A 57,524-nucleotide genomic window follows, 5' to 3' on the forward strand; every position below is an offset into this window, starting at 1 on the left:
CATTTCGCTGGCGTTCCCTGGTTTTTATTGGCGGGCGCTGCTGGCGCTCGCGCTCATTGGGCTCGCGGGCATTCTTCTCATGGTGACTCTGGGCACTCCCACCACCGCGAACTGGGCTCCGCTGAGTAGTATTGATTCTTGGTTACAAAACCGGTTCTTTGGATAAGCCTTAAGGAGACCTATGGCTCACGGTGATCCCCGCCCGACCAAGGCCCAGCGGCGCGAGGCCGCCCGCGCTGAAGCTGCTCGGCTGCGGGCCGAACAGGAAGCGCGCGCTAAGCGCACCCGGACGATTACGATCGCGGGCATCGTTGGCCTCATCCTCGTCGTCGCCGGTGTGGTGTGGTTTGTGCTCGCGAACGCGAAAGACAAGCCGGGTGAACCGAACGCTGGCCAGGAGACCGTCGAGCTGACGGGCGCAGAGACGTCGGATAATATTTCCGCCGCGAGCGGGGGCCATGCTGCGGATCCGGGCTCCATCTCATTCGGGTCCGATTTGAAGCCCGGTGGGGTCAATGAGGGTGCGCCCGTCGTCGAGCTGTATGCCGACTTCACGTGCCCGCACTGCTTCACCTTCGAGCAGACGCGCGTGCCGAAGCTGATGGAGATGGCCAAGAATGGCGAGATTACCTTCGTGCAGCATCCCGTCGCGATCCTTGACGGCACGGGGGTCTTCACCGCATTCCCGGCGCGCGCGACCGATGCCTACTTCGCGATCGCCAAGGACGATCCGGCCAATGCGAGCGCGGCCGCGACGAAGTTCTTCGAGCTGTGGCGCAACTACCAGACCTCTGGCAACCAAGTGCCGATGCCGGTGACGGCTGACCTGGCGAAGGCCGCGAGCGAGGCGGGCGTCAAGCAGGAGATCGTCGATGCGATCGCCAATGGCTCGGTGCCGCGCGTTGCCAAGGCCGCGACCGAGGCGATGGGCAAGGCGGGCCTGCGTGGTACTCCGTCGCTGCTCGTCAATGGCGCGGAAGTCAAGAGCGAGAACTGGGGCGACGACGCGGACGGCTCGCAGTTGCGCGAACACATCCTGGAGATCACCGAGTAGGGATCTGCTACCATTTTTCCGGCCCGGCAGTGGCCGGAAGCTCGGGTTCGCCCGAGTCGCCGACTTAGCTCAGTTGGTAGAGCAGCTGTCTTGTAAACAGCAGGTCAGGAGTTCGAGCCTCCTAGTCGGCTCATTCAGGGAAAGCCCGCCGTTTGGCGGGTTTTCTCGTATCTGCGGTGGGCAGGTGGTCCATCTGGTGGCGGCGTTTGCCACAGGCGTCGGGCTATGGGTCATACTTAACGCAGCGCGGGCGCAGGCCCGCGCATACGTGTTGTTAGGGCAACGCGGCGGGTTTCCGCGCGCGCAAGGCGCGTGGGCGATGAAAGGTAAGCAGGTGAACGAGCAGAGTCCGCAGTCCGTTATTGAGGGTCTCGATTTTTGGCGGCAGTTGCCGGCGCCGCAGCAGCCGTCGTGGCCCGATAAGGACGTGCTCGAGCACGTCTTGGCGGAATTGGCGGTGACGCCGCCGCTCGTGTTTGCGGGCGAAGCTGACGCGCTGCGGGCGCGGATGGCTGCCGCCTCGCGCGGTGAGGCCTTCGTGTTGCAGGGCGGGGATTGCGCCGAGACGTTTGCGGATGCGACTGCGGATCGGATCCGCTCCAAGATTATGACGATCCTGCAGATGGCCGTCGTGCTGACCTATGGTGCGGCGTTGCCGATCGTCAAGATGGGCCGGATGGCTGGGCAGTACGCCAAGCCGCGCTCCTCGGACACCGAGGTGCGCGATGGCGTCGAGCTGCCGACGTTCCGGGGGGAGGCCGTCAATGCGCACGCCTTCACGCCGGAGGCGCGCACGCCCGATCCGTGGCGCTTGCTGCAGGCCTACCATTCGTCGGCGGCGACCTTGAACCTGATTCGCGCGTTTACCATGGGCGGGTTCGCGGACCTGCGGCGGGTGCACGAGTGGAATAAGGGGTTCATGTCGAATCCCGCCTACAAGCGCTATGAGACGATCGCGCAGGAGATCGACGGGGCGATTCGCTTCATGTCGGCCGCGGGCGTGGATTTCGAGGCGCTGAAGACCGTTGACTTCTACTCCTCGCATGAGGCGCTGTTGCTCGATTATGAGCGGGCGCTCACGCGCATCGATTCGCGTACCGGCCAGCCGTACAACTGCTCGGCGCACTTCCTGTGGATCGGGGAGCGCACCCGCCAGCTTGATGGGGCGCACGTCGATCTGCTGTCACGGGTGCGCAATCCGATCGGGGTCAAGCTCGGGCCGTCGACGAGCGTTGATGATGCGTTGCGGTTGGCGGAAAAGCTCAATCCGGATGGCGAGCCCGGGCGGCTGACGTTCATTACGCGGGTGGGGGCCTCCAAGATTCGGGAGTTCTTGCCGCCGTTGCTCGCTGAGGTGACGAAGAATGCGGCGCCCGTGACGTGGATGTGCGATCCGATGCACGGCAACACCATCACGTCGGGCTCTGGTTACAAGACTCGGCGGTTCTCGGACATTCTCGACGAGGTGCGGGGCTTCTTTGACGCGCACGATGAGGCCGGGACCGTGCCGGGCGGGTTGCACATCGAGCTCACCGGCGATGACGTGACCGAATGCCTTGGTGGCTCGGAGGAGATTGACGACGTCGGGTTGGCTCGGCGCTACGAGACGCTCGTTGATCCGCGGCTCAATCACCAGCAGTCGCTCGAGATGGCGTTTGCCGTGGCGGAGATGCTGCACCCCTAGTTCGTGCGTGGCGCGCTTAGGCGTGGCCGCAGGCATGGCTGAGCCCGCCGCATTTGTTCTCTTCCGCGGGAGCGAAGGATGTGGCGTGCGCGATTTTCAGTTAGGGGTGGGCGGGCCTTCGCTCAGGGGTGCCGGCTGCTGGCCGGTGCCATTGCGTCAGGCCGTTTGGGGTGGTTTCCTGCGGATGGTTTCGCAGATGTAGTGCGGTGGGGCAGTTGGCTGTGCCGGCGGCGGCCTGCCTTGATCGGTTGGTCGCGACTCGTGGCGGCGCTGTGTCCTGGTGCGGCGCGTGTGCCGTGGTGGCGTGATCGCGGCGTCGTCGTTCCGCGGTGCGTAGGCGCTGCGGTAGAGCGGGAAGGTGGCGCTTCGTTGGGCCTGGATGAACTTTTGGAGAGTGCGGGCTCGTGAGGGTGAGATGACGTCGCGCTCGTCGGAAGGCCGGTAGGCGATGCGGCCGGTGAGGTCATCCGGAAGGTTTGGTTCGTCGTCGAGCGGCGGTAACCCGTCGGGGTCAAAGGGCGGGAAGGCATCATTGCTAGGCCCCGAGCTGGCTGAAGCCCTGGAGGTGGGGCTCGCTGGGCTGGCCGACGTGCCGTCAGGGCGCGAGGAGGTGCCGTCTGGGTTGGCGGAGTTGGCGTCGTCGAGGGTGCCGTCGAACTGGGTGAAGAGATCATCGCCGCGGTGGTACCAGCTGCCGGAGGTGGGGCGAGTGAACCGGTGGGCGACCTCGACGAGCGCGGCGGCGTAGCGTTCGCGGGTGCTCAGGCCCGGTTGCTTGGCGGCGCGGCGGCGGTAGCGGATGCCCTGGGAGATGCGGTCCAGGACGGGAAGGATGACGTCGCAGTCGGCTTGGGTGAGGTGCATGCGCACGTCCGTGCCGAATTCTGGGTGGTTGCGGTCACGCGGCATAAAGACGATGCCGCGGTCGGCGCGCGACTGCTCGATTTTGAGTTTGGCGAGTTCATCTTGGGCTTTACCGGACTTTTCGTCTACATCGCGCAGCAGGTTTTCGCAGTCCTTCACGAAGGAGTCGGGATCGACGGTGACGGCGCGTTCCAGCAGTGAGGCGGTGAGCTCGTCGAAGACCTCGGGATCGAAGAAGCGCTCGCAGCGGTTTAATGTGCGGGCAGCGCGGGTGACGTGGCGGCGCGAGAGTTGGCCGTTGGCATAGGCGGCGAGGAAGGTGGGGTAGCGGGCGGCGTCGATTGCGGACAGGACAGCGTTGGAGGCGGCGCGGGAGGTCTCGTTTGTTTCGGCTTGGATGATGCCCGAGAGGTAGGTGCGTTCGACCTTGGCGGCTTTGGTGGCGTTCGCGTCGGAGATACAGGTGGTGCCGGAGGCGTCGGCGCGGCGGGAGATCCGCCCGAGGAGGCGGACGGCGTGCAGGTGGTCTTGCGGGGTGCGCCGCGACCAGCCGCTTTCCTGGCCGGCGCGCAGAAGGGCATCGATGGCGTCGAGCGCGCCGAGGTCCAGTTCACCGGTCTCGGTGGTGAACTGGGCGATGAGCTCCGAATGCGACATGGGTCAACCGTGGCACGGTCATCCTGTTCGCGGGGGAGGTGTGGGGATAACTCTGGCGCCTGCGGCGTAGGGGCTAGGACGAATGTGGATAACGGCGGCGGGCGCGGAGTGCGGCTATGCGGGCGGCAGGCGCCAGTCGATCGGGTCCGTGCCGGCGGCTTGTAGCGCGTCGTTCGTCCGGGAGAAGGGCTTGGAGCCGAAAAAGCCGCGGTAGGCCGACAGCGGCGAGGGGTGCGGGGAGGAAATGATGGAGACGCGAGGGCCTTCACGCAGCAGGGGAGTTAGTGATTGCGCGTGGCGTCCCCACAGGATCGCGACGAGCGGCTGATCGCGGGCGGCGAGCGCGCGGATCGCGCATTCGGTGACCTCCTCCCAGCCGCGGCCTTGATGGGAGGCGGGCTTTCTCGGGGTGACGGTCAGGACGCGGTTGAGCAACATGACGCCCTGCCGGGACCATGCGGTGAGGTCGCCGTGAGCGGCCGGTTCGATCCCGAGGTCGTCGGAGAGTTCTTGGTAGATATTGACGAGCGATTTGGGTAGCGGTCGCACGTCGGGCTGCACGGAAAAGCTCAGGCCCATGGGGTGGCCCGGCGTCGGGTAAGGGTCCTGGCCAACGATGAGGACCTTGACGCCCGAAAAGGGATAGGTGAACGCGCGCAGGACGTCGGTGCCGGCGGGCAGGTAGCCGCGGCCGGCCGCGTTTTCTTCGCGCAGCATGTCGCCCAGGCGCGCGATGGTGGGTAGGACGGGCGCAAGCGGTTCGGCCCAACTCGGGTCGATAGCGGCAGTGACTCTCACGCGCACTATGCTAGAGCGTTCGCGCGTTCGCGCGTGCGTGTCGGTTACCGTGGAGGGCAGAGGTACATGGGTGAGGGGCGATGGCCCCGCGAAGGAAGGATCGATGGCAGCTCAGCTCAGTGACGTCGAGGAAGCAATGCTCCAGTTCGAAGGCCGCTACTGGCGGCTCACGGGCGTCAAGGAGCGCGCAATCCGCGAGACTTTCGGGATGACGTCGACCGACTACTACCATCACCTCGCACGGCTGATTGATCGCCCCGAGGCGCTCGCGGCCAACCCGATCGTCGTCAAGAAGTTGCTTGCCCAGCGAGAATCTCGCGCCCGCGCGAGGCAGGAGCGGCGAAAAAGCGCGGCAGACCGATAAGCTAGCGCCATGACCCACTACGAGGAAGATGAATTCGACGTCGCTGCGCGCGATCGTGGTCCCGTCGGCGTGCATCGCCGCCTGGAGCCGGCGTGGCAGCGCTATCTTCCCTACGTTGTGGTGATCCTGCTCGCGCCACTGCTCGCGTGGGCCGCCGTGAGTTTCCTCGGCTCCTCGCGCACCCCGGCGCCAGCTCCGTCGCCCACTCAGACGAGCGCGGCGCCCGCGCCCGAGACGAGCACGCCGACCGAGGAGGCAAGTCCCACGGATGAGGCGAGCCCGACCGATGAGGCAAGCCCCACGGATGAGGCGAGCCCGACCGATGGCGCGAGCGAAACCCCGGGCGATGACGCGACCGCGACTGATGAGCCCACCGATGAGGCGACCTCGGGCGAGGCGGATCTCAACCAGCTCGTGACGGTACTCAATGGCTCGGGGATTAACGGGCTCGCGGGCCGCGTGACGCAGTCGCTGAAGGCCGATGGGTTCACGAACGTCGTCGCCGAAAACTACACCTCGAATTCGCCGGCAGCGGACACGATCTACTACAACTCGCCCGCACACAAGGCGTCGGCGGAAAAGATCGCGGCCAAGCTAGGGATTACGAATCTGGTGGAATCGTCGCGATCGAGCCAGTCCATCGCGATCGTGTTGCGCACCAACGTACTCGGGCGCTAACCCGCGGTTGTCCACAGCCGCGTTAGCGGTCTTGCACTCTCGAGGCGAGAGTGCCAAACTACCTATTAGCACTCCCGGTAGGTGAGTGATAAGAACCCGGTGGGTCGATGAGGAAAGCCGCGGCGTGCAGACCGAGTTGCGTCGCTTGAAGTTTTCCGTCCGTCGCGGGCATCGAGCCGCCTTGCCCATCTATGGAGGATTTCACCCCATGGCAAAGATGATTGCATTCGACGAGGAAGCTCGTCGCGGCATGGAGCGGGGCCTGAACACCCTCGCCGATACCGTCAAGGTCACCCTCGGCCCCAAGGGCCGTAACGTCGTGCTCGAAAAGAAGTGGGGCGCCCCCACGATCACCAACGATGGCGTGTCCATCGCGAAGGAAATCGAGCTGGAAGAGCCCTACGAGAAGATCGGCGCGGAGCTCGTCAAGGAGGTCGCGAAGAAGACCGACGACGTCGCCGGTGATGGCACCACCACCGCGACCGTTCTCGCCCAGGCCCTCGTGAAGGAAGGCCTGCGCAACGTCGCCGCTGGCGCCAACCCGATCGCGCTGAAGCGCGGCATCGAAAAGGCTGTCGAACTCGTCGCCGAGAAGCTGCTGGAAGACGCCAAGGAGGTCGAGACCAAGGAGCAGATCGCCGCGACCGCTGCGATTTCCGCGGGCGACCAGGCCATTGGCGATCTCATCGCTGAGGCGCTGGACAAGGTCGGCAAGGAAGGCGTTGTCACCGTCGAGGAGTCCAACACCTTCGGCCTGGAGCTCGAGCTCACCGAGGGCATGCGCTTCGACCGCGGCTACATCTCCCCCTACTTCGTGACCGATCCCGAGCGCCAGGAAGCCGTCCTGGAGGACGCCTACGTCCTGCTCGTCGAGTCCAAGATCTCCAACGTCAAGGACCTGCTGCCGCTGCTGGAGAAGGTCATCCAGTCCGGCAAGCCGCTGTTCATCGTTGCCGAGGACATTGAGGGCGAAGCCCTCGCGACCCTCGTCGTAAACAAGATCCGTGGCACCTTCAAGTCGGCCGCCGTGAAGGCCCCCGGCTTCGGTGACCGCCGCAAGGCCATGCTGCAGGACATCGCCATCCTCACCGGCGGCGAGGTCATCTCCGAGACGCTCGGCACCTCCCTGGAGACCGCCGACCTCGACGTCCTGGGCCGCGCCCGCAAGGTCGTCGTCACCAAGGACGAGACCACCATCGTTGAGGGCGCCGGCGCGCCCGAGATGATCGAGGGCCGCGTCAACCAGATCCGCTCGGAGATCGACAAGTCCGACTCGGACTACGACCGCGAGAAGCTGCAGGAGCGCCTGGCGCGCCTGGCCGGTGGCGTCGCCGTCATCAAGGCTGGCGCTGCGACCGAGGTCGAGCTCAAGGAGCGCAAGCACCGCATCGAAGATGCCGTGCGTAACGCGAAGGCCGCCGTCGAAGAGGGCATCGTCGCCGGTGGTGGCGTCGCGCTCATCCAGGCCGCCAAGGAGGCTTTCGAGGGCCTGGCGCTCGAGGGCGATGAGGAGACGGGCGCAAGCATCGTCAAGCTCGCCGTCGAGGCTCCGCTCAAGCAGATCGCCGTCAACGCTGGCCTCGAGGGTGGCGTCGTCGTGGAGAAGGTCCGCAACCTGGAGCCCGGCCACGGCCTGAACGCCGCGACCGGCGTGTACGAGGATCTCATGGCCGCGGGCGTCAACGACCCGGTCAAGGTCACCCGCTCCGCGCTGCAGAACGCCGCGTCGATCGCTGGCCTGTTCCTCACCACCGAGGCTGTCGTCGCCGACAAGCCCGAGCCGCCGGCGCCGGCTGCTCCGGCTGCCCCCGACATGGGCGGCATGGGCGGCTTCTAAGCCCGAGGACCTAGCGTCCACATCACCGCGAAACCGCCGGTCACCCTCGTGGGTGGCCGGCGGTTCGTCGTCGGCGCGGAGCGATCGGCGTGCCCTACTGTGGAGCCATGACGAACTGGGACGATACCTACCGCGACGCGCCCGTGTGGGTTAAGGAGCCCGCGGGCCCGCTCGTGGCTGAGGTCGAAACATTTGCCGATGCGCAGCTGACCGCCGCGGGCGATGGCGCGCGACCCGTGGCGCTCGACATCGGTGCGGGCGAGGGGCGAAATGCGCGTTACCTCGCCGAGCGCGGCTACCGGGTGATCGCCGTTGAGCAATCGAGCGTCGCGATTGAGCGCGGCAAGCAGGCCGCGGCTGGGCAGGCATGGGGCGAGCGGATCACGTGGATTGCCTCGCGGGTGGAGAACTATGCGCCGCCGCGCCGCGTCGAGCTCATTGCGCTCAGCTACCTGCAGCTACCGAGCGAGGACCTCGGCGCGATCCTGCAGCGGGCCATGGGCTGGCTCGCGCCCGGCGGGCGCCTCGTGCTCATCGGACACGATATTTCGAACCTCGCCGGCGGCGTCGGCGGGCCGAAGAACCCGGACGTGCTGCACCGCCTCGAGGAGCTGTTGCCCTACGTCGCCGAGGGGACGATCGTGCGGGCGGAGGTGATTGAGCGCTACGAGTCCGAGTCCGCGGCCGGCGATGCGGATGGCGAGCAGGCGGCGCTCGATACCGTGCTGCACGTCATCCGGCCCGACCAGCCCTAGGCGCGGCCGGGCCGGATGACGTGAGGTACGTGGCGGCCTCAGGCGGCGAACATCGCGCGGGAGGCGGCCTCCACGTCCTCGTACTGGCGGGCGGCGGCGGTGAGGGCCTGGCTGATTTCTTCCAGGCTGACCTCGACCTGCTGCTGGATGAGGTGCCAGCGACGGGCGCAGTCGCCAAAGGCGTCGGAGGCTGCGCCCGACCAGGAGCCCTGCAACGATTGCAGGTTGGCCATGAGGGCGTGGACCTCGGCGCGCACGGAGGATACCGAGGCGGTGGTGCGGGCAGAGGAGGCCTGGAGTTCGGTGGAGTTGACGGTTAGCTGCATGGGATTCGTCCTTGCGTTGCGTGTCAGGTGGCTTTCACCTGCGAGTCACACGCTAGGAAGGATCGGGCAGCGGCCCGGGTGCGGGCCGGGATGGGCGCGGGCGCGGCGCCCGCAGGGTGGGCCTGTGGATAGGCCCGGCCAGGTCAGTCGACGTTCAGCGGCTTGAACAGCGAACCCGTCGCGTCATCATCCTTCGGGCGGGTGGGACGCTCCCCGGAAGGCTTGGGTGGGTTTTTTTCCGGATCGTCGACCTGCAGCTCGGTGCGGCGCTCCAGGCGGATGGTGCGCGCATTGCGGCGCGGCAGGCTCCGCAGATCCGACGGCTCGCGCTCGATACCCCAGGAGGCCGCGGGGCCGGTTTCGGCGCCGGGCGCTGACGCATCGCTCACGGGCCGGCCAAGGACCTCGGCCGGTCGCTGCTCACCATCGACGCGGCGCTCGCCGTCGATGCGGCGTTCGCCCTCGGTGCGGGGCTTGGGTGCGGGCTCGGACTCCAGCGAGCTCGGCGTCGTCGCCGCGGGCTTATCGCCCGAGATTTGCTCGGGAACGTCGTGGGGCGCGACCGGATCCTCGCAGGGGCCGGCCTCGCGCTTCTTGGTGAGGCATTCGCGCTCGGCCTTCAGGCGGGAGAGCTCGGCGGCGAGGTTTTCGCGGGCGGCGTCTTCCCACACGGCCGCCATGGGGGAGGCAAACAGGTGGTTGCGCCCGAGCAGCTTGGTGATGATCGCGATGCGCGCCTCGACGTAGTCGAGGACGTCGAGGTGGGCGAATTCCTTGCGGACATTGTCCCGGTAGGCGCGGAATTTTTGCGGCTCGACGGCGAGCGATCCGAGGTCCGCGTCGGACAGCGCCTGGCAGTCGATGTCGGTGCACTCGCTCGCGTGCCCGCGCAGCGTCAGGATCATCGTCGTGATCCGATCAACCATTGCCTCCGGCACACCGATGGCGCTCAGCTCGGTGCGGGCGAGTTCGGCGCTGGCGGCCTTGTCCTCACCGGCGGCGCGGCGGTATTCGGTCACCAGCGAAGTATCGAAGATTGCGCCGTGGTACCACGCGGCCAGGCGCACGGCGTCCGGGTCGTGGGTTTCCTCGGCGAGGGTGTCCACGCGCTGCAGTACCTCGATGAGGTGGGACAGGCCATGGTGGAAGCGGCCGGGCTCCTGCCACCGGGCAATGAGGCGGTCAGCGACGGCGCCAAGCTCGGCTGCATCGGCGGTGGCTCCGACGGCGCGTGCGCTACGCACGAACGCTGAGGCGAGCCATTGGGGTGCGGGTGCACCGCCCATGTTCACAACATCCTCCATAGGACAATACTGGCCCCGCCATGCTAGACCCGGCAGGGGCCCGATTGCCACCTCATTGCTCGGTTGTCTCAGTCATCACAGCCGATGGTGGGCGCGGGAGCAGAAGTTTGACGGTTAAACCGCCGCCGTCGGTCGTGCGCACGGCGATCTCACCGGAGTGTGCCTCGACGATGGCCGCGACGATCGCGAGTCCCAGGCCGGAGCCACCGGAGGTGCGGGCGCGCGAGGTATCGACGCGGTAGAACCGGCGGAAGATCTGGGAGGCCTCCTCGGGCGGGACGCCCGGCCCGTGATCGCGGACCTCGACGACGGCGCGCTCGTCCTCGGTGCCGACGGCGAATTCGACGGGGGAGCCCGCGGGCGTGTGCTTCATGAGGTTGCCGACGAGGTTGGCTAGGACCTGGCGGATCTTGTCCGGATCGGCGCACGCGAGGGTCTCGCTGGCGGCCGAACCGTCCAGGGCGATGACCTCGACGGTGCGGGAGGTATCGAGCACGGCGAGGTCTTTGGCGGCGTCGGAGGCGAGCGCGGCCAGGTCAATAATGTCGATATGCAGCGGGCGGCCCTCATCCAGGCGTGCGAGCTGGAGCAGGTCGGCGACGAGTTCGCCCATGCGTGCGGCCTCGGACTCGATGCGCCCGATTGCCTCGGGCAGGTTCGCCTCGGGGATGCCGCCCATGCGGTAGAGCTCGGCGTAGCCGCGGATCGTCGCGACGGGGGTGCGCAGCTCGTGGGAGGCGTCGGAGATGAACTGGCGGGTGCGGGCCTCGGAGGCGGTGCGATCGGAAAATGCCTGCTCGATCTGGGCGAGCATGACGTTGAGCGATTGGGCGAGCGAGCCGACCTCCGTCGTCGGGGGCCGGGGCCGGATACGCCGGGACAGGTCCCCGGCGGCGATCGCGCCGGCCGTCGCTTCGATCTCGCGTAGCGGGTTGAGGTGGCGGCGGATCGCGAGCCAGGAGACGAGGCCGCCGATGACGACGAGCAGGATGGAGGTGCCGACGAGCAGCCCGATGGAATCCTCCAGCGGGCGCAGCACGCTCGCCGTCGGTAGCGCAACGGAGAGCACCCCGATCACGGACTGCGTCGCCTGGTTATACAGCGGCACCTGGTAGACGCGCCACGGCCCGCCGCTTTCCTGATTCGGCACGGTCACGGCCTGGCGGCTCGTGGCGCGCGATTGGGAGTCGAGCTCGGCGATCGTCGGGCTGCCGAACTCATTGACGGTGTCCTCGCGCACGAGCTGGCTGGAGCGGCCGTCGACGAGATCGACCTGGATGAAATACTGGCTCGGCAGTTGTTCGTCGCTGCGCTGCTGGTCGAGCCACTGCGCGGGCGAGGCCTGCAGGGAGTTGGCCGTCGTCGCGAGTTGGACGTCGAGCTGGGTGAGCAGCGAGGAGCGCAGGATCGAGCTCGTGACGAGGAAGGCGACGAACAGGCCGAAGCTCAGCAGCACGGCGAACGTCGTCACGAGCCGGGTGGAAAGCGGAATCTCCTCAAACCGGCTCGTGCGCGGCTGGATGCCGCTCACTGCCTGGCCTCCTCCGCTCGCAGCATGTAGCCGACGCCGCGGCGGGTGTGGATGAGGGTGGGCGCGTCCGGCATCTCGACCTTGCGGCGCAGGTAGGAGATATAGGACTCGACGATGTTCGCATCGCCCATAAAGTCGTACTCCCAGACGTGGTCCAGGATTTGCGACTTGGAGACGACGCGTTCGGCGTTGATCATGAGGTAGCGCAGCAGCTTGAACTCGGTGGGCGACAGATCGATGAGGACGCCGCCGCGGTGGACCTCGTGCGTGTCGTCGTTCAGGACGAGATCGGCGTAGGTCAGGCGCGAGTCGTCGTCGAGGATCGGGCGGGTGCGGCGCAGCACGGCGTTGATGCGGGCGACGACCTCCTCCAGCGAGAATGGCTTCGTGACGTAGTCATCGCCGCCCTCCTGCAGGCCGGTGAGCTTATCGGCGACGTCATCGCGCGCGGTCAAAAACAGCACGGGTACCTCGATGCGGGCGCTGCGCAGGCGCCGGATGACGGTGAAGCCGTCCATATCGGGCAGCATGACGTCGAGCACGATGAGGTCGAAACTCGTCGTGCGTGCCAGGTGCAGGGCGGCGTTGCCGTCGGCTGCGGTGTCCACCTCGAAGCCCGCAAACCGCAGCGAGGCGGCGAGCAGATCGAGGATATTCGGTTCGTCGTCGACGACGAGGAGGCGGGGTTTGGCTTCGTCGGTCTCGCGCATGGCGCTCCTTTACAGCTCGATCGTGGTGTAGAACGCGGAGATGGCGCTGGCGAGGGCGGGCAGGTCCTTCGTGCCGGCGAGTTCGCGCGCGGAGTGCATCGACAGCAGCGGGACGCCGACGTCGACGGTGGTGAGGCCCAGGCGGGTGGCCGAGATCGGGCCGATTGTCGAGCCGCAGGGCATCGCATTGTTGGAGACGAAGACCTGGGAGTCGATGCCGGCGGCGGCGACGGCGCGCTGCCACATCGAGATTCCGATCGCGTCGGTGGCGTAGCGCTGCTGGGAGTTGACCTTTAAGACGGGGCCGGCGTTCAGCAGCGGGCGGTTGTCCGGGTCGTGGCGGTCGGCGTAGTTGGGGTGGACGGCGTGCCCGGCGTCCACGCTCAGCAGCGCGGAGCGGGTGAGTATTGCAGCGGTCTCGTCACTGGATGCGCCGAGCGCCGCCGCGGTGCGGGTAAGGACGTCGGCGAGGATCGGGCCCGCGGCACCGGAGCGGGTGGCCGAGCCGACCTCCTCGTGATCGAAGGCGGCAAAGACGAGGATGTCGCGCGTGTGATCGGCGAGATGCTCAAGCGCCCACAGCGCCGCGTGGGTCGAGGAGAGGTTATCGAGCCGGCCCGCGGCGAACAGGTCCTCGTTCGCGCCGATGACGGCGGGCGGCTGGGTGTCGATCGCGTAGATGTCGTGGCCGGTGATATTTCCGGCGCGCAGGCCGGCGGTGCGGGCGATGACGTCGAGGATATCGGCGTCCTCGTCCCCGACGGCGTAGATCGGGGCGGTGTGCTGCTGCTTGTTGAGCTTGAGGCCGTCGGCGGAGATCTGGCGGTCGAGGTGGATCGCGAGCTGCGGGATGCGGGCGACGGGCCCGGTGCGCACGAGGTGGACGGCGCCGTCGGCATCGACGACGCGGCCGGCGAAGGCGAGGTCGCGATCGAGCCAGGAGTTCAGCAGCGGGCCGCCGTAGATTTCCACGCCGACGCTCTGCCAGCCGTATCGCGAGATCGCGGGGATGGGCTTGAGCTTGACCGACGGCGAATCGGTGTGGGTGCCCACGATGCGAAAGGCACTCGAGGCATCGGCGCCCTCTGGCACGACCCAGGCCATGAGCGCGCCGTCGCGGATGAGGTAGTGGCCGCCGGGGGAGGCGTCCCACGCATCGGATTCGCTGTGCCGCGTGAACCCGGCCTCGGATAGGCGCCGGCCGATTTCGTCGGCGGCGTGGTAGGAGGAGGGCGAGGCGGTAATGAAGTCAGCGAGATCGGCGATGAAGTCAGTCATGCCGTCCATTATCTCACCGCTTGGTTACGCCGCGAAGGTCACCTCGCCCGCACGCAGCGTGGCGCGCACGCTCATCTCGCGCAGGGCGGCCGCGGTGATGCCGGGCGCGAGCGGATCGGCGGCGAGTAGGGCGAGGTCGGCGGGGCTGCCCACCCGGGGCCGGCCGGCGCCGGCGACCGAGGAAAACAGGGCGCTCGCGGGACTCATACGCTCGGCCGGCTGCCATGCGGGCTCGCCGCGCCCGACGGCGGCGGCGATCGCGAGCCACGGGTCCAGGGGCGCGACGGGGGCGTCGGAGCCGAGGGCGAGGGTGACGCCTGCCTTGGACAGCGTCGTGAACTGGTAGGGCGTCTTGCCGGGCCACAGCTCGTGGGCGACCTCGCGGTCATCGAGCAGGTGGGCGGGCTGGATCGAGGCTGTGACGCCGAGCTCGGCCATCCGGTGGATGTCCGAGCGGCGTATGAGCTGGGCGTGCTCGATGGAGCCGGTCGCCCCCGTTGCGGCGAAGACGTCGAGCGCGAGCGCGTTCGCGTGATCGCCGATGGCGTGGATCGCGAGGGCGATACCGTGCTCGTGGGCACGCCGGGCGAGGCGCTCGAGCTCGTCGGGCGGAACCGAGAGGACACCGTGGCCGCCGCCGGGGTAGGGATCGAAGCAGTAGGCGGTCTTCGTGTTGAGGGAGCCGTCGGAGATGATTTTCAGCGGCCCGAGCCGCACCTGGCCGTCCGCCGTGAGCTCATTGCCGGTCGCAAGGCCCCGCGCGATGACGGTTTCGAGGTCGCCGGCATAGAACCCGGTTCGCACGTGAAGGGCGTTCAAACCGCGGGCCACGCGCTCAGGCCAGGTGTCGAAGTTCGGCGCGAAGTCGACATCGGTGATGCCGACGACGCCTCGGCTGGCCGCATCGGCGAGTGCCGCGCGCAGACCGGCGTCCGGGTCGGCGGCCGGTAGCGCGTCGATGCGGGGCAGCAGGTCGAACCATTCGGTTTCTTGCACGGGCTCCTCGCGCCAGGGTAGGTCGAACAGGCGCTGCGCGGCCGAGTTCAGCCACGCCGAGTGGTAGTCGGCGCTAATCGCGATGACGGGCACCTCGCCCGTCTCCTCATCGAGCAGGCTCGTCGTGGGAGCCGGGTCCCACAGCGCGCCCCGGTAGCTCATGCCAATGACGGCCCCGCTGCGCGGCGGCGGATTGGAGTCTGCCTCCGCGGCGAGCAGCCTGGCGCACGCGCGCGCATCGCTCGCGCCCGAGAGGTCGAGGCGCGTGAAGGTCGCGGCCCACTGCCCGAAGTGCACGTGCGCGTCCCACAGCCCGGGGCTGAGGTAGGCGCCCTCGCCCGCGAGCACCTCGCCCGCGGGCGCCTGCTCGCCGGCCGGCGTGATCGCGGCAATCGCGCCGCCTTCTAGGCTGACGTCGACGGCTTCGGCGTTCGGGGCGCCGACGATCCGCACCTCGGTGATGGTGTGCGGGCGGGCGCCGAGCGTGGCTGTCATGGGATGCTCCTTGCGGCTTAGAGGAAGTCCTCGGGGTGGAAGTCTTCAAGCGAAATGATCTTCACGCGCGGCAGCGCCACCTGGAAGGCTTGCACGTCGGCTTCCAGGTCGTAGATTTCCAGGCCCTGGTCGACGAGGGCGGCGAGTTCGGCGTTCAAGAATTCGCGGAAGCACAGCACGCCGACGCGCGAACCGATTTCCAGCAGCGCCTCGACCTGCGGGATGAAGTCGCCGTCGTGGCTGGCGAGCAGCACGTGGGCGGGGCCGCGATCGGCGAGCGCCTCCAGGGTGCGTTGGATGCCGACGTCGACGACCTTTTCGGTGCCGGTCCCGGCCAGAGGGATCGGGCGGTAGTCCATAGCAATGAGGGCCTGGACGAAGCTGATGGGCATCTGCCCGGAGGTGGCGTTAAGGAAAAACAGGGCGCGCACATCGCGCCCGAAGCGAGAATCGGCGTAGGTCAAAATACGGTCCCAGCGGGGCCGCTCATCGGGGTGCGGGCGGCGGTTCAGGACCGACATCCCGAGGGTGGCGTCGATGTTCTCGCCATCGATTAACAAATAGGTCGTTTCATTGTTTTCCATAGGCTCTAGCGTAGTGGGCAAAGCTCAGCGGCGGGCCCCGGTGTCCGGAACCCGCCGCTGAATGTGTCAGTTAGTGGCCGGTGGCCTGGCCGGAAGAACCGAAGGAGTCCTTCGAGTACTTCCGGGCGCGCTGCGCGTAGTCCTCATCGTCGTGATCCTCGACGAATTCGACGTCGTCGACGACCTCGGCTTCCTGATCGGAGGTGATCTGCGGGGTCGGCTCGCCGCGCAGGGCCGCGAGGCGAGCCTCGATCTCGGCGTTGGTGTTGGAATCCTCCAGCTCCGCGAACTGCGACTCCAGGGAGGCGCCAGCGATTTCCTGCTTGCCGGCGACGCGGGCTTCTTCGCGACGGACCTGTTCTTCCCAGCGGGAGATTTCCGTCGTCGGGTCGAGCACGTTGATCGAGGAGATCGCATCGGTCACGCGGGACTGGGCCTCAGCGGACTTCTGGCGGGCCACGAGCTGATCGCGCTTGGACTTCAGCTCATCGAGCTTCGACTTCATCTGGACGAGGCCGTCCTTGAGCTTGTCGACGACCTCGTTTTGCTGCGTGATCATCGGCTCTGCGGCCTTGACCTCGTTCTCGGCGTTGATCTGCTTGGTGATCGCGATGCGGGCGAGCTTGTCGAACTTCTCGGCGCCATCGCTATCGCCGGCGCTGCGAAGTTCTTCGGCCTTGGTGGCCGCGGAGCGAGCCTTGTTGCCCCAGTCGCGAGCTTCGGCCTTGTCGGACTCATAGTCCTTTTCGGCAAGACGCAGGTTACCGATCGTGACGGCAACGGCTTCTTCGGCCTCGCGAATCGAGTTCGTGTAATCGCGCACGAGTTGATCCAGCATCTTCTGAGGATCTTCCGCGCGGTCGAGGATGGCGTTGATATTCGCCCGAGTGAGCTGGGCAATACGGCCGAGGATGGTCTGCTTCTCTGCCATGGGGTGTCCTTTCAGGAGTGCGACCTCGTGGTCACTATTGATGGTAGAAGGTCGAAGTGATCTGCGCTATATCTATGGGCTAGAACCGGCCGCCGCCGCCTCCGCCGCCACCGAAGCCGCCGCCCCCGCCGAAGCCGCCGCCTCCGCCGAAGCCGCCTCCGCCGAAACCGCCGCCGCCTCGGCCACCGCCGAGCATGCCGCCAAGGATGTTGCCGAGCACCTGGCCGGCGATGACCTGGCCGAGGATGTCTCCGCCGCCGCCGCGCCGTGAGCGGCCGCCGCCCCAGTCGTCCCAGTCATCGGGGTCCCAGCCGGGAGGCCGCGCGGGATCCCGCCAGGGGCCGCCGAGGTTGGCGCCCGAGGACAGGTCGGTTTGGGCGATGCGGGTCGCGGCATCGATCTTTTGGATTCCGGCCGAGGCGACCTGCACCGCCTGGACGGGATCGGTGCTGGCCAGCGAATGCGCGCGCTCGGACAGGTCCACCGCTTCGGTGAACATCGAACGGGCACGCGAACCGATGCGGGCGCGGTGGGTCTGCAGCAGGCCGTCCAGGTGACGCAGCCGGCTATCGAGCTGGCCGAGGCGATCGGCGAGATTGCGTTCGGCGCGCTGCTGCTGCTCTTCCGCGGCGCGGTAGGGCTCGAGCGCGCGGTCGATCGCGTCCTCGGCGCTTGTCAGGGCATTGAGTGCGCCGACGGGATCGCCCTGGCGCTGCTGGGCTTCATGCCCGAGCGAGATCGCGGCCTGCGCGCCCTTGCGTTCCGGGGCGAGCGTCGTGCGGTCGGGCAGCAGCCGATCCGCGTCCTTCAGGTCCGAGCTGATCGAGGCAATGGCCGCGGGCAGGCGCTTGGCCGCCTCGGCGATCTCGGTATCCGCGCGGCCGACGACTTCCAGGAGCTCGGCGGCCTGCGAGATGGCGCCCTCGGCGAGGCGCGCCTGGACGACGGCCGAAGCGCGGTCGTTCTTTTCCACCCGCTCTCGGCCGGCCCCAATGGCGTGGCGGGCGGTGTCCAGGAAGTCCTTGGCGCGCTGCGGGTTGCCGACGAAGGACGCGAGAGCGCTCGCCGGGTAGCGGTTGGACAGCGTCGCAAGGATCGAGCGCGTGCCCTCCAGCCGGGAGCGAACTTCGGTCTCGCGCGTGGTGAGCTCCGCGAGCACGGACTCGACGCGGGACTGCATGTTGCGCAACTCGGAGAACTGCTTGAGGTGTTCCTCCACGCTCGAGCGGGCCTCGTCGGTCAGATCGAGGATCTCGCGGTAGCGGTCCATCGTCTCGGCCTCGCTGAGTTGGCCTGCCGCGGCCGGATCATCGATCGACTTTTGGATGGCGAAGGCCTGCGCGAGCAGCTTCTCGGCCTGGGTGAGGGAGGAGGTGAATTCGTCGGTCTGCTGGAGGCCGAACTCCGCCTGCGCGAAGCCCAATTCGTCGCGGGCGCCGCGGATCGCGTCGTCGACGTCGACGAGGGCCGATCCGGCCTGTTGGGCGAGGCCGCGCAGCGTCGTCGCGCGCTGCTGGCGTTCCTTGCCCTTCTTCCGTGCCCGTGAGACCCCGTAACCGGCGAGCGCGAGCCCGCCCGCGCCAAGGGCGGCGACGGGCAGCACCGGGAAGCCGGGCGTGAGCGCCGAGTTGATGCCGCTGACCGCCCCGCTAACGGCGCCGGCCCAGTCATTGCGCGACAGCGCGCCGCTGACATCGGAGTTCGCGATCGAAGCGATCTGCGAGGATGACAGCTCGGCGTTGCGGTGGCGGGCCAACTGGAAGTTGCGATCCTGCACGGCGACGGCCAGCAGGTACTGGTCCTCGCCGAGGTCGGACAGCTGGCCAGTGCGATCCGCCCACTGCTCGCGGCTGATCCCGTCAAAGGTATGAACGAACACGACCCACAGATCGGCGCCGTGCTCCTCGCGCAGCTTCCCGATCTGGTTGGTCAGGTCCGTCTTTTGCGCCGCGGACAGCACCCCGGCGTGGTCCGTGATGCGTTCGGGCAGGCGCTCGGGAGCCTCGAAGCCCACACTGATAGCCCCCGCGGGTGCTTCGCTCACCGCGTGGGCCGGCAGCACCGGGGCAAGCACGATCAGGCCAAAGGCGCCGATCGCCGTCGTCGTCAGCAATTTCTTCACGCTTCCATCATCCCGAGCAGAACTATGAGCCGCAACACTATCGGGACCGATTCAGCGCTAAGCTCACGAGCGTGACACTTCCCGTAACCGTCATCCAACACGACGACGATGTGCCCCTCGCCCGCTTCGCCGACTGGCTTGGCGGAGAGGAAGACCTCGAACTGCAGGTCGTCAGCGGCCGCCACGACGCAATCCCTGCTCGGCCCGGCGCGGGCCTCATCGTGCTCGGTGGGGAGGCCAATGCCTATGCCGATGACGTGGCGCCGCATCTGCCCGCGACTCGCGACCTCATCGCCCATGCCGTCGCCGAGGACATTCCGGTTCTCGGGATCTGCCTCGGCCACCAGCTGCTCGCCGTCGCGACCGGCGGCGAGGTGACGATCTCCCATCCGGCGGGTCGGGAACTGGGCGCGATCGAGGTGTCGTGGAGTGAGGAGGCCGCGGCCGATCCGATCCTTGGTGAGGCGGTGGCAGCGAACCTCACCGCCGCGGCCTCGATGCACTCCGATGCTGTGACGCGCCTGCCCGAGGGCGCGCAGGCGCTCGCCCACTCGGCCGACTACCTCCAGGCGTTTCGGATCGGGAGCGGCCTCGGCGTCCAGTTCCATCCGGAGGCGAGCCCGAAGCTCATAGCGGGCTGGACGGAGAATTACCCCGAGGTGGATTCGGCGGCGGTCTTGGCCGAGCTCGCCGCCCACGACGAGGCGATCGCCGCGCTGGGTCGCGCGCTGGCGAGCGGCTTCGCGCGGGAGGTCCTCACCCGCGCACGGCCGTAAGCACGGCGGCTATTGTCCCGATAGAATAGGGGAGCTTGTGCATTCATAAGCGGAACAACCGTGGGGAGGATAGCGCCATGCCCAGTGGCAAGGTCAAGTGGTTCGATGCCGATAAGGGCTTCGGGTTCATCACCGGCGATGACGGCCAGGAAGTGTTCCTGCACGCCTCAGCGCTACCCGAGGGCGTGACCACCCTGCGAGCCGGAGCAAAACTCGAGTATTCCATCGCCGATGGCCGGCGCGGCCCCCAGGCCATGTTCGTCGAACTCCCCGAACCCGTCCCCTCCGTCTCGCGCAATTTGCGCCGCAAGCCCACCGAGATGGTGCCGATCGTCGAGGACCTCATTCGGATGCTCGACGCCTCCTCCAACGCGCTGCGCCGCGGCCGCTACCCGGAGCATGGCCACAAGCTCGCCCAGGTCCTGCGCGCGGTGGCCGATGATTTTGATGCGTAACTAGGTAGTTATAGATGAGCTCACCAGCTAAGAAGACCCCGATCGATAAGACGCTCGCCGGCGCGATCGACGTCGCCCGCGCGGCGGCCGTCGACCTCGCGGGTGAAGACAAAGTCGGCGAGCATGCCGCCTTCGACATGGAGGACACGCGGCTCGGCACCCACCGCTTTGCCTGCACCGATCCGGGCTACCGCGGCTGGTTTTGGGCCGTCACCCTCACCCGCGTCCCGCGCGGTCGCGCCGCAACGATCTGCGAGGTCGCGCTGCAGCCCGGCCCCGATTCGCTGCTGGCCCCGCCGTGGGTTCCCTACGCGCAGCGCCTGCGTCCCGAGGACGTTCGCCCCGGCGACACCCTGCCCTACGTCCCGCACGATGAGCGCCTCGTCGAGCAAAGCGATGCCGAGCTCGCCCAGGCCGCGGACGAGGAAGCCGATACCGAGTTCGACGAGATGGGGCTCGGCCGCAAGCGCGTCCTGTCGCCCGCCGGCCGGGCGGCGGCCGCCGAACGCTGGTACGCCGGCCCCGGTGGTCCCAACACCTCCTCCGCGCGGCGCGCCAAGGCCAAGTGCGGCACCTGCGGTTTCCTGCTGAAGCTCTCCGGATCCACCCGGCACATGTTTGGGGTCTGCGCCAACGAGTGGTCCTCCGATGACGGCCGCGTCGTGAGCCTGGATCACGGCTGTGGCGCCCATTCCGAAACCGATATTCCGGCCCGCAGCGGCGACTGGCAGCAATCCGAGCCGGTCATCGACGAACTCGATCTCGAACCCTTCACGCTCAGCGAGTCGTGACTCGCGATATCGGTCTGCCGACCGGTCCCATGTTTCCCATGCGGACCGTGGTGCTGGGAACCTTCGTCCCGACGATCTTTTTCGAACTTGGCGCCGGTGCGGTCATTCCGATCATTGTGGCGACCGCCACCGACGTCGGGTTTTCGCTTGGCGGTGCGGCCTTCCTCGTCACGGTGCTCGCCATCGGCCAGATCCTCATGGACGTGCCCGCGGGCGCGATCGCCGCGCGCGTGGGGGACCGGGCCGCGATGCTCGCGGCCTCCGTCGTCGCGATCCTCGGGTTCATTGGCGCCGGGCTCGCCACGAATCCCGTCCTGCTTATTTGTTCGGTGCTGCTGATCGGAGGTGCGTCCTCCTCCTACTTTCTTGCGCGCCAGTCCTATCTGACCGAGATCACCCACCCGCTGCGCCGGGCCCGCGTGATGTCGACCCTCGGCGGGATTCACCGCGTCGGCTACTTCATTGGGCCGTTCGCGGGCGCCGCGGTCATCAAACTCTCCAGCCTGCACGCGGTCTACGCGCTCGCGGTGATCTCCACGCTCATCGCGATGATCTTCGTGGCGGTCTTCGGCTCCGAAAAGGGCGTGAAAACCCCGGGCATGCGTCAGCGCCTGGCCGCCGTCAAGGACAAGCCCGCCGTCCCGATGACCGAGATTTTCCGCAAATTCTGGCCGGTGTTCTCCACCCTCGGGATCGCGGTGCTCCTCATTGGTTCGGTGCGGGCCGCGCGCATCAACGTGCTGCCGCTGTGGACCGAACACCTTGGGATCTCGCCGGAGACGACCTCGATCGTCTTCGGTATCGCCAATGCCGCCGACATGCTTTTGTTCTATCCGGCCGGCAAGCTCATGGACACCATGGGACGGCTCTGGGTCGGGATTCCCGCGATGATCATTATGGGCGGCGCGCTTATCGCGCTGCCGTTCACCACGACCGTGATCTCCGTCAGCATCGCCGCGATCGTCCTAGGCCTTGGCAACGGCATCTCCTCTGGCATCCTCATGACCCTCGGTGCGGACGTCGCCCCCAGCGAAGGGCGAAGTCAGTTCCTTGGCGTGTGGCGACTATTTTCCGACTTCGGCGGCGTGCTCGGTCCCGCCATCCTGACCGGGGGAGCGTTCCTCGGCTCGCTCGCCGCCGGCATCTGGGTCATGGGCGGAATGTCGGTGGTCTCCTCGGCCGCGCAGGCCAAGTGGGTGCCGCGCTGGAGCGTGCACGCCTCGCGCGGCACCCGGCGCGCGGCCGGGCTCCTGGACTAGCGCTCGACCCGATTGATGAGCCGGTCGAGCTCACCGCGACGAATGGCCTCGACGTTGTCGCGAATGGTCGGCTCGGGGTTATCGGGCCGACCACCAGCCGAATGCGGCGTGATGATGAGATTCGGGGTATCCCACAACTTCGAGTCCGCTGGCAGCGGCTCCTCGCGCGTCACGTCGGTGGCGGCGCCCGCGATCTCACCGCCGCGTAGTGCGGCCATGATGGCATCCTCATCCCACGTAGTCGCGCGACCGACGTTCACGACAAGAGCGTGTTTCGGCAGCAGGGCGAGTCGGCGGGCATCGAGGGCGTCGGCGGTCGACTCGCTGGTCGGCAGCACCATGATGAGAATGTCGGTCTCAGCCAGCTCGGAATCGATATCGCCCTCGGCCACGACGGGAAAGCCCGCGCGGTCGCCTGCACTGCGGGCAACGCCGCGCACCTTGGCGCCAAAGACCTCCAGGACTTTGGCGATCTGGGTCCCGATCGAGCCGAAGCCCCAAATGAGGACACGCGCATCAATCAGGGTCGTGATCTTGCCCTCGGGATGCAGCGGCTGGCTGCCGGTGATCTCGGTGGCCCACCGGTGCTCTTCCTGAGCCTGCAGGGACAGCGGAAGGTGGCGGACGAGCGCCAGGGTGAGCATGAGGGTGTGCTCGGCGACCGTGCGGTCGTGAAAACCTCGACCCGTCGTGATCTCAACACCGGGCGGGACGGCACCGGAGGCCAAGAGCGCATCGGGCCCAGCGGCAAGCGTTTGGATGAGTTTTAAGTCGGGCAGGGTCGGCAAAATTTCGTTCAACCAACGGTGACCAAAACCCCACATCACAATGACGTCAGCATCACGGTGTTGTTCAGCAATGGGCTCACCAAAGGTGTATAAAACGACCTCGTCCTGGGGAAGGTCTAAGTCAAGAGCGACATCGCCGGGAACCAAGATCTTCATGAGGGGCCTTTCCGCAGGGTTTTCTCTTGCCCCCAGTGTGCCGGAGGTGAGCGAAAAGTGTGGGACCATTCCTTTCGTGAACGCACCTGTCACCACCCCTCAGCACTCCGGCTTCGCCGGCACTCTTGATCGCTTCTTCCAGATCTCCCAGCGTGGCTCCACCATCAGCCGGGAGATCCGTGGGGGCCTCGTGACCTTCTTCGCGATGTCCTACATTCTCGTGTTGAACCCCATCATCCTGTCGGGCATGGACTCCGCTGGCGGCTTTCTCGGCCGCGGCGCGGAAGCTAACATCCCGGCGATCGCGGCCGGCACGGCTCTCATTGCCGGCCTGCTGTCGATTCTCATGGGCGTCTGGGCGAACTTCCCGCTGGCGCTCGCCTCGGGCATGGGCCTGAACGCCATGGTCGCCTTCACCCTCGTGGCGGCCACCGGCCTGACCTGGGCGGAGGCGATGGGCCTGATCGTCTGGGAAGGCATCATCATTCTCGTCCTGGTGCTTACCGGATTCCGCGAGGCGGTCTTCCGGGCGGTTCCCGCCCAGATGAAGACGGCCATTTCTGTGGGTATCGGCCTGTTCATTGCGCTTGTTGGCTTGGTCAACGCCGGCATCGTCCGCCCCGGCGGCACCCCGCTGCAGCTCGGCATCAATGGTTCGCTGGCCGGATGGCCCGCGCTCATCTTCGTCGTCGGCCTGCTCGTCACGATCGTCCTCATGGTTCGCAAGGTCCGCGGCGCGATCCTCATTGGTATCCTCACTGCGACCGTCCTCGGCATCATCGTTCAGGCGATCGCCCAGCTTGGCCCGAAGTCCGAGGAGAACCCGACGGGCTGGGGCCTGACGGTCCCCGCGCTGGATGGCTCCCCGGTCTCGCTGCCGGACTTCTCCACGATCGGCCAGTTCGACCTGTTTGGGGCCTTCGGCAAGATCGGCTTCCTCGCGGTCATCCTGCTGGTCTTCTCGCTCATGCTCGCCGACTTCTTCGACACCATGGGCACGATGGTCGCGATCGGTGGCGAAGCCGACCTGCTCGATAAGGAAGGCAACCCGCCGCGCACCCGCCAGATCCTCGTCGTGGACTCCATCGGCGCCGCCGCCGGCGGCATGGGTGGCGTCTCCTCGGCGACGAGCTATGTCGAGTCCTCGGCGGGCGTCGGAGAGGGTGCCCGTACGGGCCTCGCGACGACGGTCACGGGCATCTTGTTCCTGCTGTCGATGTTCCTCGCGCCGCTCGTCGAGCTCGTGCCCTCCGAGGCCGCATCGACTGCGCTCGTCGCGGTCGGATTCCTCATGATGACCCAGGTGACCGAGATCGAGTGGCACCGCCCCGAGATCGCGATCCCCTCGTTCCTGACGATTGCCCTCATGCCGTTTGCCTACTCCATTACGGTCGGCATCGGCGCCGGGTTCGTCACCTATCTGATCATCGAGCTGGCGCTCGGCAAGGTGAAGAAGATCCATCCGCTCATGTGGATCGTCTCCCTGCTGTTCGTCCTTTACTTCGTCCTTGGTCCCTTGCAGGGCTTACTGGGCGTGTAACGCTGCTGCCAGTGCCGGCATCCGGGGAAAAAAGCCCCTGGTGCCGGCACTTTGCGGTAGTAGCCTGAACTGATTGTTTCCGTCTTCCCTCTGGAAAAGAGACTCCGTTGTCATCTGACACCACCACATCGCCCGTCCGGGAACTCACCATCCGCGGGATTATCCTCGGTGGAATCATCACGCTGGTGTTCACCGCCGCGAACGTCTACCTCGGCTTGAAGGTCGGTTTGACCTTCGCGACATCGATCCCCGCCGCGGTCATCTCCATGGCGGTGCTGCGCTTCTTCGCGCAGCATTCCGTCGTCGAAAACAACATTGTCCAGACGATTGCCTCGGCGGCGGGAACGCTATCCGCGATCATCTTCGTGCTGCCGGGCCTTGTCATCGTCGGCTGGTGGACCGGATTCCCGTACTGGACGACCGCCGCGCTGTGCGCGCTCGGCGGCATCCTTGGCGTCATGTATTCGATCCCGCTGCGTCGCGCGATGGTGACGGGATCGGACCTGCCCTATCCCGAGGGCGTGGCCGCCGCCGAAGTGTTGCGAGTGGGCGATACCGAGGGCGCGGCCGAGGACAACCAGCAGGGGCTGCGCGTCATCATCGCCGGTTCGCTCGCGGCCGCCGCAATGTCGCTGGGTGCGGCGCTGAAGGTCGTGGCGAACTCGATTGGTACGGCCTTCCGGATCGGCTCGGGTGGCACCCTGTTTGGGGCGAGCCTGTCGCTCGCGCTCATCGGCGTTGGCCACCTCGTTGGCGTGACGGTCGGTATCGCGATGATCGTCGGCATGATTATCTCCTACGGGATCCTGCTGCCGATGCGTTCGGCCGGCACGCTGCCCGCGACCGGTGACATCACCGATGCCGTCTCCACCGCCTTCGCACACGACGTGCGTTTCATCGGCGCCGGCGCGATCGCGATCGCCGCGATCTGGACGCTCATCAAGCTCATCTCGCCGATTACGCGCGGCATCAAGGAGGCCTTCGAGTCCACGCGCGCCCGCCGCCAGGGCGGCCACGTCGAGATCACCGAGCGCGACCTGCCGATGACGGTCGTCATCGGAACGACGCTCGCCTCCATGCTGCCGATCGGTGTGCTGCTGTGGCTCTTCGTCCAGGACACCCCGCTCGCACACAACTCCGTTGGGCTCGTGGCGATCGCCGTCATCTACATCCTGCTCATCGGCCTCGTCATCGCTGCCGTGTGTGGTTACATGGCGGGCCTCATCGGCGCCTCGAACAGCCCGATCTCCGGCGTCGGCATCCTCGTCGCCATCACCGCGGCGCTGCTCATTAAGACGGTGCACAGCCACAACCCGAACGAGATCACCTCGCTCGTGGCCTTCACGCTGTTCGTCTCCGCCGTCGTCTTCGGTGTCGCGACGATTTCCAACGACAACCTGCAGGACCTGAAGACTGGCCAGCTCGTGGGCGCCACGCCTTGGAAGCAGCAGGTCGCCCTCGTCATTGGTGTGCTCTTCGGTTCGGTCGTGATCCCGCCCGTTCTTGGCCTCATGAATACGGCTTTCGGTTTCGCCGGTGCCCCCGATGCCGGCCCTGACGCGCTCGCTGCGCCGCAGGCCTCGCTCATTTCCTCCCTGGTCAAGGGCGTGCTCGGCGGGGACCTGAACTGGGGGCTCATCGGGCTCGGAGCCCTCATCGGTATCGGCGTCATCGTGATCGACGAGGTCCTCGGCGGCACGACGAAGAAGAAGTGGGCGCTGCCGCCGCTGGCCGTCGGTATGGGCATGTACCTTCCGATGGACCTCACGCTCATCATCCCGGTCGGCGCCGTCCTCGGCCTGTTCTACGACCGCTGGGCCGCCCGCACCGCGCGACCCGAGCACGCCAAGCGCCTCGGCATCCTTGTGGCAACGGGCCTCATCGTAGGTGAGAGCCTCTTCGGCGTGCTCCTGGCCGGTGTCATTGCCGCGACCGGTTCCGAGACGCCGCTGGCGATCGTTGGTGATGGCTTCCAGACCGTCGCGAATTGGCTGGGCGTTGCGGCATTCGTTGTCGTGATCCTCGGTCTGTACCGCTGGGTCCAGCAGCGCGCTGCGGCACAAACAACGGCGCCGTAACCGCTACCGCTCCGACTCGAGCCGCCATGCCCGCCAGGGGATGGCGGCTCGTTCATTGCATAAAAGTAAAGGAAAGTCGGTGACGCGTCATCATCGGGTCGGATGAATCAAGGTAAAAAGGCGACCTTTGGCTGAAAAGGTGACCGTTGTCATCTATCGTTAGCTTAGGTAATGAGCTAAGCTAAGGGTGTTATTGAGATTTCACCTTGGACTAAATGATGACTGCGACACCGACTGACGAGACCTTTCCCCAGGCAGATGCGGTTATTGGCGTGCCGTTTGGGCCGCAAGAAGATGACCTGACCACCTTGGTGCGGGTAGCCGTTCACCGCACGGCCCGCCGGCTGCGCTTTGAAGCACAAAGCGCCGCGGATATCACCCAGTCGCAGTTCTGCGTCTTGGCCTCCCTGGATCGACACGGGCCGATGACGCCGGGTGAACTTGCCGAACAAGAACAGGTCCAGCCGCCCTCGATGACCCGAACCGTTGCGGGCCTCGACGAGGCGGGATACGTCCAGCGTGGACCGCACCCCTCCGATCGCCGCCAAGTTCTGGTGGGCCTGACGGACGAGGGCAGCGAAATTCTCAATACGGTGCGTCGCCGCCGCACGGCCTGGCTGACCGCCGCACTCAACGAACTTGACCCGAAGCAGCGCGACGCGATGCGTGAAGCTGCTGAACTCTTGCTGAAAATGGTGGAGCGATGAGCAAGACTTTCCAATCCCTTTCTTTCCATAACTACCGCATCTGGTTCATTGGTGCCCTCGTCGCAAACGTCGGCACCTGGATGCAGCGCATTGCGCAGGACTGGCTGGTCCTGCGCGTCCTGACCGACGGCTCGGGCTTTTCCGTCGGTGTTGTCACGGCACTGCAGTTTGCTCCGTTGCTCGTGCTTACCCCGCTCGCGGGCGTCCTGGCCGACCGGTGCAACCGTCGCAAGCTCCTCATATGGACGCAGGCGGGCATGGGGCTGACGGCCCTCGTCCAGGGCATCTTGGTCCTTGGCGGACACGCCCAGCTCTGGCACATCTACGTGCTTGCTCTTGTGCTCGGCGCGATCGCTGCGATCGATGCCCCCGCGCGCCAGATCTTCGTCGGCGAAATGGTGCCCTCCTCCTCGCTGCCGAACGCTGTTGCGCTGAACTCGACGTCGTTCAACGCGGCGCGCCTCATCGGCCCTGGCGTCTCCGGCATTCTCATTGCCGCCGTCGGCACGGGCTGGGTCTTCCTGATTAACGCGGTTTCGTTTGCCGCCACGATCGGCGCGCTCATGATCATGCGCAAGAGCGAGCTGCGGGAACTGCCCAAGGCGCCGCGCACCAAGGGGCAGGTCATGGACGGCCTGCGCTACGTCAAGCGCCGCACCGACATCATGGTCATCATGATCGTCGCGGGCGTCGTCTCCGCCCTCGGGTTGAACTTCCAGCTCACGAGCGCGGTCATGGCGACCGAGGTCTTCGGCCGGGAAGCAACCGGCTACGGCATCGTCGGCTCCGTCATGGCGATCGGCTCCGTCGGTGGCGCCCTTGTCGCGGCACGCCGCAGCCAGCCGCGCGTCCGACTCGTCATTATCTCCGCGTTTGTCTTCGGTATCGCCGCGGGCATCAACGCCATGGCGCCGACGTGGGAGCTCTACCTGCTGACCTCCATCGCCGTGGGCTTCTGCTCGCTGACGATGATCACCTCCGCGAACACCGCGATCCAGATGTCGACCGAGCCGTCGATGCGCGGCCGCGTCATGGCGCTGTACACGCTCGTCTTCCTGGGTACGACCCCGATCGGTTCACCGTTCGTCGGCTGGATCGCGGAGACGTTCTCGGCCCGCTGGTCCGTCGGGATCGGCGCGATCGCCTCAATCCTCGTCGCCGCGGGTGCGGCGCTGTGGGCCAAGCGCAACTGGCGGGTGGAGGTGCACTACCACTGGCACCGTCCCTACCTCGACATTGACGGCCCGGGTGAGCGCGCGGCGCGCCGCGCCGAGAACCTCGTGCCGCACGCCGAGGAGATCGAGGGCGACGCGACGCTCAACGCCTCCCGGGCGAAGGAAGAGCAGCTCCAAAGCGCCTAGGAGCGCAGCGCGGAAAGCGCCCAGGTGAGCCAGGCGATAAGAGCCTCGACGTCGCTGAGTGCAACCGAAGGGAACGTCCCAATGCGCACCTGGTTACGACCCAGCGAGCGGTAGGGCGCGATATCGACGATGCCGGCACGCTCGGCGAGCTCCGCACGCACCGCCTCAGCGTCGACCTCCCTCAGGTCGATCGTTGCGACAACGGGGGAGCGGTACTCGCTGCTAGCCACAAACGGCGAGGCCTGCGGGTGCTCATCCGCCCAGTCATAAAGCGCCTGCGACATTGCCCGGCAATGCCGCTCGATCGCACCCAACCCGCCCTCGGCCTCGATCCACCGCAGCTGGTCAGCAATCAGCGCAAGGTTCGTGACCGAGGGCGTGTTGTAGGTCTGGTCCTTGCGAGAATTCTCCAGCGCAATCCCAAGGTCGAGCATCGGCGGAATCCAGCGCCCTTGGCGCACCTGGCTGATCCGCTCGATCGCGGCCGGTGAGAGGATCGCGAACCACAGGCCGCCGTCGGCGCCGAGCGCCTTTTGTGGCGAGAAGTAGTAGGCATCGATACCGTCCAGCTCGAGCTCGACCGCCCCGGCGATCGATGTCGCATCAACGACGACGAGCTGATCGGCGTCGCGTTCGCCGACGTGATCGAGCGGTGAGCACACCCCCGTGGAGGTCTCGTTGTGAGCGAAGGCGAGCACGTCGGCGTCATCGGCACTGGACACCCCGACCCAGCTGCCGGGCTCGGCGTGGTGGATGATCGAATCCGCGAGAAACGGCGCCGATGCCGTCAGCGCCGCGAACTTGCCTCCAAACTTCCCGAACACCGCGTGCGCGGCACGCTCGCGCACGAGCGAAAACGTCAGTGCCTCCCAGACGAGCGTCGCCCCGCCATTACCAAGGACAATCTCATAGCCCGCGGGCACGTTCAGTAGCGCGCTCAGGCGCTCGCGGATCTCCCCGACGAGGCTGCGCACCGGAGCCGCCCGGTGGGAGGTTCCGAGCGGTGCGCGCGACAAGCTTGCGAGCTGTTCGGGGCGAATTCGCGTTGGACCGCTGCCGAACCTGCCGTCATGAGGCAAGATTGAGGGGACAGAAGCGAAGCCGGAATCATCCATGTCTTGACCATGGCACGTTTGCGTGGCGCGCGGGACGGAAGGACCACTCAGTGAAAGACCTCATCGATACCACCGAGATGTATCTGAAGACCGTCTACGAGCTGCTCGAAGAGGGCGTGCCACCGCTGCGTGCCCGCATCGCCGAGCGCCTCGGCCACTCCGGGCCCACCGTGTCCCAAACCGTGGCCCGCATGGAGCGCGACGGCCTGCTCACCGTCGACGAGGATCGCATCATCCGCCTCTCCGATGAAGGCTTTGCCAAGGCGAGCGACGTCATGCGCAAGCACCGCCTGGCCGAACGACTCCTCATCGACGTCATTGGACTGGAGTGGGAACTCGTGCACGACGAGGCCTGCCGCTGGGAACACGTCATGAGCGACACGGTCGAGGCCAAGCTCCTCGGGATCCTCGATTCCTCCGGCACCGACCCCTACGGCAACCCCATCCCCGAAGTGGGCGCTGACCCGGCCGTCGCGGCGGGCCTGGGCCTGCTTCCCCTGACCGAGATTAAGGGGGAAGACGAGCAGCACGTGACCGTCGCACGCATCGGTGAACCCCTGCAGGTTGATATCGAGTTGTTGACCCGTTTTACCGAAGCTGGAATCCTTCCTGGGGCTGAGATTACTGTCAGCGAACAGGACGGAATCCACGTAGTGGGCGCCACGAATTCTGACGTAGTTCTGGAGGTCCCCGACAATATCTCGCGGTCAATCTTCGTCAAACGCCGCTGACCCTTGTAGCTTCTCTACAGCTATCATCCCTAGGGATGAGGCCCTGTATCCCATCAGGCGTAACCGAAACGTGACAAGGCGAGGCAACGGGGCTAGTCTCGACTTCAGCTTGTGGAACCCTCCTCCATGAGTGGCACCGGCGGAGCCCAACCTCGCCGCCGCTCGGTGATATCGGACAAGACAGTTTGGCGGGGACGGGGGAACCACCATTTGGTTCTTTTCTCAGATACGAGAACCTAGGGGTAAAGCGCGAAAGCGCCGGGCACTCCGCCCGCACCCGACAGCTCACCTCGTCGGCATGGAGACAAGACGTGACCGCAACTTCTCGCAAGGCCCGATACGGCGCCCCGCGCACCGCTTTCTCTACGGTCAAAGACCTCACCGGTGCACTGACGGCAGGCAATTCCCGTAAGGGCACTGTTATTGCTGCCTCTTCTGGCCTGGCCCTGACCATGGTGGCTACCGCCGCCGGCGCCGCGACCGCTCCCACCCCGGAGCTCGCCGCTCAGGCCACGATCGATACCACTCACATTTCCCAGCAGGCCAAGACTGCCCTTGCCGCGCCGGTGACCGTTGAGGTCGCCAAGGACGCCGCCTGGGAATCCGGCGCAGCCGTCAAGGTTGATGCGAAGAAGGCTCCCAAGCCCGTCGTTCGCCCCGCCGCCGCCCCGCAGCAGACCGGTGAGCGCGAGACCGCTCGCGCCTCGCGCACCAGTGAGCGTCAGGCGCCCGCCCGCCAGCGTCAGCAGGCTGCCCCTGCAGCCCAGGAGCAGGCGCCCGTCGCTTCGGCTCCCGCCTCCGGCGTTGGCGCGAAGGTCGTTTCGATCGCCTACCGCTACGTCGGCACCCCCTACGTCCACGGCGGCTCGACCCCGGGCGGCTTCGACTGCTCCGGCTTCACCGCCTACGTCTACGCTCAGGTGGGCATCACCCTGCCGCGTTCGTCCTCTGCTCAGCGTGGCGCCGGCCGCGTCGTCTCGGCTTCCGAGGCTCGCCCCGGTGACCTCATCTGGTGGCCCGGACACGTCGGCATCTACCTCGGCAACGGACAGCACATCGCGGCCCGTAACCCGGGCACCCCGCTGAAGGCTGGACCGATCTATCGCAGCGGCGCGACCTTCATTCGCGTCACCGGCTAACGACGTCTCCGTTGCGCAGCGGCGAGGCGCGGTAGTCCGAGTCGCCCTTGTCGCGGCCTATCCAGCAGCATTGCTGCAACCCCTAACTGAAATGGCTCCATCTGCCCGGATGGGGCCATTTCGGTTTTCTCGGCGCCGAAAGGGTGCGAGGTCAGTGCGGCGGAAGTCAAAAAGAGGCAAAATAGGAAGCGAAGGCCACCCGACGGAGAGTGGCATCGGCAACAGGAAGGTGACGCCATGACTCACGAACCAGTGGTGCTAGTAGGAGTAGACGGTTCTCCCGCTGCCCTGGGCGCGGTCGATTGGGCGGTGGCGCACGCGAAACGGCTCGGCTGGCGCCTGCACATCGTCTGCGCGTACGCCCTACCCTCATTCCCAGCAACCTCGATCGATGGCGGCTACGCGGCCCTCGACGACACTCAGATTCATAACGGGGCCCAGCAGGTCCTGCACGAGGCGGTCACCCGCGCGGGCGACGGCCTGGAAGTAACTTCAGCGCTAGAGAACGGCGACCCGACGGCGGTCCTCGTCGAGCTGTCCAAGCAAGCCGGCCTCGCCGTGATCGGATCGCACAAGGGCTCCGGTTTCACCGACCGGCTGCTCGGCGCGGTCTCCTCGGCGCTGCCCGCCCACGCGCACTGCCCGACCGTCGTCGTGCCGCTGCGCGAGGAGGGCAAGGAGCCGCTCGTGCCGGTGCGACGCATCGTCGTCGGCGTGGATGGCTCCGAATCCGCCAAGGGCGCGCTCTACCAGGCCGTGCGGGAGGCCTCCGTGTGGGAGGCAGAGCTCACGGCAATCGCGGCGGTGGCGATCGCCTCGGCCGCGGGCACGCTGGCGTGGATGCCGGCCACCGTCGACCGCGATCGAATCCTCGCCGATGTGCGCGAGGGCCTCGACGTCGCGATCGATGCCGCGACGGCCGACTACCCGGACGTGCGGGTGCGGCGCCACGCGCTCGATGGCAACGCGGCGGCGCTGCTCGCCGAGTTCTCCACGGCCGTTGACCTCGTCGTCGTTGGCACGCGCGGCCGTGGCGGCTTCGCCGGCCTCATGCTCGGCTCGACCTCGCAGGCCCTGCTGCAGCACTCGGTCTGCCCGGTGATGGTCGTGCCCAGCAAGTACGACGCGAAGGAATTGTCGCCCACCGAAATGTGGCAACACCGCTAAGTGACGACAAAGCGGGCGGGAGATCGAGGTCTCCCGCCCGCTTTGACGTGCGCGTTAGTCGACGCCGATGGATGCGGCCTGCTCGTTCAGGACGGATTCGAGGATGTCCATCGCGTAGTTCAGGTCCTCCTCGCTGATCGTCAGCGGGGGAGCGAGGCGGATCGTCGAGCCGTGCGTGTCCTTGCACAGCATCCCGCGCTCGGCCAGGCGCTCACACAGCTGGCGACCCGTCAGGCCCAGGCGCGGCTCGACGTCGATGCCGGCCCACAGGCCGCGGCAGCGCGTCTCGGCCAGGTGGCCGTCGTTTTCGATCTTCTTCAGGCGCTCTTCCATGATCGAGCCGAGGCGGGCGGCCCGCTGCTGGATTTCGCCCTCGGCCAGGATCGTGATGACGGCGCGGCCCAGCGCGCAGGCGAGCGGGTTACCACCGAAGGTGGAACCGTGCGTGCCCGGAGTCATGACCTGTAGGACGTCGCGGCGGCCGACCACGGCCGAGACCGGCAGCACACCGCCGCCGAGGGCCTTGCCGAGCGTCGTGAGATCCGCGCGGACGCCCGAGTAGTCCTGGGCCAGCGTGTGGCCCGTGCGGCCAAGGCCGGACTGGATCTCGTCGAGGATCATGAGGACGTTGGTCTCATCGCACAGCTCGCGCAGCGCGGGCAGGAAGGAATCGGGCGGCATGACGACGCCGGACTCACCCTGGATGGGCTCGAAGAGCACGGCGACGGTGTTGTCGTCGATCGCTTCCTTCACGGCCTCGATATCGCCGAAGGGCACGACGCGGAAGCCCGGGGTGTAGGGGCCGTAGCCGTCTTTGGCATCGGCGTCGGTGGAGAAGGAGACGATCGTTGTCGTGCGGCCGTGGAAGGAGTTTTCCGCGACGATAATGTTGGCCTGCTCTGGCGCAACTCCCTTGACGTCGTAGCCCCACTTACGAGCCGCCTTGATCGCGGACTCGACGGCCTCGGCTCCCGTGTTCATTGGCAGCATCATCTCGGTGCCAGTGAGTTCGGTGAGCTCGCGGGCGAAGGGCAACATCTGGTCATGATCGAACGCGCGCGAGACCAGCGTGACCTTGTGAAGCTGATCGATCACTGCCTTGTTGAGCACCGGGTTGTTGTGCCCAAAGTTCAGCGCCGAGTATCCCGCCAAGCAGTCGAGGTACTTCTTTCCATCAACGTCGGTGACCCAGCAGTCGTCAGCGGATTCGATGACGACGTCGAGCGGACGGTAATTGGGCGCCAACACGGCAGTCCGATCAAGGGTGGATTGCAGCATTAAACCTCCTGAGAAACGTGGGTGAGGTGAAACACACCTCAGGCTGATCATAACGGGCAAAACGGATAAGCGTAACCCCCCGAAGAATCGGCGATTTGCGGCGGTTTTACGCCCGTATCGGATCGCGGGCTGAGCTGGTAACCTTGCGGAGGAACAAACCGCAACTGCGGGTTGCTGCCCTCGTAGCTCAGTGGATAGAGCACCGCTCTCCTAAAGCGGGTGTCGGACGTTCGAATCGTCTCGGGGGCACCGGCAGTGAGCGAGGAAAAATCGCTCGAAACAGAACTTGCGTGACACGGCAATCGTCAGGCATACTTTTGTTTACGACGCCGTGTGACGCCTGCCCCCCTGCGTGTCACGCGGCGTCTCTCTATTTGCCCGCACACGGTGTTGCACCCAGCTATATTTTTGCCCGTCTATTAGCGTGGAAGAATGACCCCGCCGCTGTTTTTCGGCCGTCGCCGACGCGAGGGCGCCAGCGAGCGCCCAGCCGCCGCCGAGCCCGCCGCCCCGCGTGCCGCCAAGGCGCCCGCCCGTGCCCGAAGCGCCCACAAGCGGGTCTCTGCCCAGCCAGCTTTGCCGCCTCCCGCGGGCGCCGCACCCGTCGCACGCGAGACCGCGTTCCTCGTGCGCCGCGCGCTGCCGACCTGGCAGGCGCGCATCGATGACCTCGCGGGGCTCTCCGCGCTGACCGACATCGACGAGCTCGATGGCACCGTCCTCGACCTGACGACCGCCCACCCCTCGGGGATCGCCCAGCTCTATGCCGCGCGCCCCACGCGCCTGACGAATCTGCTGCGCGAGGGCTCGGCCTACTCGCGCGGGCGGCGCGCCGCCAAGGCCGTCGTCGAACGGGCCGATGAGCTCGAACAGCAGCACGGCCAGGCGCCTATCTACCTCGCGATCGGGGTCGCGAGCTGGTCCGAAATCGTCGACATGCCGGTCCCGCCCACCAAGGCTGAGACGCCCACCCCCTCGCACTTCGCGCCTGCGGGCTCGCTGCGCGCCGACGCCGCCGGACTGCCGCGCCCGGTGCCCGCCGCTGGGAGCGCGGCCTCGCCGTCGGGCGCGCCGATGGAAAAGCGGCTGCGGGAATTCACCGCGCCGATCCTGCTGCGTCCGGTGCGCATTAGCGTCGACCCGCATCCCGATGGCGATATCGACATTTGCCTCGAACCGGGCATCGAACTCAACCCCGCGCTGGAGACCTCGCTGCGCAGCGCGGGCGCCGAGATCAAGCCCGGCGATCTGGCGCGAGCCGTCATCACCGAGCACGGTTTCACGCCGCGCGCGGCGCTCGCGATGGTCGTCGAGCGGGCCCAGCGCCACCTCGCGGGCTTCCACTACGACGAGCGCATCCTCATCGCGCCGTTCGTTAACCCCGGCCAGCTGCTGAGCGCCGACCTGCACGCGCTCGAGGGCGATCTCGCGCGCCGGCCGCTCGTCGCGGCGCTCGCGGGCGATCCCGCCTCGCGCACGCGGCTCGCGCAGCCACTGCCGAAGGTCGACCGCACGGACCGCGATCCCGACACTGAACGCGGCGTCGGCGATCTCGCACCGATCCAGCAAACCGTCGTCGAAACGAGCGCCGCCGGGCGATCGTTCATGGTCGATACCGTGCCGGGCTCCAACGAGTCCGAGGTCATCGCCGCGATCCTCGCCGATGCCGCGGCCTCCGGCCGCTCCGTCGCGCTCGTCTCCGGCAATGCCCGCCGCGCGCGCTCCGATATCTCGGCGCTCAACCGGCTTGGCCTTGCCGACCTCGTCCTCGACCTGACCGGCCCGCGCTGGCGCACCGACGCGCTGGAACGTTTGAAGTCCGCCTTCGTCGAATACGAGGACACCCTCGATGACGCCGCCATCATCGCCTCGCGCAAACAGCTCATCGAGGCGCGCGAGACGCTCGGCAGCTACGTCGACGCGCTGCACGAGATCCGCGAGCCGTGGGGCGTCTCGGCCCACCACGCGCTGCAGGAACTTGCGCGCCTGACCGCCGTGCGACCCGGGGCTCGCACCCGCGTGCGCCTTAGCGGTGCCGCCCTGGACGCCATGACGAGCGAGCGCCGGGAGGAAGTCATCGCCGATCTTGAGCACGCCGCCGAGCTCGGTGCCTTCACGCTGCGGCGCCACGAGACCGCCTGGTACGGCGCCCAACTGACCGATGCGGGCCAGGCCGATCACGCGCTGAAGAGCGCCGAGCGGCTCGCCACGCGGTTGCTGCCGGAGCTCGCCGCGCGCGCCGAGGCCATCACGACGGACACCGGGCTGACGAAGATGACGAGCGTTGAGGGCCTTGCCGAACAGCTCGACATGCTCCAGGGCGTGCGCGCCGCGCTCGACGTCTTCCAGCCCCAGATCTTCGAGACCTCCGCCGCTCAGATGGTCATCGCCACGGCGAGCCGGCAGTGGCGCGAGGACCACGACGTCTCGATGAAGGGCTCCACGCGGCGCCGCCTGCGCAAGCAGGCCGCGGACCTCGTTCGCCCCGGCCGCCAGGTCGATGACCTGCACGCCGAGCTTGTCCACGTCCAGCAGCAGGCCAAGATCTGGCGCCGCCACTGCCCGGCCGGCGGCTGGCCGCGCCTACCGCAGGGTATGGCCGCCACCGAGCAGCTCGTCGCCGACGTCAAGGCGGAGCTCACCGAGCTCGCCCCGATCCTTGGCGAGGACCTCCTCGCGATGGATCTGACCGAACTGCAGACGCGGATGAGCGCGCTAGCGACGGACGTCGACGGACTCGGCACGCTGCCCGAGCGCACCCAGATCCTCTCGCGCCTGCGGGAGCTCGGCGCGAACGGCCTCATCGACGACTTCGCCGAGCGCCGCATCACGCGCGATCAAGTGCGCGCCGAGGTCGAACTGTGCTGGTGGGCCTCCATCCTGGAGACGGTGCTGCGCTCCGATTCGCTGCTCGCCACCTACGACGGCGCGGAGCTCACGACGCTCGCGGAGTCCTTCCGCGAGCTCGACGCCGCCCAGATCGCCTCGCTGCCCGGGCCGGTTCGCCGCGCCACGGCACGTCGCCTGCTGCGCGAGGTCGGCCGCGATAAGGGCCTCGCGCGCGAGCTGTTCCGCGAGCTGTCCTCCGCGCACCCTGATAACCTGCGTTCGCTCATCGCGCGGTACCGGGATCTCGTCATTGCGCTGCGGCCCATCTGGGTCTTCACGCCTGCACAGGTCAGCCAACTGCTTGGCACCGAGGACGCGCTCGATCTCGTCGTCATCGACGGCATCCAACACACGCCGACGGCCCACCTCATCGGCGTTCTCGCACGCGCTAAGCAGGTGATCGTCTTCGGCGATCCGCGCCGCCGCAGCGAGTCGGCCGTCGCCGACCTCGCGACGATCCTGCCGCACCGCGATCTGCCGACGGACCGCTCCGACCGCGAGGAGCACGTCGCGGCCTTCCTCGCCTCCCACGGCTATGCGGGCCTCGTCGATTCGATCCCCGCACCGCCCTCCCGCTCGACGATGCGCATCGAGCACGTCGAGGGCTACGGCATGCCCGCGCCCGGCGCCGAGGCCGTCGAATCCGTGCAGTCCGAGGTCGATCGTACGGTGGACCTCGTCGTCGAACACGCCCTGACCCAACCCGAGCGCTCGCTCGCCGTCATCACGCTGAACGAGCGCCACGCCGAGCGCGTGCAGGCCGCGGTCTCCCGCCTCGTGGCGGACTCACCCGCGATCCGCGAGTTCTTCGACGCCGACGCCGCCGAGCCCTTCCTCGTCACCGACGTCACCGGCGCGCAGGGCCTGCAGCGCGATTCGATCATCCTGTCGGTCGGCTACGGCAAGACGCCCCACGGCCGCGTCCTGCACCGCCTCGGCGCCATCTCCGGCGCGGAGGGCCTGTCCCTCATGGTCGACACGCTCGACGCCGTGCGCAGCGAGCTCGTCGTCGTCTCGTGCTTCAGCTCCAGCGATCTCGATCGGGAGCGCCTGCGCAGCGCCGGCGCCGAGCTGCTGCACGATCTACTCGCCCACATCGAGTCCGACGCCGCCGATTCGCCCGCCGTCGCCGGCGAACTCGAGGACACCGCGCCCGACCGCCTGCTCGTCGATCTGGCCGATCGCCTCTGGCGCCTCGGCCTGACCGTCGTCCCGCGCTACGGCGTGCCCGGCGGCGTCCGCATCCCGCTTGCCATCGGCCATCCGCACCTGCCCGGCGAGCTCCTCGTCGCCGTCGTTACCGACGACGAGGGCTACGTGCGCGAGCCGAGCGTGCGCGTGCGCGAACGCCACCGCATCGAGCGCCTGCGCGAGCGCGGCTGGGACGTCTACCAGGCATTCTCGACCTCGGTGTTCATGGACCCGCAGTCCGAAGCCGAGCGCATCGTCGAACGCGTCGTGCAGGTCATGAGTGAGCGCAGCGGCGGCGCCGACGTCGAGCCCATCGCCGACGATCCCGCCGCACAAACGCCGGAGGAATCGACGACGGAAGTACCCGAGGAAAGCCGGGAGGCGGAGCAGACCGCGCCCGAGCCCAAGGAGCGCAGCACGCACCCTGGCATCGTGCCCGGCCTGCCGCTGTCGGCCTATTCCGATGACCAGCTCGATGACATGGTCTCCTGGATCGCCTCCGACGGGCTGCCTCGTAGCGACGAGGACTTCCTAGCCGAGCTGCGTGAGGAGATGCAGATCGAGCGTCGCGGCGCTCAGATCGACGCCGTGTTGCTAGCCGCCATTCGTCGCCGTGACCGCTAAGAAAAAGCGCCGCCGCGTCGTGGTCGAATCCCGCGTGGACCGCGAATTGCGCGAAGCTGGGGAGCGGGGCGAGGCCAGCAGCAGCACCTCGCCCGTCCTGCCGCGCTATAGCGAGAGCGAATCCGATCGAGCGTGGGGCGATAGCGAGGACTCCAACGATGCGAGGCTGCTGGAGAACCTACCCCCGCACTGGGGGCGCGGTTAAACGCGCCGACCCTTAACACGGACCTAAGTCCTATTATTCGTCGGCGCCGAAGGGGTAAAAGCACAACCTGTTGTGGTTGAGGGCGTGTCGCACTACTAGATGTAGTGGTGTGTGCCAATCTCAGAGTAATGCGCTGCCGCAGTGGCAGCGCGTTTTCTCTGAGAGGTGGTGAAGACCGTGAGTAAGAAAAGCTCGAACGGGCGCGCTCGCAGTGCGAAGACTGGACGTTTTGTCAAGCTCTCGACTGCGAAGCGCCACCCGGATACGACCGTGATCGAAACGCGGAAGTAGGTGCCGCTAGCTACTCACGTAGCTAGATGGTGGGGTCAGCGGCAACTGGCCCCACCATCACTTTGACATAGTTCCCCTGTCGGCGCCGCGGAGCGAAACGCTTGAATCCGTATTGTCCGATCTGCTGGAGCGATCAAGAAAGCCGCCTCCGAGAAAAACTCGGAGGCGGCTTTCGCGTTGGTGCTTAGAGGCGCGGCTGCTGGTTGTTGGCGAGCAGGTCGCGGATCTCGGTAAGGATGCGCACGTCGTCGGCGGGAGCGGCGGGCTCCTCGTCCTTGGCCTTGCGCATGGCGGCGAGCTTGTTCATCGGGACAACGATGAGGAAGTAGACGGCGGCGGCAACGAGCAGGAAGTAGATGAGCGCGTTGATGACCATACCGAAGGAGATGGTGGCCGGACCGATCTTGACGGCCCAGGCTTCGGCGAAGTTCACGGCGCCGAACAGGCCACCGATGAGCGGGTTGATGATGCCCTCGACGAGAGCGTCGACGACCTTACCGAATGCGGCGCCGATGACAATACCGACGGCCATTTCCATGGCGTTACCGCGCGAGATGAATTCCTTGAATCCCTGGAGCATGAGTGCCTCCTGACATGGTGAACCGCTGGGAAGCGGAACGGTGCTGAGGTGGGACGCGAACCGGGATTGGCTCCGCGTCGCGCGCCCTGGCCGCTCAGGTCGCTGGCAAAACAGCTCGCAGCGGGCCTCTGGAAAGCGCGTCTAACAAAACTCTAGCCTCTGAAGCCTGCACAGCGACGAGTCCGTCGGTGAGATCCTCCCCACCTGAATCAAGGAGTCCTGCCTCGGGTGCCGAAAGAATGGCGAGAACACGCGCCTCCGATCCGACGCGGGCGACCTCCTCATCCGTGTTGGCATACAGCCAGACAATTTGTCCTGGGCGAGCGACAGAAAGCGAGCCGCGATCGGCGAAGGTTACCGGCACGACGACCTCACCCGAATGCAGCGTGTGCCCAAGGTTTGGGCTCGCCACCATCGCGGTGGTGAGGACAGTACCAGGCTGGATTCCAATGATCGCTGGATCCCCGAGAACGTCTTCGAGGTCGACCGCGGCATCGGGTGGAATCCCCGCCTCGGGGATCTCGCGCAGCTCGATGTTTGTTTCGCTGATGTGTTCCCCGGCGCGAATTTCACTCGCAGCTACGACGACAGGGCGGCTGTCCGGTGCAGGAGCAAACGAGCTCACTGCCCACCACAGTGCCGCAAGGAGGGCGAAGGCTGCGAGGAGGTGCCGAAAGCGATAGAGCGCGATCCGAAACCGTCGGACGTGCGGGGCGGCGGAGCGGGATGGGGTAGGGGCCGCGAACCTAGGTGCTGGAGGCATGCCACGACGGTAGGTCGCCGCAGGTTCCCAGCTACGTGTGTGCAGGAGGGCAGGATGAAACACCGCGCAGTGGGGCGCGGTGTGGACAGAAAAGGCTAGCGTCCCCCGGCGCTGGAGCCGCCACCGGAGGACGGCTTCGAAGACGTGCTGGGCTTGGCGGGCTTCGAGCTCGAGACTGACGAGGAGCCGGAATTGCGCGAGTCCGTGCGGTAGAAACCGGAGCCCTTGAACATCACGGCACCGGGCTGGAAGAGCTTTCGCAGCCGGCCGCCACAGCCCTCGCAGGTCTTGAGCGAGTCTTCGCTAAAGGACTGGTGAACCTCAAACTCGTGCGCACAATTCGTGCAGCGGTAGGCGTAGGTGGGCATCTCTTCCTCCAAGCTTGGCACTCAGACCTTCTGAGTGCTAATGATAGCCCGCTACGCGACGTGGTGAAAATCGATAGTCTTTTGCCGTGACTAAGTCCCAATTTGCGAAGCGGGCCGGAATTTTTACGGCGATCGCCCTCGTCGTCGCCCTCGTTGTCACGCTCGGCGTCGGCCTGTACACGGTTCGGCGCCCGTTGCCGACGACCGACGGCTCCATCCGATTATCCGACTTCGCAGCCCCGGTCACGATCACCCGCGATGAGCGCTCGGTCCCCACCATCACGGCGGAAACCGACGCCGACCTCATGCGCGCGCAGGGCTATGTGCACGCGCAGGACCGCTTCTTCGAAATGGACTACCGCCGCCACGTCACGAGCGGGCGGCTCGCGGAGCTCGTCGGCGACGTGCCCGAAGCGATCCAAGCGGACAAGGTCATCCGCACTCTCGGCTGGCGCCGCGTCGCCGAACAAGAGTGGAAACTCATCAGCCAGGAATCGCGCGACCTGCTGACCGCCTACGCCGACGGCGTCAACACCTACCTCAAGGGCCGCGAAGCGAGCGAGCTCGGCGTCGAGTACACCGTCCTCGGCCTGAGCGCCGGCACCCCCGACATCGAGAACTGGGACCCCATCGATTCGCTCGCCTGGCTGAAGGCCATGGCGTGGGACCTGAAGAACAACTTCGAGGACGAGCTAACGCGTGCCCACCTATATGCGGCGCTCGGCGATCTCGACCGCGTCCAGCAGCTCTTTCCCGACTACCCGATCCAGGACAACGCTCCGATCGTCGCGGGCCCGAACGCCCCGACGGCGCCGGCCGTCACCTCGCCCGCGCGGCTGAGCGGGGAGCGCGACTCCGCGCTCGGCGAGTATCGCGACCCCACCGCGGCGGCCGCGTTCGCCTCGGCCAAGGCCGCGATCTCCGCGGTGCCGCAGCTCATCGGCGGCGGCGAGGGCACCGGCTCGAACTCCTTCGTGATCTCGGGCGCGCACACGGACACCGGTAAGCCGATCCTCGCCAACGACCCCCACCTCGGGGTCTCCCAGCCAAGCGTCTGGCACCAGGTGGGGCTGAAATGCAAGCAGCTGTCCGATTCGTGCACGTTCGATGTTTCGGGCTTCTCGTTTGCCGGCATACCGGGCGTCGTCATCGGCCACAACCACAAAATCGCGTGGGGCCTGACCAACACGGGCGCCGACGTCACCGACTTTTTCCTCGAACGCCTCTCTGCCGATGGCACCACCTACCAGCGCGGCGCCGATGAGGTACCCCTGACGACGCGCACCGAGCAGATCGCCGTCGCGGGCGTCGACGAGCCGATCGAACTCACGGTGCGCGAGACCGGCCACGGCCCGATCGTCTCCGACGTCCTCGGCCTGGCCGATGTCTCCGCGCTGCCGGTGCCCGCGGGCTCGCCGTCGGCCGGCTCCAACGGCTACGCCGTCTCCCTCGCGTGGACGGCGCTACAACCCGGCGCCACGATGGACGCCGTCTTCGCGATCGACCGCGCCACCAGCGCCGAGGAGATCGCCGCTGCGGCCGCCAAGTTCGAGGTTCCCGCGCAAAACATCGTGTGGGCCTCCACCGACGGCGACATCGGCTACGTCATGCCCGGCAAAATCCCCGTGCGCGGCACCGTCTCCGACGCCGTCGTCCCCGCCGATGGCACGTGGCCGCGCCCCGGCTGGGACGCCGCCTACGACTGGCTCGACTACCTCTCCGGCGATCAACTCCCGCGCGTGACCAACCCCGAGGAGGGCTTCGTCGTCGCCGCCAACCAAGCGATCATCGCGCCGGGCGACCGCCCCTTCCTCGGCCGCGATTTCGACTACGGCTACCGCTCCCAGCAGCTGCGCGGCCGCATCAGCGAAGACACCGCCGCCGGCACACCGATCACGACCGAGATGGCCGAGCAGTACATGCTCGACGACGCGAACCCATTCGCCGAAAAGCTGCTGCCCGCGATCCTGCGCCTGGACATCGAGGACCCCTTCATCAAGGAGGCCATTGACGAGCTGCGCACCTGGCAGCGCGACGGCCTGAAGCAGTCCGCCGACGCGCCCGGCGCCGCCTACTTCGCCTCGGTGTGGGCCCACCTCGTCTCCGGCACCTTCGACGACGACCTGCCCGATTCGATCGCCATCAGCGGTGGCTCGCGCTGGCTCGCCGTCATGACCGAGCTCATCGACGATCCGCAGTCGAGCTGGTGGGATGACCGCACGACGATTAACGTGCGTGAAACCCGCGACGAAATCCTCACGCGGGCGCTAACCAACGCGCGCTACGAACTCACGAACGTCCAGGGCAAGGAGCCCGGCCGCTGGAGCTGGGGCGACCTGCACCAGTTCCGCCCGACCCACTCGCTGCTTGGCGGCGCCGACATTCCCGCGCCCGTGCGCTGGCTCGTCAACCCCGCGCCCGTGCCGGCCTCCGGCGGCTCCTCGATCGTGAACGCGACGGGTTGGTCCCCGCAGCTCGATAAGCGCGGCCGCGGCGACTACCAGGTGACGACGGCGCCCTCGATGCGGATGGTCGTTGACCTTTCCGACCTCGACGCCTCGAGCTGGGTGAACCTCACCGGCAATTCCGGCCACCCCGCCTCGCGGCACTACACCGATCAGATCGAGCCGTGGGCCAGCGGCGAGTATTTCCCGTGGCCGTTCAGCGCTGATGCGGTGGCCGAGGCTGCCACGCAGACGCTCGTGATCGAGCCGCGGGAGTAGCTAGGAATCCGCTCGCGATCAAGGAGTATGATCTACGTCGCAGCTTAACGTTGCTTAATCACCTAGCGCTAGATCATTCTGTCAGGTACAAGGGCCCCACCAACGGGGGTGAAGCCCTCTTGGACCTAGGACAGAGTTATGAACACTCCTTCCCCGACGCAAGGGAGTCGACGGATGTCGGCTGCCCAGCTAGCGCGGATGCTTGGGGTGAGCGCTGCGGCGGTTTCATACGCACTGCATGGCCAACCTGGTGTTTCGGACGAAACGCGCAAGCGGATTCTCGCAGCAGCTAAGCAATACGACGTTCGTCCTACAAAGCCTCGTAATACTACGAGCGATACCGCGGTTCTTGGCGTCATCCTGGCTGATGTATCGAACCCGTTTTACAGCGAGTTCGCCATTTCAGTGACTGACGTGGCGCGTGAACAGGGGCACGAAGTATTCCTTAGTCACACTCGGGATGAGAACCGGGCAGTAACTGCCGCGGTCACGACAATGATCCATCATCGCGTCGATGGTGTGCTCCTCACCGCCATTCAGTCGGGAGACGGCGAAGTTTGCCGGATGCTCCGTGCTGCGCGCATTCCATTTGTGCAAATCTCTCGGCGTATGGAGTACGCCGAAGCTGATTTCGTCGGAATTGATGACCGCGCAGCGGGCCTCCAGATCGTCGGACACCTGCTCGAACACGGCTACCGAAAGTTCGCCATCGTCGGTGGTCCGGTGAGCTCAACTGCTTCTGCCACGCGTGCGGCTGGTTTCCGTGAAGCTCTGTCTGCCGCGGAGATTCGGCTTCCAAGGAAATGGAACATTACGGGTGGTCTCAACGTCCCGGATGGCGTGAACGCCGCGCGCTATCTCCTCGAATTGGGCGAACTGCCCGAAGCCGTTATTTGCGGTACCGACGCCATCGCGCTTGGTCTGATCAGTGAACTCAGAAGCAAGGGCATCCGAGTTCCTCGTGATCTCGCTGTCACGGGGTTCGACGGTTTGACTGTAACTCGTGCCCACATGATCGATCTGACCACCATCATCCAGCCCCGTCGCCAGATGGCCCAAACGGCCGTCGATTTGGTGACTATTCGGCTTAAGCGGCCCAACGGTCCTCCACAGAGCATTCTGTGTCGCCACGGCCTGTACATCGGAACCAGCTGCGGATGCAGCAGGAAGAAAGGAGAACAAGAGTGATTGAGACAGCATCGTTAGACGACAAGGTAGCGCTCGTTACTGGTGCGGCCCGCGGTATCGGACGCGGCATTGCTACAGAATTGGCCGAGCGAGGAGCGCGCGTCATCGTTGCTGACGTTGACGCTGAGGCCGCTTCTAGCACTGCTGAGAACCTCGGCAACGAGAGTTATGGCATCGGCTTGGACGTTTCAGACCGGGAAGCAGTTGATGCGGCGGTCGCGGACATCATCGAGAACTGCGGACGAATCGACATCCTCGTGAACAACGCGGGGATCAACCGGGACGCCATGCTCTGGAAGATGACTGATGAGCAGTGGGATTCGGTTATTTCGGTGGATCTATCTGGTGTGTTCTACACATGTCGTTCGGTAGGTGCCCACATGCGGGGAAATAAGTACGGCCGCATTGTCAACGTGGCATCTGCATCGTGGATGGGGAATATCGGACAGACCAACTATGCAGCAGCTAAGGCAGGTGTCGTTGGTCTTACCCGTTCAATCGCGAAAGAACTTGCCCGTTCGCAAATCACCGCGAATGCAGTCTGCCCGGGTTTCATTGAAACGGATATGACCCGCGGAATGCCGGAGAATCTCTTCGATGCTCAACTCGCAAAGATTCCGATGCAGCGCGTGGGGCAGCCGGCAGATGTAGCACGCGTCGTGGCATTCCTGTCCTCGGATGACTCCTCCTACGTCACCGGCCAGGTGATTGACATCGGTGGGGGGTACCAGCTGTGACCGCTTTTGTGTCGATGGACGAGGTCGCAGACCTAATCCCAGATGGCTCTACGGTGGTGACGGATGGTATGACCCTTATGGGTGTAGCCGATGAGATCCTCGCCGAAATCGAACGCTCGTTTCTTGAGTCGGGTACGCCAAACCAACTCACGTGGGTGCAGTCCGCTGGACAGTCGAACCGTGAAATCGGCATGTCTCGAATGGCACACAAAGGACTCGTCAAACGAGTTATTGGCTCTCACTGGGGTCTCACTCCAAAAATGGGCGAGCTTCTAGGAAACGATGAAGCAGAGTGCATCTGTTTGCCACAAGGCCAGCTCTCAACGCTTTATCGCACGATCGCTGCAGGTCGTCCAGGACAGCTTTCCACAGTCGGCCTCGGGACGTTTGTGGATCCTCGGGTCGATGGGGGCCGGTTCAACGATTCAGCCAAGGCAAATGTCGATTCCGAGGAGTACGTCCAGTTCGTCGAAATAGACGGTCGTGAGTACCTGAGGTACAAGCCAATCAAGCTCGACGTAGCCATCATCCGTGGAGCCGTGATCGATAAACTCGGCAATCTATCGCACCGCGAAGAGGTATCAGGTCTTGATGCTCTTGGAATTGCGCAAGCAGTTCACAACTGCGGAGGCATTGTGATTGCCCAAGTCAAGGAGATCGTCGAACCCGGGGAGATTAGGCCAAGGGACGTCACCGTCCCAGGGGTGCTAGTCGACTACGCGGCAGTAACGACGAACCCTGAATTACATCACCGGCAAACCCACTCCTTCCCGAAGTACAACGACGAACTCCTTTCTGGATATGTCACACCCGATAATGTCGGCCGTGCATTTGAAGCTCAGGAAATGGCCGAAGAACGCGTTGCTATAGGACTCCGCGGCGTGCAGATTGTGGAGTCCGGAGATGTCATCAATGTCGGCACCGGGATCCCTGCCGACACCATCGGGCGTGCGCTGTTCCAAGCAGGAAAACTCGACGATGTTTTTCTAACTGTCGAGTCTGGCACGTATGGCGGCATTCCGCTGGGGGTCGTCGATTTCGGAGCTGCCATCAGCCCCCAAGCGATCATTGGGCACCCTCAGCAAATGGACTTCTACAACGGGGGTGGCGTCGATATCACGTTCATGGGGACTGGACAGGTTGATCCCGCTGGCGATGTCAATGTTTCGTTGCTCGGGGGCAGAGCTGTCGGCGTCGGTGGATTCATGGACATCACTGATGGTGCCAAGAAGGTCTGTTTCCTGATGTCAGCATCGGGTCGCCACCCGAAGTTTGTCGAGAAAGTCGACCAGGTCTCCTTTAGCGCACGTCGCGCACTCGAACGCGGCAAAAAGGTTTACCTCGCAAGCGAGTACTACCTACTTGAATTCACTGACTCGGGGTGGAGGGTCATGCAGGAGGACGACTCACCTGAAGCTCAGCGCGCGTTGACGTCAATACGCTTTGCGCTTGCTACCAACTAAGAAATACGGAGAAACAACCATGGATACGAACGAACGCATTGTCATTATTTCGGGCGCTAGGACGCCAACCGGGAGTTTCGGCGGCGCGCTCGCGGCAGTTCCCAATCATGAGCTCGGTGCTCACGCCGTCAAAGCTGCGTGTCAGCGCGCTGGTGTCAAAGTGGAAGATGTAGACGAGTTCATCATTGGCTGTGTAGGACAAGTCGGCGGCGACGCATTCATCGGACGCCGTGTTGCCCTCGAGGCTGGAGCGCGCGAATCATCTACAGCAATGTCGGTGAACCGGCTGTGTGGCTCGGGGCTACAGGCCATTGCAAGTGCAGCATTGGAACTGCGCCAAGGTGAAGCCAAGTTAGTTGCAGCAGGCGGTTGTGAGAATATGTCGCGGCAGCCATTCATGGATTTTGATGCTCGCAACGGCTATCGCTTAGGACATCACACGCTCGTAGACGGCACTCTCTCGCTCGTCACAGACCCGTGGGGCAATTACCCGATGGGTGCAACTGCTGAGAAAGTAGCCGAAAAATTCGGTGTCAGCCGCGAAGCGCAAGATGAATTCGCAGCTGAATCTCAGCGTCGAGCTCAAGAAGCCTTGTCAAATGGTGCAGTGGCTAACGAAATTGAACCTCTGACGATCTCGACGCGACGGGGAGAGACAATCGTCGACACCGACGAGCACCCGCGCTCGGGTGTTACCACTGAGTCCCTTGGCCGAATGCGTCCAGCTTTCGCGAAGGACGGCTCAGTTACAGCAGGGAATAGCTCCGGAATCAACGATGCAGGTGCCGCTGTTATTGTGACAACGCTTGCCGAAGCAGAAAAGCGAGGCCTAAGCCCAATCGGAGAGCTTCTCGATTTCACAAAGGTCGGATTGGCCCCAGAAATCATGGGATACGCGCCTAAGCTCGCCATCGAAAAGATTCTGGATCGAACAGGGCTGACGCTATCCGATCTCGGTTGGATCGAGCTGAATGAGGCATTTGCTTCGCAGGCTGTTGCCGTCATGCGTGATGCCGGGCTCGACCCCCAGGTCACGAACCCACTCGGTGGAGCGATCGCATGGGGACATCCAATTGGAGCCACCGGCACTATCCTCACCCTTCGCACTCTGATGAATATGCGAGCCAACGACATTGAGCACGGGCTTGTGACGATGTGCATCGGCGGTGGACAAGCTGTCTCCGCGGTGTTCCGCGCAATGTAGCGCATTCGTGGTCGGTACACCTGTGCCGACCACGCCCCGCCTCACGGCGGATGTAAACACCCCTCGGTAAGTTCCCCAGAAAGAAGTTGTCATGTCCGATACCGTTGTCGGGCCTATGGCCGACCCTGCCAAGCGGAGCCGCTTGGAGCGCATTACCAAGACCAACTTTGGCAAATTGATGCCACTGATGATCGTCGTGTACATCATCGCCTTCATTGACCGCACCAACATTGGCATGGCCAAGACCGCTCTGGAGGCCGATATCGGTCTGACTGCCGCTGCATATGGGCTTGGCGCAGGTCTGTTCTTCTTCGCTTATTCTCTGCTCGAAGTTCCCTCGAATCTGTTAATGCATAAGCTCGGTGCGCGATTCTGGATCGCGCGAATCATGATCACGTGGGGCGTCATCTCTATGATGATGGCGATCGTGTGGAATGATTGGTCCTTCTACATTCTGCGGGTATTGCTAGGTGCTGCGGAAGCAGGGCTCTACCCTGGAATGATTCTCTACATCACCTATTGGTTCCCTCGCCGTGATAGAGCACGAGCTATTGGACTATTTCTCTTAGGTGTTTCGTTAGCGAATATCATTGGAGCGCCGCTTGGGGGTCTCCTGCTGCAAATGGATGGCCTTTTAGGATTCCACGGTTGGCAGTGGATGTTCGTTATCGAAGGTCTGCCGGCTGTCTTACTTGCTTTCCTTGTTTGGTTCTGGCTTCCTGACCGGCCACGCGAAGCTAAGTGGCTGAATGATGAGGACAAGGAGCTGCTCGAAGAGCAACTTGCTTCAGAAGACGACGGTGTCGGTCAAGAAGCTCATGGGTTCCGTAGCTTGCTCCCCGTTGCCAAGGATCCGATTATTTGGCTTGTCATCGCGGTCTACTTCACCCATCAGGTGGCGGTGTATTCACTTAGCTACTTCCTGCCGGCGATGATCAACGCTTTTGACAAAGACATGACGACTGTGACCATTGGGCTGATTACCGCCGTTCCGTGGATCGCCGCAGCAATCGGGTCTGTGATCATGCCCAAATTTGGTACGACCTTAATGAAGCAGAAAGCCATGGTCTCCGGGGGACTCTGGTCTGTGGCTATAGGCCTTGTGATCGCTGCATTGTCTGGAGGTAACCTCTGGCTGGCTGTATTTGGATTCTGTTTTGCCGCATTCTGGTTCTTTGTCATTCAGTCAATGCTCTTTACATTCCCTGGGCGACGACTCACCGGTGCTGCGGTCGCAGCCGGAATTGCGTTAGTTAATACCTTCGGTCTCTTTGGTGGATTCCTGGGCCCCACAATTATGGGCTCGCTGGAGACATCAACTGGCAACCCCCTGGCAGGACTTTGGTTCATCATCGTGCTGACAGTGGCCGGTGGCGCCTTGGCATGGGGTCTACGGGGTTCTCGACGGGAATCTGAAACTGAGACCACTCCGAACGACTGATTCTAACCATTTCCAAGGATTACTAATGCTGATCATCTGCGCCCCGGACTCGTTTAAGGAATCGATGACCGCCTCTGAAGCGGCCCGCTCAATGGAACGAGGAATCGCTCGCGGCATGCCCGGGGCGCAGGTGATTCGGCTGCCTATGGCTGATGGCGGTGAAGGCACATGCGTCACGCTTGTGGAAGCGCTTGGCGGCACTCTGCTCGATGTAAAGTGCACCGATGCTCTAGGATGGCCCTCTCTCGGGAGAATTGGCGTCATAGAGGACCAGAAAACTGCGGTCATTGAAGTCGCCGCAGCTTGTGGGATTGAGAAGGTGGAACCATCTCTCAGGGATCCAGCGATCGCGTCTACCCGCGGAGTAGGAGACCTCATTCGAGCAGCACTCGATCACGAGGTCGAGACGATCATTGTGGGCCTCGGCGGTAGTGCTACAAACGACGCGGGTGCTGGAATGCTCAGCGCCCTGGGAGCTCGTTTCCTCGATAGTGACGGAGACGAACTATGCGACGGAGGGGCGGCACTTTCGTCGTTGACGTCCATCGATCTCACTGGCTTCGATCAGCGTTTCGCTACTGTAAGGTTCCGAATCGCTTGCGATGTCAATAACCCTCTGCTGGGAGCCGACGGAGCGAGCGCTGTCTTCGGGCCTCAAAAGGGGGCCGACTCAGAAACTGTTGCGACGTTGGATCTGGCATTGCGGCGTTGGGCAGATGTGGTTGAACCGCTCGTCGGACGTCAGGTTCGTGATGTCCCTGGCGCCGGGGCTGCCGGAGGCTTGGGAGCCGCTTTCCTCGCCTTCGGTCGGTCGACCCTTGAGTCGGGATCCGAGCTGATGATGGATGCAGTAGGGCTCAATGCACACCTGTCTGACGCTGATTTGGTTTTCACTGGGGAAGGTAGTTTGGATTCCCAAACTGCTTCAGGAAAGGTCCCGAGTCAGATCGCAAAGCGTGCATCTAGCTTCGGGGTTCCCACTGTCGCCTTCGCCGGACGGGTAGATGACGTGGTTGAAGAAAATCCCCCTACCGGGATACAAGCAGTCATTCCAATCATCCGCGGGGTATCTGATCTTCCTACAGCGTTGCGTGAAGGTAGCTCGAACCTAGAAAAAGCGGTAATGACAACGTGTCAAGTTCTTCAGCTAGCGAAGATGCTCAAGGAATACTAGAGATGATTGACGGATACGATTTTTGGGACGGAGCCATCACTGGGGGCATGAAGCAGGTTTGCACCCACGGTCGCAGTGTTCAGGTATTTGAAGACGCCCCGGCCAGTTTCTATGCATCCCTCAATGCCACATCGCGTCGCTCGCCGGACGCAGTGGCGCTTGTAACTGACAGGGGACGTTCCGTCACCTTTAGGGGGCTTAAGCAGCGCACGGATCGATTCGCATTAGAGCTTCAATCACTCCTTCGTCCTGGGGACCGAGTCGCTCTGTTGCTTGACACTAGCGTCGAGTTCGCAGTGGCACTTTACGCGGCGAGTCGATGCGGCATCGTAATTGTCCCGATTCCGACAAAACACAAAGAGCCTGAGATCGAAGCGTTGCTCGCGATGTCTGGCGTCCAAATGATCATTGCGGAACGGCGTTTCGAGTCCATGAAGTGCGTCAACAGTGTAGGAATCGTCCGCTGGGTTGAGGAAGGGAAAGTAAGCCTGGGATCGGGTGATACTGACGTATCGAGGCAGCTTCGTGATCCCGTGAGCGACAGAGATGCTGACTGCATCCTGATGTACACCTCTGGAACCACCGCTCGTAGTAAAGGAGTTCTGCTCACCAATCGCAACGTTGGTCACGCCATTGTTGCGTATCAGCGGATCCTGGACCTGGGTTCCGACGACTCCAGCATTATCCCGATCCCGATTTATCACATCACAGGACTTGTGGCCCTCTTGGGGCTGTTCATCCATATCGGAGGTCGCCTCTACTTACATCGTAGGTTTGATGCCGATCGTGTACTTGCGACTGTTCGAGATGAGGAGATCACCTTCATTCACGCCTCACCCACGGTCTTCGCTCTGCTGTTGGGTAAGTCGAAGCAGTATCCACATCTGCCAAGTCTTCGAACGTTCGCGTGCGGAGCTGCGCACATGCCCGTGACGAGAATTCAGGAGTTGCATGCTTGGCTCCCGGATGTCGAGTTCCGGACAATATACGGGCTGACCGAGACAACGTCCCCGGGCTTGATCTTTCCAGGAGACGCAGCAACAAGCGTGCATTGTGGATCCTCAGGCTGGCCCATTCCGGGCCTGAGACTCTCCATCCGCGATGATGCTGGCGAGGAAGTGCCATCGGGTGAACGGGGGGAAGTCTGGCTCTATGGCACGAATGTCCTGAGGCGTTATGACGCCATTACTACGGACGCTTTGACTCCCGAGGGATGGCTGAACACGGGGGACATAGGGTACGCAACCGATGACGGCTACGTCTTTATCGTCGATCGCTCAAAGGACATGGTTAATCGTGGCGGCGAGAAGGTCTGGTGTATCGATGTGGAGGAAGAACTCCGCCGTGTACCCGGAGTTGCCGACGCGGCAGTCGTGGGCGTGCCGCACTCTATTTATGGAGAGGAGCCCGCTGCTGTCATTACCGAGGACGGAACCAATGCTTTAAATGAAGCCGGCATCATCAAGGTGCTTAGCGAGCGTCTGGCCCGCTACCAAATACCGCAGCAAATCCGTGTCGTTGACGAAATCCCCATGACCCCGAATCTCAAGGTTGACAAGACAGCGATTCGAGAGTTGTTCGAGCCGCGGGAGTAGCTAGCGGGCGAGCGCGGCCGACTCAGCGAGCGCCCGCGCGGCCTTGTTGATGGGGCTGCCCTCGAGCAGGAACCATTCGCTCGGCGTGATGACGGCCTTGATCGGAATATCGAACTCGGCGCACGGCAGCAGGTAATCGCGCAGCACCTCGTGCTCGAAAACCATCGTGAAGGTGGGAACGTCGGGCTCGATGAGCGCGAGCATGCGGTCATACCAACCGGCGCCCTGCCCGAGCCGGGTGCCAAGACCGTCGACGGCGAGGCCCGGCGTGATGATCGCTTCGGCGTGGCGGATGGCGTCGGCGGGCAGGATCGGGCCGCTCGGCTCCGGAGGCCGACCGGGCGCCCGGCGCTGCAGGTCATCCTCGCCGCGGTAGTAGGCCCAGGCGCGGGCAAGGCCCGGCCCGAGGACGGGCAGCAGGATGCGCACCCCGCGGCCGGACAGGGCGCCTAGGAGCTGGGAGGTGTCGGGTTCGCCGGGCTCGGAAACGTAGGCGGCGACGGTTCGCACATCAGCGACGGCTTCTTCGCCGTGCTGGGCGAACATGTGCGCCTCGCGGGCGCGATCTTTGGGTGAATGCTGCGCCCGTATGGCGCGAAGGTGGGTCCGCAGCAGCCGCTTCGCTTCCTCATCTTCGAGGCCCTGGACATCGGGAAGTGGTGTCGTGCCGGTCATAGTCCTATCGTCCCACCTCCCCGCGAGCGCGACCACCGGTTCCGCCCTGAGGCGAACCGCGGCGCGGTCAAAGGCGCTAATCTCAAGATATGTCTGAAAAAGCTCCCGTCACACGCGCTCGCAAGGCCGTCATCCCCGTCGCTGGACTTGGCACCCGGCTCCTTCCCGCATCAAAGGCGATCCCGAAGGAAATGATCACCGTCGTCGACCGGCCCGCCATCCAGTACGTCGTCGAAGAGGCCGCAAACGCGGGACTTGACGACGTATTGCTCATTTCCAACCGCGGCAAGGACGCGATCATCGACCACTTCGATGACAACCTCGAGCTCGCGCGCACCCTGAAGGCCGACGGCAAGGACGCGCTGCTGGCCTCGATTGAGGCGAGCGCCAACCTCGGGCACGTTCACGTCGTGCGCCAGGGTGAGGCCAAGGGGCTCGGACACGCCGTCGCACAGGGCCGTGATCACGTCGGCAATGAGCCGTTCGCCGTGCTGCTGGGCGATGATTTCACCGACCCGCGCGATGAGCTGCTCTCGGTCATGATCGACGTGCAGGAAAAGGTCGGCGGCTCGGTCATCGCGCTGCTGGAAGTCGAGCCCGAGCAGATCTCGGCCTATGGCGCGGCCGTCGTCGAGCCCGCTCCGGAGGCCGGCCGCGGCGATGACGTCGTGCGCGTGATCAGCGCGGTGGAAAAGCCCGCGGTCGAGGATGCGCCCTCGAACCTCGCGATCATTGGGCGCTACGTCCTCTCGCCGGCCGTCTTCGACGTGCTGGATCGGACCAAGCCAGGCAAGGGCGGCGAGATTCAGCTGACCGACGCGCTCATGGAGCTCGCCGAGATGGACAAGGACGCCGGTGGCGGCGTCTACGGCGTCGTCTTCCGGGGCCGCCGCTACGACACGGGCGCGAAGCTCGACTACCTGAAGGCGATCGTGCAGATCGGCGCGGACCGCGATGACCTCGGCGAGGATTTCGTGGCGTGGCTGCGCGAGTTCGTCGCGGACTATGAGGCGCCCGAGGTGCGGATCACCTCCGGGTTCGCGGACTAATGCGCGCCGTCGCCGAACACGTCCACGCGAGCCTTGAGGCCGTCGGGATCGTGCCCGACCTCGAGGTCGTGCTGCCCGATGCGATGGGCTGCGTGCTGGCCGAGGACGTCACCGCCAGCCAAGACCACCCGTTCGTTGATGCGGCGCTGCTCGACGGGTACGCCGTCGCGAGCGCCGATATTGCGCAGGCCCGCCCCGCCGCGCCCGTCGAGCTGCCCGTTGTCGACGACGTGCGTGCGGGTAGCGCTGAGCGCATCCACCTCGTGGCGAACACCGCCGTGCGCATCGCCTCCGGCGCGCCGCTGCCGATCGGGGCGGACGCCGTCGTGCCCGTGGAGTTCACCGACCACGGCGAGGCGCGCGTGCAGATCCGTTCGGCCTCCTCGGCGGGGGAGAACGTGCGCGCCCAGGCCGAGGACATGGCCGAGGGCGAGGTCGTGCTGACCAAGGGCACGCGCATCGGCGCCCCGCAGATCGCGCTGCTCGCCGCCGTTGGGCGCGGCCGAGTGCGCGTGCATCCGCGCCCACGCGTCGTCATCGTCTCGATCGGTGATGAGCTCGTCGAGCCGGGCCGCCCGCGCACGCCCGGCCAGGTCTACGACGCGAACTCCCACGCGCTCGCCTGCGCCGCGCAGGACGCGGGCGCGATGACCTACCGCGTGCCCGCGGTGACCGACGAGCGCGCGGCGCTGAGGCAAATGATCAGCGACCAGCTCGTGCGCGCGGACCTCATCATCACGACGGGGGGCCTCTCCTACGGCCAGGACGACACCGTCAAGGAGGTCCTCTCCCCGCTCGGCAAGGTGCGTTTTGACCAGGTCGCGATGTGGCCCGGCCGCCAGTTCGGCGTCGGCCAGCTGGGGGAGGAGGACTACGCCGTACCGATCTTCTGCCTGCCGGGCGATCCTGTCGCCGTGCAGGTGGCGTTCGAGGCGTTCGTGCGCCCGGCCATCCGTTCGATGGCCGGCTACCAGCAGGTCTACCGCCGCACCGTGCGCGCCAAGGCGGCGCAGGGCTTCTACTCGGTCTCCGGCAAGCGGGAGTTCGTCCGCGTGCGTGTGACCGGCGAGCCTGGCGCCTACCGCGCCGAGGTGCTCGGCAACCCCGCGGCGCTGCTCATCTCCGAGCTCGCCCGCGCCAATGCCTATGCCGTCGTGCCCGAGACGACGACCGACGTGAAAGCCGGCGACGATCTGGTCTGCATGCTGGTCGACGGCTAACCATGCACGTCTGGCCCACCATTCTCACCCACGGCGATTTCACGCTCCGCCCCGTCCGCGCCCGCGACGAGCGAGCCTGGGCGAAGGCCCGCAAGGCGAACGAAGACTGGCTCGCGCCGTGGGACGTCGCCGACCCGTACGGTCAAGAGAGCCAGTCCTTTCGGGCCTGGGCGCGCGGCTTCCGCAAGCAGGGGCGCCTCGGCACCGCCCTGCCGCTCGTGCTGGAAATCGGAGATGACGCCTTCGCCGGGCAGGTCATGGCCAGCCCCATCACGTACGGCCCGGCGCGCACGGCGGTTATCGGCTATTGGATCTCCAAGGCCTATGCCGGGCGCGGCTACATGCCGCGCGCCGTCGCCCTCACGTGCGATTACCTCTTCGACGAGCTCGGCCTCCACCGCGTGGAGATCAACGTCCGCCCGGAAAACACCCCCTCGCTGCGGGTCGTGGAAAAGCTGGGCTTTCCCGAGGAGGGGCGCGCCCGCGGCCTGTTGTTCATCGACGGCGACTGGCGCGACCACCGCCGCTTCGCCATGCTCGCCGAAGACCGCCCGAGAGGCGGACTAATCGCCGCTATTGCCTGACACGCCGCAGGGCCTTCGGCCTCCTTGCGCGGTCCCACCGTACGGTTGAGGCGTGGGAATGTCATTGTCATCAGCGGTCTTTGCACTCCTGGTGGCGATCGTCCTGCTCTACCTGATCCCCCAGGCGGTTCAACGCCGGGCGGTGCTGGCGGAGTCCACGGCGGACGATAGGTTCTCCCCGCACATGCGGGTCCTGAACGTCACCGCCGATGGCGCCCCCGTCACGCTCGCTCGCAGTGTGCGCGGCCCGGTTCTCGATCCGGTATCGGCCAAGAAACGCACGGAGGCACGTGAAATGAAACGCCCGACCGCCCCGGTCGCCGCCCGCATGACCGCGCGCGATATTTCGGTTGCCCGCGCCAAGCATGCCGCCCAGATCGCCGAGCGTGCCGCCGCCGTCAAGCGCCGCCAGATCCTCGCCGGCACGCTGCTGGCCCTGACTCTCACGCTCCTGGTCGTTGGACTGACGACGAGCCTGTCGGCCGCGTGGGCCCTCATCCCCGGCGGCGCCCTTATCGCCGTGCTGGAAGCGGGCCGCCGCGTCGCCGCCTCCTACCGCCGAGCCGACCTGCAAGCTCGCAAATCGATCGCGCAGCTGGAGCGTCGCCTGCGCCAGATGAACCTGCGCGACGAGGTCGCCGAGCCTATCCCGAACACCTCACCCGCCGACGACGTCGAGGCGCCCGCCGCGCCCAAGCACGCCGCCGCGCCCGTCGAGGTCGAGGACGAAGTCGAAGACGAGGCCGAAGCGCCTTCGGTCGTGGAAGCAGCGCCGGTCGTCGAGGCTCGTGAGGTACCCGAGGCGATCGTCGCCGACGTCCAGTGGGACCCCATCGCCATTCCTGCTCCGAGCTACACGCTCAAGGCGAGCGCCCCACGCCCCGCAATCACGCCCGACGCCGATGTCCTGCCCAGCGCGGAGAAGGCCGCACGCGTGCCGATGCGCCCCGTGCGCGCCAGCATGCTGAACGCCTCCCCGGCCGAGGCCGAAGAGGCGTACGAAGCACCCGCGTTCGATATCGATTCGGCGCTCGCGCGCCGCCGCGTCGCGGGGGAGTAGGGCTTAGCGCCCGAACAGCTTGGCGAAGAAGCCCGTCGAGGGCTCGCCCTCGTGTCCCTCGCAACGGTTCGCCTTCGGGACGTTACGCATCACCTGATCCACGTGCTGGCCGCAGCCCGCCCACGTCGTCTTCCCACACTTCTTGCACGTCACCGCACGGCACATGTTGAGTTCTCCTTCGCTCAAGGTTT

At 65.6% G+C, this 57,524-nt stretch carries 51 protein-coding genes, 2 tRNA genes and 1 riboswitch (1 of these 54 only partly in view); of the genes, 34 read left to right on the top strand and 19 right to left on the bottom strand.

Annotated features, from left to right (window positions below; genetic code table 11):
• The 4 genes from MUN85_RS00925 to MUN85_RS00940 form a co-directional block, all read left to right on the top strand.
• Positions 1–166: the end of a serine/threonine-protein kinase gene (locus MUN85_RS00925; RefSeq protein WP_250504971.1), read on the top strand. 1,871 nt of this gene lie to the left of the window's left edge; only the last 166 of its 2,037 coding nucleotides appear in the window; its start codon lies beyond the left edge, outside the window; its stop codon occupies positions 164–166.
• A 15-nt stretch (positions 167–181) separates the two neighbouring features.
• A complete protein-coding gene (locus tag MUN85_RS00930) occupies positions 182–1,054 on the top strand; it encodes a DsbA family protein (RefSeq protein WP_250504972.1) in 873 nt (290 codons plus the stop codon).
• A 58-nt stretch (positions 1,055–1,112) separates the two neighbouring features.
• Positions 1,113–1,185: transfer RNA gene (locus tag MUN85_RS00935), tRNA-Thr, on the top strand.
• A 188-nt stretch (positions 1,186–1,373) separates the two neighbouring features.
• The gene (locus MUN85_RS00940) at positions 1,374–2,738 is read left to right on the top strand and encodes a class II 3-deoxy-7-phosphoheptulonate synthase (protein ID WP_250504973.1); all 1,365 of its coding nucleotides are present in this window, start codon (positions 1,374–1,376) and stop codon (positions 2,736–2,738) included.
• 156 nt (positions 2,739–2,894) lie between these two features.
• Here the strand turns inward: MUN85_RS00940 and MUN85_RS00945 are convergent, their stop codons facing one another.
• On the bottom strand, positions 2,895–4,259 hold the full coding sequence (locus MUN85_RS00945) for a hypothetical protein (RefSeq protein ID WP_250504974.1): 1,365 nt from the start codon (positions 4,257–4,259) through the stop codon (positions 2,895–2,897).
• A 114-nt stretch (positions 4,260–4,373) separates the two neighbouring features.
• Positions 4,374–5,057, bottom strand: coding sequence for a uracil-DNA glycosylase (locus tag MUN85_RS00950; RefSeq protein ID WP_250504975.1), 684 nt, complete (start codon positions 5,055–5,057; stop codon positions 4,374–4,376).
• Positions 5,058–5,160: 103 nt separating this feature from the next.
• Between MUN85_RS00950 and MUN85_RS00955 the strand changes: the two genes are divergently transcribed.
• The 4 genes from MUN85_RS00955 (at position 5,161) to MUN85_RS00970 (ending at position 8,691) form a co-directional block, all read left to right on the top strand.
• Positions 5,161–5,421: a DUF3263 domain-containing protein gene (locus MUN85_RS00955; protein ID WP_092563427.1), complete on the top strand. Its 261-nt coding sequence runs from the start codon at positions 5,161–5,163 to the stop codon at positions 5,419–5,421.
• Positions 5,422–5,430: 9 nt separating this feature from the next.
• On the top strand, positions 5,431–6,099 hold the full coding sequence (locus MUN85_RS00960; protein WP_250504976.1) for a LytR C-terminal domain-containing protein: 669 nt from the start codon (positions 5,431–5,433) through the stop codon (positions 6,097–6,099).
• A 208-nt stretch (positions 6,100–6,307) separates the two neighbouring features.
• Positions 6,308–7,936 carry a chaperonin GroEL gene (gene groL / locus MUN85_RS00965; RefSeq protein ID WP_092563421.1) on the top strand — a complete coding sequence of 543 codons (1,629 nt, stop codon included), beginning with the start codon at positions 6,308–6,310 and terminating at the stop codon, positions 7,934–7,936.
• 107 nt (positions 7,937–8,043) lie between these two features.
• Positions 8,044–8,691, top strand: a complete 648-nt coding sequence (locus MUN85_RS00970) for a class I SAM-dependent methyltransferase (protein WP_250504977.1) — start codon at positions 8,044–8,046, stop codon at positions 8,689–8,691.
• A gap of 38 nt (positions 8,692–8,729) precedes the next feature.
• On the opposite strand, the gene MUN85_RS00975 is transcribed toward MUN85_RS00970, so the two are convergent.
• From MUN85_RS00975 to MUN85_RS12610, 9 genes are all read right to left on the bottom strand, one after another.
• Positions 8,730–9,017 carry a WXG100 family type VII secretion target gene (locus MUN85_RS00975; protein WP_250504978.1) on the bottom strand — a complete coding sequence of 96 codons (288 nt, stop codon included), beginning with the start codon at positions 9,015–9,017 and terminating at the stop codon, positions 8,730–8,732.
• 143 nt (positions 9,018–9,160) lie between these two features.
• Positions 9,161–10,321: an HD domain-containing protein gene (locus tag MUN85_RS00980; RefSeq protein ID WP_250504979.1), complete on the bottom strand. Its 1,161-nt coding sequence runs from the start codon at positions 10,319–10,321 to the stop codon at positions 9,161–9,163.
• Between the two features lie 52 nt (positions 10,322–10,373).
• Positions 10,374–11,852, bottom strand: coding sequence for a sensor histidine kinase (locus MUN85_RS12845; RefSeq protein WP_250504980.1), 1,479 nt, complete (start codon positions 11,850–11,852; stop codon positions 10,374–10,376).
• The gene (locus MUN85_RS00990; protein ID WP_092563406.1) at positions 11,849–12,562 is read right to left on the bottom strand and encodes a response regulator transcription factor; all 714 of its coding nucleotides are present in this window, start codon (positions 12,560–12,562) and stop codon (positions 11,849–11,851) included. Before MUN85_RS00990 ends, MUN85_RS12845 begins: the two co-directional genes overlap by 4 nt.
• 9 nt (positions 12,563–12,571) lie before the next feature.
• Entirely contained in the window at positions 12,572–13,840 is a 1,269-nt protein-coding gene (locus tag MUN85_RS00995; protein WP_250504981.1) for a M18 family aminopeptidase, read from the bottom strand.
• Between the two features lie 24 nt (positions 13,841–13,864).
• Entirely contained in the window at positions 13,865–15,331 is a 1,467-nt protein-coding gene (locus tag MUN85_RS01000; RefSeq protein WP_250504982.1) for an amidohydrolase, read from the bottom strand.
• Between the two features lie 17 nt (positions 15,332–15,348).
• Positions 15,349–15,915 carry an NYN domain-containing protein gene (locus MUN85_RS01005; RefSeq protein ID WP_250504983.1) on the bottom strand — a complete coding sequence of 189 codons (567 nt, stop codon included), beginning with the start codon at positions 15,913–15,915 and terminating at the stop codon, positions 15,349–15,351.
• 70 nt (positions 15,916–15,985) lie between these two features.
• The gene (locus MUN85_RS01010) at positions 15,986–16,846 is read right to left on the bottom strand and encodes a PspA/IM30 family protein (protein WP_250504984.1); all 861 of its coding nucleotides are present in this window, start codon (positions 16,844–16,846) and stop codon (positions 15,986–15,988) included.
• 79 nt (positions 16,847–16,925) lie between these two features.
• Positions 16,926–18,968 (bottom strand): TPM domain-containing protein, encoded by a 2,043-nt coding sequence (locus tag MUN85_RS12610; protein WP_348647920.1) that lies wholly within the window; start codon positions 18,966–18,968, stop codon positions 16,926–16,928.
• 71 nt (positions 18,969–19,039) lie between these two features.
• Here MUN85_RS12610 and MUN85_RS01025 point away from each other — a divergent pair, with 71 nt between their 5' ends.
• From MUN85_RS01025 to MUN85_RS01040, 4 genes are all read left to right on the top strand, one after another.
• Positions 19,040–19,744, top strand: coding sequence for a type 1 glutamine amidotransferase (locus MUN85_RS01025; RefSeq protein WP_250504985.1), 705 nt, complete (start codon positions 19,040–19,042; stop codon positions 19,742–19,744).
• A 77-nt stretch (positions 19,745–19,821) separates the two neighbouring features.
• Positions 19,822–20,199, top strand: a complete 378-nt coding sequence (locus MUN85_RS01030; protein WP_250504986.1) for a cold-shock protein — start codon at positions 19,822–19,824, stop codon at positions 20,197–20,199.
• Between the two features lie 14 nt (positions 20,200–20,213).
• The gene (locus tag MUN85_RS01035; protein ID WP_092563383.1) at positions 20,214–20,990 is read left to right on the top strand and encodes a DUF3027 domain-containing protein; all 777 of its coding nucleotides are present in this window, start codon (positions 20,214–20,216) and stop codon (positions 20,988–20,990) included.
• Entirely contained in the window at positions 20,987–22,249 is a 1,263-nt protein-coding gene (locus MUN85_RS01040; RefSeq protein WP_250504987.1) for an MFS transporter, read from the top strand. The genes MUN85_RS01035 and MUN85_RS01040 overlap by 4 nt, the downstream gene beginning before the upstream one ends.
• Here the strand turns inward: MUN85_RS01040 and MUN85_RS01045 are convergent.
• Positions 22,246–23,193, bottom strand: a complete 948-nt coding sequence (locus MUN85_RS01045) for an NAD(P)-dependent oxidoreductase (protein WP_250504988.1) — start codon at positions 23,191–23,193, stop codon at positions 22,246–22,248. The genes MUN85_RS01040 and MUN85_RS01045 overlap by 4 nt on opposite strands.
• A 76-nt stretch (positions 23,194–23,269) precedes the next feature.
• Between MUN85_RS01045 and MUN85_RS01050 the strand changes: the two genes are divergently transcribed.
• The 4 genes from MUN85_RS01050 (at position 23,270) to MUN85_RS01065 (ending at position 28,879) form a co-directional block, all read left to right on the top strand.
• A complete protein-coding gene (locus tag MUN85_RS01050; protein ID WP_250504989.1) occupies positions 23,270–24,733 on the top strand; it encodes an NCS2 family permease in 1,464 nt (487 codons plus the stop codon).
• A 107-nt stretch (positions 24,734–24,840) separates the two neighbouring features.
• Complete coding sequence (locus MUN85_RS01055) at positions 24,841–26,811, top strand: OPT family oligopeptide transporter (RefSeq protein WP_250504990.1); 1,971 nt, start codon at positions 24,841–24,843, stop codon at positions 26,809–26,811.
• Positions 26,812–27,026: 215 nt separating this feature from the next.
• Positions 27,027–27,518 carry a MarR family winged helix-turn-helix transcriptional regulator gene (locus tag MUN85_RS01060; protein ID WP_250504991.1) on the top strand — a complete coding sequence of 164 codons (492 nt, stop codon included), beginning with the start codon at positions 27,027–27,029 and terminating at the stop codon, positions 27,516–27,518.
• Entirely contained in the window at positions 27,515–28,879 is a 1,365-nt protein-coding gene (locus MUN85_RS01065) for an MFS transporter (RefSeq protein ID WP_092563371.1), read from the top strand. The genes MUN85_RS01060 and MUN85_RS01065 overlap by 4 nt, the downstream gene beginning before the upstream one ends.
• Here MUN85_RS01065 and MUN85_RS01070 read toward each other — a convergent pair.
• Positions 28,876–29,895, bottom strand: a complete 1,020-nt coding sequence (locus MUN85_RS01070; RefSeq protein ID WP_348647921.1) for a phosphoserine transaminase — start codon at positions 29,893–29,895, stop codon at positions 28,876–28,878. The two genes, MUN85_RS01065 and MUN85_RS01070, sit on opposite strands and share 4 nt — an antisense overlap.
• Before the next feature lie 149 nt (positions 29,896–30,044).
• On the opposite strand from MUN85_RS01070, the gene MUN85_RS01075 reads away from it, so the two are divergent.
• The 3 genes from MUN85_RS01075 (at position 30,045) to MUN85_RS01085 (ending at position 33,031) form a co-directional block, all read left to right on the top strand.
• Positions 30,045–30,725 carry a metal-dependent transcriptional regulator gene (locus tag MUN85_RS01075; RefSeq protein WP_250504993.1) on the top strand — a complete coding sequence of 227 codons (681 nt, stop codon included), beginning with the start codon at positions 30,045–30,047 and terminating at the stop codon, positions 30,723–30,725.
• 146 nt (positions 30,726–30,871) lie between these two features.
• Positions 30,872–31,038, top strand: a riboswitch (cyclic di-AMP (ydaO/yuaA leader).
• Positions 31,037–31,864 (top strand): C40 family peptidase, encoded by an 828-nt coding sequence (locus MUN85_RS01080; RefSeq protein ID WP_250504994.1) that lies wholly within the window; start codon positions 31,037–31,039, stop codon positions 31,862–31,864. Its footprint overlaps the riboswitch before it by 2 nt.
• Before the next feature lie 237 nt (positions 31,865–32,101).
• Positions 32,102–33,031 (top strand): universal stress protein, encoded by a 930-nt coding sequence (locus tag MUN85_RS01085; RefSeq protein WP_250504995.1) that lies wholly within the window; start codon positions 32,102–32,104, stop codon positions 33,029–33,031.
• A 54-nt stretch (positions 33,032–33,085) separates the two neighbouring features.
• Here MUN85_RS01085 and rocD read toward each other — a convergent pair whose 3' ends face one another.
• A complete protein-coding gene (gene rocD, locus MUN85_RS01090; protein ID WP_250504996.1) occupies positions 33,086–34,309 on the bottom strand; it encodes an ornithine--oxo-acid transaminase in 1,224 nt (407 codons plus the stop codon).
• Positions 34,310–34,485: 176 nt separating this feature from the next.
• On the opposite strand from rocD, the gene MUN85_RS01095 reads away from it, so the two are divergent.
• The 3 genes from MUN85_RS01095 to MUN85_RS01105 all read left to right on the top strand — a co-directional run bounded on the left by MUN85_RS01095 (position 34,486) and on the right by MUN85_RS01105 (position 39,218).
• Positions 34,486–34,558, top strand: a tRNA-Arg gene (locus MUN85_RS01095).
• Between the two features lie 183 nt (positions 34,559–34,741).
• Positions 34,742–39,013, top strand: coding sequence for a DNA helicase (locus tag MUN85_RS01100; protein WP_250504997.1), 4,272 nt, complete (start codon positions 34,742–34,744; stop codon positions 39,011–39,013).
• Positions 39,003–39,218, top strand: coding sequence for a transcriptional regulator (locus tag MUN85_RS01105; protein WP_250504998.1), 216 nt, complete (start codon positions 39,003–39,005; stop codon positions 39,216–39,218). Before MUN85_RS01100 ends, MUN85_RS01105 begins: the two co-directional genes overlap by 11 nt.
• A gap of 475 nt (positions 39,219–39,693) precedes the next feature.
• Here the strand turns inward: MUN85_RS01105 and mscL are convergent, their stop codons facing one another.
• The 3 genes from mscL to MUN85_RS01120 form a co-directional block, all read right to left on the bottom strand.
• The gene (gene mscL, locus MUN85_RS01110) at positions 39,694–40,089 is read right to left on the bottom strand and encodes a large conductance mechanosensitive channel protein MscL (protein ID WP_250504999.1); all 396 of its coding nucleotides are present in this window, start codon (positions 40,087–40,089) and stop codon (positions 39,694–39,696) included.
• 94 nt (positions 40,090–40,183) lie between these two features.
• Positions 40,184–40,852, bottom strand: a complete 669-nt coding sequence (locus MUN85_RS01115) for an SAF domain-containing protein (RefSeq protein ID WP_250505000.1) — start codon at positions 40,850–40,852, stop codon at positions 40,184–40,186.
• Between the two features lie 95 nt (positions 40,853–40,947).
• On the bottom strand, positions 40,948–41,220 hold the full coding sequence (locus tag MUN85_RS01120; RefSeq protein WP_092563341.1) for an FmdB family zinc ribbon protein: 273 nt from the start codon (positions 41,218–41,220) through the stop codon (positions 40,948–40,950).
• An 86-nt stretch (positions 41,221–41,306) separates the two neighbouring features.
• Between MUN85_RS01120 and MUN85_RS01125 the strand changes: the two genes are divergently transcribed.
• The 8 genes from MUN85_RS01125 (at position 41,307) to MUN85_RS01160 (ending at position 52,745) form a co-directional block, all read left to right on the top strand.
• A complete protein-coding gene (locus MUN85_RS01125; protein ID WP_250505001.1) occupies positions 41,307–43,943 on the top strand; it encodes a penicillin acylase family protein in 2,637 nt (878 codons plus the stop codon).
• Positions 43,944–44,117: 174 nt separating this feature from the next.
• Positions 44,118–45,131, top strand: a complete 1,014-nt coding sequence (locus MUN85_RS01130) for a LacI family DNA-binding transcriptional regulator (RefSeq protein WP_250505002.1) — start codon at positions 44,118–44,120, stop codon at positions 45,129–45,131.
• Positions 45,128–45,868: a 3-oxoacyl-ACP reductase FabG gene (gene fabG / locus MUN85_RS01135; protein WP_250505003.1), complete on the top strand. Its 741-nt coding sequence runs from the start codon at positions 45,128–45,130 to the stop codon at positions 45,866–45,868. The genes MUN85_RS01130 and fabG overlap by 4 nt, the downstream gene beginning before the upstream one ends.
• A 14-nt stretch (positions 45,869–45,882) precedes the next feature.
• Entirely contained in the window at positions 45,883–47,331 is a 1,449-nt protein-coding gene (locus MUN85_RS01140; protein WP_250505004.1) for a CoA-transferase, read from the top strand.
• Positions 47,332–47,350: 19 nt separating this feature from the next.
• Positions 47,351–48,535 carry a thiolase family protein gene (locus MUN85_RS01145; RefSeq protein WP_250505005.1) on the top strand — a complete coding sequence of 395 codons (1,185 nt, stop codon included), beginning with the start codon at positions 47,351–47,353 and terminating at the stop codon, positions 48,533–48,535.
• A gap of 91 nt (positions 48,536–48,626) precedes the next feature.
• A complete protein-coding gene (locus tag MUN85_RS01150) occupies positions 48,627–49,976 on the top strand; it encodes an MFS transporter (protein WP_250505006.1) in 1,350 nt (449 codons plus the stop codon).
• Between the two features lie 25 nt (positions 49,977–50,001).
• A complete protein-coding gene (locus tag MUN85_RS01155; protein WP_250505007.1) occupies positions 50,002–51,150 on the top strand; it encodes a glycerate kinase in 1,149 nt (382 codons plus the stop codon).
• A 2-nt stretch (positions 51,151–51,152) separates the two neighbouring features.
• Positions 51,153–52,745, top strand: coding sequence for a class I adenylate-forming enzyme family protein (locus MUN85_RS01160; protein ID WP_250505008.1), 1,593 nt, complete (start codon positions 51,153–51,155; stop codon positions 52,743–52,745).
• Here MUN85_RS01160 and MUN85_RS01165 read toward each other — a convergent pair whose 3' ends face one another.
• Positions 52,746–53,420 carry a 5-formyltetrahydrofolate cyclo-ligase gene (locus MUN85_RS01165; RefSeq protein WP_250505009.1) on the bottom strand — a complete coding sequence of 225 codons (675 nt, stop codon included), beginning with the start codon at positions 53,418–53,420 and terminating at the stop codon, positions 52,746–52,748.
• A gap of 89 nt (positions 53,421–53,509) precedes the next feature.
• Between MUN85_RS01165 and MUN85_RS01170 the strand changes: the two genes are divergently transcribed.
• Genes MUN85_RS01170 through MUN85_RS01185 form a run of 4 tightly spaced genes read left to right on the top strand, consistent with a single transcriptional unit; the run spans position 53,510 to position 57,333 of the window.
• Positions 53,510–54,469, top strand: a complete 960-nt coding sequence (locus MUN85_RS01170; RefSeq protein WP_250505010.1) for a UTP--glucose-1-phosphate uridylyltransferase — start codon at positions 53,510–53,512, stop codon at positions 54,467–54,469.
• The gene (locus MUN85_RS01175; RefSeq protein WP_250505011.1) at positions 54,469–55,689 is read left to right on the top strand and encodes a molybdopterin molybdotransferase MoeA; all 1,221 of its coding nucleotides are present in this window, start codon (positions 54,469–54,471) and stop codon (positions 55,687–55,689) included. The genes MUN85_RS01170 and MUN85_RS01175 overlap by 1 nt, the downstream gene beginning before the upstream one ends.
• 2 nt (positions 55,690–55,691) lie before the next feature.
• Positions 55,692–56,273 carry a GNAT family N-acetyltransferase gene (locus MUN85_RS01180; protein WP_250505012.1) on the top strand — a complete coding sequence of 194 codons (582 nt, stop codon included), beginning with the start codon at positions 55,692–55,694 and terminating at the stop codon, positions 56,271–56,273.
• 58 nt (positions 56,274–56,331) lie between these two features.
• The gene (locus MUN85_RS01185) at positions 56,332–57,333 is read left to right on the top strand and encodes a hypothetical protein (RefSeq protein ID WP_250505013.1); all 1,002 of its coding nucleotides are present in this window, start codon (positions 56,332–56,334) and stop codon (positions 57,331–57,333) included.
• A gap of 3 nt (positions 57,334–57,336) precedes the next feature.
• On the opposite strand, the gene MUN85_RS01190 is transcribed toward MUN85_RS01185, so the two are convergent.
• Positions 57,337–57,519, bottom strand: coding sequence for a DUF8730 family Cys-rich protein (locus MUN85_RS01190; RefSeq protein WP_250505014.1), 183 nt, complete (start codon positions 57,517–57,519; stop codon positions 57,337–57,339).
• Positions 57,520–57,524 lie beyond the last annotated feature (5 nt).

The organism is Bowdeniella massiliensis, assembly GCF_023634005.1.
Taxonomy (GTDB): Bacteria; Actinomycetota; Actinomycetes; order Actinomycetales; family Actinomycetaceae; genus Bowdeniella; species Bowdeniella massiliensis.

Coding starts and splice junctions, on each gene's coding strand:
- MUN85_RS00975 (WP_250504978.1), bottom strand. CDS start 9,017: ATGCAGCTAACCGTCAACTCCACCGAACTCCAGGCCTCCTCTGCCCGC.
- rocD (WP_250504996.1), bottom strand. CDS start 34,309: ATGCTGCAATCCACCCTTGATCGGACTGCCGTGTTGGCGCCCAATTAC.
- MUN85_RS00980 (WP_250504979.1), bottom strand. CDS start 10,321: ATGGAGGATGTTGTGAACATGGGCGGTGCACCCGCACCCCAATGGCTC.
- MUN85_RS01005 (WP_250504983.1), bottom strand. CDS start 15,915: ATGGAAAACAATGAAACGACCTATTTGTTAATCGATGGCGAGAACATC.
- MUN85_RS00955 (WP_092563427.1), top strand. CDS start 5,161: ATGGCAGCTCAGCTCAGTGACGTCGAGGAAGCAATGCTCCAGTTCGAA.
- MUN85_RS01010 (WP_250504984.1), bottom strand. CDS start 16,846: ATGGCAGAGAAGCAGACCATCCTCGGCCGTATTGCCCAGCTCACTCGG.
- MUN85_RS01180 (WP_250505012.1), top strand. CDS start 55,692: ATGCACGTCTGGCCCACCATTCTCACCCACGGCGATTTCACGCTCCGC.
- MUN85_RS01150 (WP_250505006.1), top strand. CDS start 48,627: ATGTCCGATACCGTTGTCGGGCCTATGGCCGACCCTGCCAAGCGGAGC.
- MUN85_RS00970 (WP_250504977.1), top strand. CDS start 8,044: ATGACGAACTGGGACGATACCTACCGCGACGCGCCCGTGTGGGTTAAG.
- MUN85_RS00945 (WP_250504974.1), bottom strand. CDS start 4,259: ATGTCGCATTCGGAGCTCATCGCCCAGTTCACCACCGAGACCGGTGAA.
- MUN85_RS00930 (WP_250504972.1), top strand. CDS start 182: ATGGCTCACGGTGATCCCCGCCCGACCAAGGCCCAGCGGCGCGAGGCC.
- MUN85_RS01115 (WP_250505000.1), bottom strand. CDS start 40,852: ATGCCTCCAGCACCTAGGTTCGCGGCCCCTACCCCATCCCGCTCCGCC.
- MUN85_RS01085 (WP_250504995.1), top strand. CDS start 32,102: ATGACTCACGAACCAGTGGTGCTAGTAGGAGTAGACGGTTCTCCCGCT.
- MUN85_RS01120 (WP_092563341.1), bottom strand. CDS start 41,220: ATGCCCACCTACGCCTACCGCTGCACGAATTGTGCGCACGAGTTTGAG.
- groL (WP_092563421.1), top strand. CDS start 6,308: ATGGCAAAGATGATTGCATTCGACGAGGAAGCTCGTCGCGGCATGGAG.
- mscL (WP_250504999.1), bottom strand. CDS start 40,089: ATGCTCCAGGGATTCAAGGAATTCATCTCGCGCGGTAACGCCATGGAA.
- MUN85_RS01130 (WP_250505002.1), top strand. CDS start 44,118: ATGTCGGCTGCCCAGCTAGCGCGGATGCTTGGGGTGAGCGCTGCGGCG.
- MUN85_RS01060 (WP_250504991.1), top strand. CDS start 27,027: ATGATGACTGCGACACCGACTGACGAGACCTTTCCCCAGGCAGATGCG.
- MUN85_RS01065 (WP_092563371.1), top strand. CDS start 27,515: ATGAGCAAGACTTTCCAATCCCTTTCTTTCCATAACTACCGCATCTGG.
- MUN85_RS01155 (WP_250505007.1), top strand. CDS start 50,002: ATGCTGATCATCTGCGCCCCGGACTCGTTTAAGGAATCGATGACCGCC.
- MUN85_RS01140 (WP_250505004.1), top strand. CDS start 45,883: ATGGACGAGGTCGCAGACCTAATCCCAGATGGCTCTACGGTGGTGACG.
- MUN85_RS01165 (WP_250505009.1), bottom strand. CDS start 53,420: ATGACCGGCACGACACCACTTCCCGATGTCCAGGGCCTCGAAGATGAG.
- MUN85_RS00995 (WP_250504981.1), bottom strand. CDS start 13,840: ATGACTGACTTCATCGCCGATCTCGCTGACTTCATTACCGCCTCGCCC.
- MUN85_RS01170 (WP_250505010.1), top strand. CDS start 53,510: ATGTCTGAAAAAGCTCCCGTCACACGCGCTCGCAAGGCCGTCATCCCC.
- MUN85_RS01175 (WP_250505011.1), top strand. CDS start 54,469: ATGCGCGCCGTCGCCGAACACGTCCACGCGAGCCTTGAGGCCGTCGGG.
- MUN85_RS01030 (WP_250504986.1), top strand. CDS start 19,822: ATGCCCAGTGGCAAGGTCAAGTGGTTCGATGCCGATAAGGGCTTCGGG.
- MUN85_RS01035 (WP_092563383.1), top strand. CDS start 20,214: ATGAGCTCACCAGCTAAGAAGACCCCGATCGATAAGACGCTCGCCGGC.
- MUN85_RS01045 (WP_250504988.1), bottom strand. CDS start 23,193: ATGAAGATCTTGGTTCCCGGCGATGTCGCTCTTGACTTAGACCTTCCC.
- MUN85_RS01100 (WP_250504997.1), top strand. CDS start 34,742: ATGACCCCGCCGCTGTTTTTCGGCCGTCGCCGACGCGAGGGCGCCAGC.
- MUN85_RS01160 (WP_250505008.1), top strand. CDS start 51,153: ATGATTGACGGATACGATTTTTGGGACGGAGCCATCACTGGGGGCATG.
- MUN85_RS01000 (WP_250504982.1), bottom strand. CDS start 15,331: ATGACAGCCACGCTCGGCGCCCGCCCGCACACCATCACCGAGGTGCGG.
- MUN85_RS01185 (WP_250505013.1), top strand. CDS start 56,332: ATGTCATTGTCATCAGCGGTCTTTGCACTCCTGGTGGCGATCGTCCTG.
- MUN85_RS00940 (WP_250504973.1), top strand. CDS start 1,374: ATGAAAGGTAAGCAGGTGAACGAGCAGAGTCCGCAGTCCGTTATTGAG.
- MUN85_RS00960 (WP_250504976.1), top strand. CDS start 5,431: ATGACCCACTACGAGGAAGATGAATTCGACGTCGCTGCGCGCGATCGT.
- MUN85_RS01145 (WP_250505005.1), top strand. CDS start 47,351: ATGGATACGAACGAACGCATTGTCATTATTTCGGGCGCTAGGACGCCA.
- MUN85_RS00990 (WP_092563406.1), bottom strand. CDS start 12,562: ATGCGCGAGACCGACGAAGCCAAACCCCGCCTCCTCGTCGTCGACGAC.